Origin of the sequence: Nonomuraea sp. SYSU D8015, assembly GCF_008065375.1 — a bacterium.
GTDB lineage: Bacteria > Actinomycetota > Actinomycetes > Streptosporangiales > Streptosporangiaceae > Nonomuraea.
Genome location: NZ_VJYI01000001.1, coordinates 679,683 through 735,035, shown reverse-complemented (window position 1 = coordinate 735,035; position 55,353 = coordinate 679,683). Strand labels below are relative to the sequence as shown.

Sequence of the window (55,353 nt, the reverse complement as noted above, 5' to 3'; positions counted from 1 at the left end):
GAAGACGTACTCCAACGCCGAGCTAAACGACATGCCGATCTCCGAGTGGGCCAAGATCCGTGGCCAGGTCATCGGAGCGTCGGCTTCCAACCGTGGAATCTTCGGATAGGAAGTACGTCTCTTCATGCCTAGTGCAATCACCGGTACCCCCAACCTGTCGGCCACGCCGACGGCGTACACGGGTGGTGCTAACTCTATGCTGTCGCCGGTCATCCAGACCATCTGGAGCAAGGAGATCTTGTTCCAGGCCATGCCGGTGCTAAAATTCGAACAATTTGCCGTAAAGAAGACTGAACTTGGCGTCCAGCCCGGACTTTCGATCAACTTTACGCGCTACAACAACCTGGGCAAGGCGAGCCAGCTCGTTGAAGGTGTGCGGATGCAGACCGCCGCGCTCACCGCCACCCAGTTCTCGATTACTGTCAGTGAGCACGGCTACGCGATCGGCGTCACCGAGCTTCTGCTGAACGCCTCGTTCGACGACGTCATGGCCACCGCCAGCCGCCTGCTCGGGCGCAACATGGCGACCTACCTGGATGAGAGCGCGAGGAACACGCTCCTCCAGGCCACCTCGCACCTGTACGGCTACGACAAGATCATGTCCACCTCGCCGCAGACGAGGATGTCGCCGTTCGATCTGGGCACGCTGCCGACCGCGACCCAGGTTCCGGGCGAGGCTGCGGGCACGCTCTCCATGCGGATGGGCCTGACCGGCAACTACCACCTGACCGTCTCCGCGATCAAGGACGCAGTCGAGACCCTGAGTACGAAAAACACACCCAGGTTGGGCGATTCGTACGTGTGTTTCGTACATCCGCACCAGTCCCGCCGACTCCGGGACGACCCGAACTGGATCAACATGACCCAGTACGCGTCCCCAGGGAACTTCCAGATCGGCGAGATCGGCAGGATCGATGACGTCGTGTTCATCGAGAGCACGCAGGTCTCGAAGCTGACGACCGCCACTCGGGCGGAGATCGGCGGCAAGTACGAGGACGTCTCTCTCGGCAAGGCGATCGACGTTCCCGCAGGCCAGTCAGTGTACCAGGCGGTCGTTCTGGGTGACAACGCTTTCGGGCACGCCATCTCGCTGCCGGTCGAACTGAGGGACGGCGGCATCCAGGACTTCGGCCGAGAGCACCTCCTGGCCTGGTACGCTATCTGGGGTCTGGGTCTCATTACGGACCAGTCCGTGGTCTTGATCGAGACGAACTGATCTTCCAGTTCAACCCCTGTATCAGAGACTACCAGAGCGATTCTGGGACGTCTAACTGGGGCATGAAGAAGCCCCCAACTCCGCGCGTGGGAGCTGGGGGCTTGCCCCTGTTTGAGAGACGGCTACTCACCTGAGTTGAAAGCCGCCTCGTCCAGCGCCTTGTCCTCCAGCTCGACTGTGCCATCTGGCCGGAGCAGCCTGGCGAGGGAAGCGCCTCGCTCCACCATGAGGAAGTCGGCATAGGCGAGGGCTTGTCTACGAGACTCTCCGGCATCTTCACGCCAGAAGACGCCGTGGTCGGTGTACTCCAGAATCCACTGCTCTTCGTCCATCACTCACTCATCCTCTGCTACGAGCCCCAGCAGTCGCACGAACGCGACGTTGGCCAGCGCCACAGCAGCTCGTGCCGCTTCTCCGGCGTGGAGTAGTCCACGGGCGTCACGCCGTGCCAGATGACATCGGCCTTGGTCTGCTCCAGCCCGGCGAACATCCAGGGGATGGCGTACGTCGTGTAGTCGATGATGTCTCGGCGCGTCCGGCCGGGCCGGATTCCTGCCCAGCTCTCCCAGCTCGCTGCGCTGACCTCCAGCGTCCACTCGTACGTCTGCGGCTTGGAGCCGCCCCAGCGCCGGATGATGGCGTCGGTGTCGCAGAATCCGGGGAGGTAGTCGATCCCGGCACTGATGTAGTGGCCAATGGCGATATCCAGATCTTCCTTGCCGTCGGCGTGCCAGTCCATCCAGCGGTCGCGGTCAACCCGGATCTCACACCTGAACCGCAGCTTCACTCGGCCTGATCCTCCGAAACCAGCAGCTCCAGATCGGCCCGCAGAAGCTCTACCACCTCGCCGTCCTTGTTACCGGCGGCGGCGACGACATTCTTGTCCATGGTGCTGTGCCGACCCCCCTGGGTGACGAAGGCGCGAGCCTCCAGGAACGCCTTCACTCGCTCGCGCGCCAGCATGCGCGGCGTAACAGGCTCGATGAACAGATCACGTCCGCCGACCTTGGACTCATAGCGGAAGTAGGCCACGGGGGTGAGGGTGCCGTCGGGCTCGACGCGGAACACCGGATCATTCTTCACGCCACGGTTGAAGATGTAGACGGCGGGAGTCTCCAGATCGATCACTCCGGCCCCGGTGAGAAGCTTCAGGTCTGTGCTGAGCCTGCTGTGGCTGACGAGCTTGGTAGCGTCCATCAGGCTTTCGGACTGTCCACGCTCGACAAGCATGGCCTGCCCTTCGCTCTTGCGCGCAGCGATGACTACCAGGTGCGCGCTGTTGTGCACATGCGTCTGGCCTACGGCCTTGGACCACTCGACAGGCAGAAACGTGTGGCTGTTGACGAAGAGCTTCACTGGATCTCCGATGCTTGAGGGTGGGGCTTGCCCCACAGGAGTTCATAGATACGAGTCAACTTGTAGGCGTCGGCAGTGCCCACGTCGTCCAGCTCGTGATTCTCGGGGATGATCAGGCGGAGCTGCTCAACCAGCTCTTCGGCCCGATTCTTCTGGCCGCGCTTGGTGTTGCGGTCCCTGGCAGCCTGCGACTTGTTGGTGATCGTTGTGTGGCTCTCCTCCAGACAGAGGGGGTTACCGCACATGAGCCTGACGAGTTCGTCGTCTGCGAGCGGGCCGCGCTGGGCGACGACCCAGCGGCGAACGTTCACATGCCCGCTGTTCTTCTCACCTTCGACGTACAGCGAGGAGTCCCAGTAGCGGGGATTGCCCTTGCTGTCCACCGGGCCGGTCCATTCGAGACACGGTTTCTGGAGGAAGGCACCGGCAGGAGCCTTCAGTCGTTTCGTGTTGGCGGTGAGGACTTCCGCGCTCATTGGCGGCTTGTCGGGGTCTCGCTTCAGACCCGCCTCCCGCCGCCTCGCTCGCCGGTAACAGGCTTGGCAGTCGTCGCCTCGGAAGTCGGTCTTGGTTTCGTGACAGGTCGGGCATTCTTTCCCGTCCGGGAACTTCATGCGGACAAAGGTACACGCTTCTGGGCTATGACGTCAAACTCTTCATCAGATTGCATACCAAGCAAAACAGCTATCTTCGAGAATCGGACATTAACACTTTTTCGGGGACGTTCTCCAAACTTGATGTGACTAGTCGTCGTCAACGTTTTGGAGAAACTGTGGCTGGACGTCCGCGCAAGAATCCGCAAGACGTCACTGGGCGTATCGCTGAAGAACTGGCGGAGAAGCACGCTGAGGAGCTGGCGGCTCGCGCCGGTCAGCTCTCGACCATCACCGGCACTGTTCCGCTGAATGCGGATGAGGAGACCGAGGTCGATTACACCAAGCCTGCCGAGCCCGTCGCGGCCGACGCGGGCGAGATTCAGATCGGCTCCGCTACCGGCGAGGCATCTCGCAAGATTCGGGTGAACAGCGATATCGAGCAGATGACCGTGGGTCCGGGCACGTCCTATGACTTCAAGCGCGGTGTCGTCTACCGCGTCCCCAGTCATGTCGCTCTGATTCTGGAGCAGAAGGGCCTGGTCTGGCATTAATGAGCGACCCCACGATCATTCCTGAGGTAGGCGAGACCTGGCGGCTCATTGACGACTGGGGCGTTGGCCCCGGCGCGCTGCCTGCCGGTACTGAGGTGGAGATCCTCGGCATCTACCCGTCCGGTACTCCCGGCATCGGTTACTCGGAATATGACTCCGTTCTCTTCCAGTACACGTGCATCGATGGGTGCATTCGCTTCCTCGCCCTCCCTGTTCCCGAGTTCGTCGTCATGTTCCAGAAGGTGTCGTAAGCAATGCCAGGTAACCCCACCGCGCACGGGGCGCGGACGAAGCTTAATTACTACGTCGGGAAGAACCTGGAGTACACCGGTACCTTCTCCACGTATCTCGCGCTGCTGACCGCCAATGTGGCCGATAACGTCGAGATGACCTCGCTCCCGGAGCTGACCACGCCGGGCTATTCGCGGCAGGTTGTCACGTGGACGGATGCGACGCTGGCCCGGCCGAGCGTCATTTCCAACAGCGGCATCATCACCTTCGGCCCGGTCACCCAGGATGTGACGGTGCCGATTACCCACGCGGTGCTGGTGACGGTTCCGGTGGGCACCAGCGGCAAGGTGCTCTACAAGTGGCAGTTGGACAGCCCGCAGCAGCCCGTCAATGGGCAGGCGCTTCAGATCGCCGTCGCAAAGCTGTCCATCAGCGAGTCCTAGGCTTCCTCAGAATCGCTACCCTGAGGATGGTTGGCGAGGCCCCCGAATCTCTCGGGGGCCTTCGTCATTAACAAAAGAAATCGGGCAGAGCCGAGAATAGAAGCGTGCCCACTACTGCTGACTTCATCGCTCGGGTACGGACTGAAATCGGCGACCTGGGCGCAAGCTTCCTCAAGTCTTTCGACGGCGGCCATGACTCCTATGAGGTCGGTGTCCGCAACATCGACCCGGCGACGGTCCAGGTTCGCATCGTCACCAATGGCGTGCCAGCGCCGATCGATCCCGCGCTCTTCCTGCTGGACACGCGCACGGGGCTGCTGACGCTGGTGGATCCGGTGCCGGTCGGCTCGCGCCTCGCAGTGTCCGGTACCGCGTACTCGATGTTCGCCGATTCGGAGATCACGCGCTTCGTAGACACGGCAGCCCGGCAGCACTGCCACGGCCAGTTCCTCCAGACGCGCTTCCGCGAGGAGGGCACAGGCTTCATCAAGATCCGGCGCGAGAAGAAGACTCTGGCCAACCTGCCTGCTATCGAGATCGACTGCGTTGCGATCCTGGCGACGATCGAGGCGTTGTGGACCATGCTCACGGACGCCAGCTCCGACATGGACATCTCCACGGCCGAGGGCACGCATCTGCCGCGCGGCCAGCGCTGGGCGCAGATCATGCGGACGATCGACGTGCTGACCGACCGCTACAAGCAGTTGTGCAAGCAGCTCAACGTCGGCCTCTACAAGATCGAGCAGGGCACGCTACGCCGTGTCTCCTACCTCACCGGCCGCTACGTCCCCGTCTTCGCCGCGAGAGAGTACGACGAGCACGGCCTGCCCATCCGCCAGCTCCCTGACCGTGACATCCCTGACGAGGACGAGTCCGGCATCCCGTCCCCGGTCTGGGGAGGCTTTGGCTACTGATGAGCCGTCTCGACAGGAAGCGCGGTCGCTTCGATCACGTCTACGAAGGCGGCCTGGCCGACGACGCCATGGTGGATCACCAGGACGTGTGGGGCGACTGGGCGGAGTACTACCGCTACAGCCGCACAGAGTCGGCTTACCACCCCGTCTATGACGAGCCGTCGTCCGGCGGTCGGGTCTTCACTGGCCCGATCCGGATTCCCGTGATCCGCCTCATTCGTGAGGAAGGCAACCCGGACAGGATGCAGGGAGGTCTCTACTGGACGGACAGTTTGCACGTGACGGTGCCGGTCGCTGGCCTGGAGCTGGCGGGGCTGGCGGCGATGGACGTCAAGCACGGTCAGTACGTCAGGGACAGGTTGGTGTACGACGACCGCGTCTACCGCGTTACCCGGATTTCCGTGCTCGGTCAGATACGCAGGCACGATCTCGTCGCCGGTATCGACGCGATACAGCTCAAGCCCGAGGACTTGAGGGGCGATGCCCAGTTCTCGAAGTGGTACACGACGGAAGCTCAGCCGGAATTGCCGGAGAATCCGTGACGGAGCCCGTTTTATAAACGTTTGCGCTTCCGCCCTTACTCTAATTGTGTAGTCGTTTCTTGTAAGGGCGGTTCATTGTGATTGTTTTCGGCGCGATTGGCTGGGGCGCGTAACCAGCTATGCCGTGGGTTCTGCGTGAGGATCGCGCGATAAAGGCGCGGCTCTCTGGGATCAGTTTGCCTGGTCTCGGAGAGCCTGTTCCTGTGCGGTTTTCGCAGCCCGAGCCCGAAGCGGCTGATATGACTTTCCCGATTCTGATACTAACTCGGACAGGTGTCTATCAGGCAACGGATCGCGAGCACCGAGGCCGTGTGCGAATCCCGTACACGCCCGAGGGAAAGGATCCGGTTCCTGCTGGGGCGCGCTGGGGTTACTACGCGGGGTTTCCGATCCCTTTCGACATCGACTATCAGATCAGCGTCTACACCAGGATGCAGGAGCATCAGACGCTTCTGACGGTTGAGCTGGGCAAAGAGGCGAGGATCCCGCATCGGGCGGGCACGCTGCTCATCCCGGAAATCGGGGTGGAAGTGTCCATGGATGTGCAGGCAGGGCCGACGTTCTCGTCCCGTCTGGACTCCGACAACAAGCGGATATTCGAGACTTACTACTTGGTCCGCGTCTTCTCTGAGATGACGCCTTGGGAAATCGAACGGCTCACTTATCCCGATCACGTCGCCGGGACACTTCGGCCCCTGCGCGACGACAAAGAGACAGAGCATTTCGACTTTCTTTACGAAGGCGACGAGGATTAGAGGAGTTCAGTGGCCGAGTACCTAACCCCAGGCGTATACATCGAAGAGGATCTGTCGCCGCGCGGGGCTGCTGGTTACGGTGATGCGCGTGCCGTCGCGGCATTTGTCGGCATCACCGAGAAGGGTCCGGCGCTGCCGACGAAGATCAAGTCGTGGGCGCAGTTCGTCACTCTTTTCGGTGGCTTCGCCGCGCAGGGCAGTTACCTTCCCTACGCCGTCTACATGTTCTACAAGAATGGCGGCGGCCAGTGCTACATCGTCAGGTCGGCGCGCTCGGACGCGACGTACGCCACGGTGACGCTCAAGGACTCGCGTCCGGCTGGTTCTGGCGGTCCCCAGGATGCCATCAAGGTCACCGCGATGTCGCCTGGCGTGGGTGGTAACACCCTGTCGGTTCACGTGGTGCCGACCGGTGCTCCGGCTGGGCGTTTCACGCTGATCATCCGCAATAGCGGGCGCGAGGTGGAGCGTTTCGAGGACCTGTCGTCCAACCCCAACGACTCGCGCTACGCCATCACGATCGTCAATTCCTCGTGGGCGGGCTCGCTCGTTGTGCGGCTGGCGAACCTGAAGGTTTCCGAGACGTACGTCTACCACCCGACCAATGACGTCATTCCGGCGACGGACGCGTTTCTCGGCACGGGTAGTGACGGTGTTGCCCCCTACGACATGGTTGCGGCGGCCAAGACGCTGGGCGACCTGGACGACAACATCGACCTCAACATTCCGGGCGTCATCAGCGACAGCATCATCAACCCGGTTCTGGAATGGGCCGAGTCCACGGGCAAGGTGTTTGTCGTCATCGACGGGCCGCGCGGTGCCGAGGGTGCGACGTCTTCTCAGATCGCCGCCGGTTACACGGGCCTGGTGACGGGTTCCGACCCGTACCGCGCAACCTCGTACGGGGCGGTTTATGGGCCGTGGCTGATGTGCAGCGACCCGGCGACGAATATGTACGGCGCGGTCAAGCTCCTGCCTCCGGGCGGCGTTATTCTCGGGCGTTTCGCGCGCAATGACAGCGTGCGGCATGTGGCCAAGGCTCCGGCCGGTACGGAAACCAAGCTGGAAGGCGTTCTCGCCGCCGAGTGCAAGTTCACTCCGGCCGAGCTGGACGACCTCGCGGATCACCACATCAACGTCATTCGACTGGTGCCCGGAAACGGGATCTGCATCATGGGCTCGCGCACGTTGAAGCGTGAACTCCCCGACCGGTATGTGCCTGTCCGGCGCACGCTCATCATGCTGCGGAAGCAGCTCGTCGATATCTCGAAGTTCGCCGTGTTCGAGCCGAACGGACCTGACTTGTGGCAGGTCATCAAGATGACGATCGACCGCTATCTGCTGCATCTGCTCCGCCAGGGCGTTCTTGCGGGACGCAATGAAAGCGAAGCGTTCAACGTCGTCTGTTCGGATGCGAACAACACTCCGCAGACCATCAACGCGGGTCGCGTGAATGTCGATGTGCGGGTGGCCCTCAGGTATCCCGCCGAATTCATCGTCATCAAGGTCGGCCAGTGGGACGGACAGTCCAGCGTCGAGGAAAACTTCTAAGAGAGAGGTCTGCGAGCAATGCCTACTGGGCACCTTCTGACGTCTGACCCGCTGCGGAACTTCAAGTTCAAGGTGGCATTCAGCCGGGGCGGCGCTAATGGCACCTCCGGTGTGGAGACGCCCGTCAACGCGGGATTCATGTCCATCTCCGGACTTTCCGTCAACACCGATGTCATCCCTTACCGTGAGGGCGGGTATTCGACCAGTCCGCACAAGCTTCCGGGCCAGACGGATTTCCAGCCCGTCACCTTTAGCAAGGGCCTGGTCGTGGGCGAGGATGGCGGATTCATGATGCGCTGGATGCGTACCGTCATGGCCGTTTCCTCGGGTGGCGACTCGGGTCTTGGATCGGCTCCGGCCACGCAGGGCTACGATTTCCGGGTGGACGTGGAGATCATGGTCCTGTCTCACCCGGTCATGGAGGGCGACGGCGATGTCCGGGCGCGTTTCAAGCTCTATAACGCGTGGCCGACGACCGTTTCGTTCTCGGACCTGGATGCCGGTTCCAATCAGATCATCGTCAATCAGATGACGCTGGTCCACGAGGGATTCGGGTTCAGTCTGGCCCCGAACTCGCCGACCGGTAACGCGGCCGAGTTCTCAAGCTCGGGCTGACGTTAATATCTGAGGCGGTAATTCTCCTAACGTTATGTAAGACGAACCCGTCGCATATCGAAGGAGAATTACCGCCTTGGACCAGAACTCGGGTATTCACTACCGCAATCCCGTCACAGATCCGACGGCAGCAGCCGAGATACGGCGTGCGCTGGAAGACCCCATGCCGCAGCCTGAGCCGCCCACTGATGATGTCGTGGAGCTGGCCTGCGGCCTGACCCTGGACGGCCAAGTAGTTCGGACCGCTCGTGTGCGGGAGCTGACCGGCGCGGATGAGGAGGCCATCTCCCGAGCCGCCCTGTCCAGCGCGCCGGAGGCGTTCGTCAGTACCTTGCTGGAGCGAGGCACGGCCTTCATCGGCGACCGGCCCGCGACGCAGGACCTCCTCAACCAGCTCGTCGTGGGTGATCGCGACATACTGCTGCTCGGGATCCGCAAGGCGACCTACGGCGACAAGCTGACCTATGAGCTGACGTGCCAGGGCTGCAAGCAGAAGCTCGGCGTCACCGTGGGCCTGGAAGAGATCCCCATCACTAAGAGCCCGGAGCCCGGAGTCACGGAGTTCGTGGTGTCCCTGAGGCGCGGCGTCACTGCGCAGGTGCGCATGATCCGGGGCAAGGACCAAAACGAGGTGGTCGCGGCCACCCGTGACAAGGACCTGACGGTGGCCGAGGCCGACACGCTGCTCCTGGCGCGCACGGTCATCTCCCTGACTGGCCCGACGGGTAACGTGCGCCCGGTCGCTGGTCACCCAACCGCCGAGTCCGCCATGCGCGAGATGGGCCTGGCCGACCGCGCCGCCATCCTGGACGAGCTGCGTACCCGCCGTGTCGGCCCGGACGAGGAGGGCGTGCCCATCACCTGCGCGGGCTGCGGCCACGAGCAGAAGGTGCAGGTCACCCTGGCTGCCCTGTTTCGCTGGAATTGATTGGCAGCGCGTGGTGGACACCGACTCTGACCTTGTCCTCACCTACGGGTGGAGTGTCGGTGACGCACGCGCTCTGACCGTGCGCGAGCGCCGGTATTACGTGGCGCTCGCCAAGTGGCGTCTGGAGAGGCAGAGAAACGCCAATGGCTGAGACGTACCTGCTGGAGGGCAACGACCTCGCGAAGAACCTGCGGGACAACACCAAGACCCTGATCGAGGTCCAGCGGACCTTTGAGAAGGTCCTGTCTCTGTTGTCGCGCACCGGCAGCGGCTTCAGTCTCTCCGCAGGTACGAGCAGCTACAACACCGTTCCCCTAGCCCAACAGTCGTATCTGCCTTCCCGGCAAGGCTCCTATCTGCCCACCGCCAAGGCGGCACCTGGCCAGCAGCAGGCATCAGGCGGCTACATTCTCGGCAACGTCATGCCGCAGGGCTTCACGCCGCCGACCTACAGCACCGGCTACGTCAATGGCAACGCACAGACCGCAGGGGGCGGCGGAGGCTCTGGCCAGAGCAACGGCGGTGGTGGCGGAGGCGGTGGTGGCACTCCCCCGCCGAGCGGCGGCTACAACAACGGCGGTCACTCCAGCGGCGGCTCTGGTGGTGGCGGTGGGCTGGCCGCGACCGGCGGAGGCGGGTACAACAACGGCGGCGTCCCGCCGGGCGGCTCCGGAAGCATGGTTCCCGGAAATCCGTTCTCCTCCATCCCCCCGACGCAGCGGCCTACCGCGCAGGAAGTCAAGCTCCCGTCGAAGCTCAGCGGCCTGCTCAGCTTCGGATGGGACTTCGCCGCCGCCTACGGCGACTCCAAGGCCACCAAGATGCAGGAGATGCACGCCTACGCTCGCAGGGCGGCGCGGCAGATGCCTGCAACGTCCTACGGCGGTGATTCGGTCAGCCAGGCCGACGCCATCCGCCAGCAGATTTTCGGGCAGGACGCGACCAGCTCCTATTCCTTCTGGGCCTATAACCACCAGGACGCCCAGAACGCCAACTGGCTGATGGGCAGCCTTGTCGGAACCCGCGATTTCAACAGCTCCCCGAGCGCTAAGCAGGAGTGGCAGGACTTCACCTCCCTGGCGGCGGCCAACCCGTACGCGTCGGCCACGAGCACGGCCAACCTCGAAGCCTTCATGAGAAGCCCGCAGTTCCAAATGAGGTCCTTGCGGATGGGTATCGGCGACACCTACGAGGGCGGCGGCAAGTACGGCGGCACCATCGACAACCTCTACGGCTACCTCGATGCCGTCTACGGACCGTGGGGCGGCGAGAAGGTCGGCATGAAGGGCTTCATGAAGTCCATGCGCCCTGGCCAGCTCGCCGCCGCGTCCTTCGACAATTACACGCAGGGCATGGACGAGGAGATGAAGGCCAACGTCCGCGCCCAGCTCGACGCCATCGTCACCGTCAGCGAACACGGCATGGGCCAGGAGGATTACAAGAAGGCGCTCGCTGACCTGACGCTCGACGATGCAGTTGCGGGCAACTCCGAGAAGATCTCGGCGGCGCAGGAGAAGCTCAAGAAGGCCGGGCTCGCCGACGACACGATCAACACCCTGAAGCGGCGCGAGGCCGTCACCAACGCCAAGGACGCGAACACGAACGAACCCTTCATGAAGGGCATGAAGGACGCGACCGAGCATCTGACGTTGTTCAACAAGGCGTTCAACAACCTCTTCAAGTCGGCCTTCGGTCAGTGGCTCGTCCGCATTTCCGGGTATGTCTCCACGGTCAACCCGACTGTCCAGTCCGGCCTGAACATCGGCGGCAGCCTCCTGGACAGCCTGCCGGGCGGCAGCAATGTCAAATCGCTGCTGGGCTCCATCCTCCCTCCGGCCGGTCCGGCAACAGAGGCAAGCTCGTCTTCGTCGCCGGATCCCACTCCAGGCAAGGGGCCGAAGGCCGAGGCCAAGAAGGAGTCGAAGAGTTCGCCGAACGTCGCGTCCGGTGTCATCCAAGCGGCGCTCAGCCAAGTCGGCCTCCCATACTCGTGGGGCGGCGGCAACATCAAGGGTCCGACCCGAGGCACGCAGCAGGGCCGGAACACCGTCGGTTTCGACTGCTCCAGCCTCGTGCAGTACGCCTATTGGCAGGGTGCGCGCATCAAGATCCCGCGTGACACGTGGTCGCAGATGAACGACCCCAAGGGCCGCAGAGTCTCTGCCAAGGAAGCCGGTCCCGGTGACCTGATCTACACCTCCGGCGGCGGCCACGTGCGGATGATGATTAGCCGGAACGCGTTCGTCCACGCACCCAGAACGGGCAAGAAGATCCAGGTCGTCAGGTCGAACCCCTTCGCTGGCGCGGTCATGATCAAGTCGTGGCTCAAGGGGCCGCGCTCCGGCGTATCGCTGAGTGACATCCCGAAGAAGGGCGACGTCCGCGAAGGGCAACCGCAGGGCGAAGAACCAGGGCCACGCCCTGGTCAGGTCGAAGGGTCGGGGCCAAGCAGCGGCAAGAAGGAACCCGTCGGCGACGGCTCAACCAGTGTTGGCGGTACCGGCTCGCCCAGCACGGCCGTGGCCAACCAGCTCGGGTCGGTGGAGGAAGTAGACGCGATCAAGGCGTTCTTCGCCGCCAACACCACGGGATCCTCCGACATCGAGCAGGCGCAGAACGAACTGGCGATCAAGGAGGCACGCGAGGATCCGGCCACAGCTACCGAGGCCAAGGACCCGCAGACCAAGCAGGGAAACAACGTCAAAGTCCCGTCCGTGCCCAAGGGCTCCGGCACGGCCGAGAGCAACAAGAAGATCGGCAAGCAGATGGCGGCCGAGATGGGCTGGACGGGCAAGCAGTGGAAGGCCCTGGAGGCTCTGTGGCAGCGGGAGTCCGGCTGGAACCACAAGGCGGACAACCCGACTAGCGACGCGTACGGCATTCCGCAGGCGCTCCCCGGCAGCAAGATGGCCAGCGCGGGCAAGGACTGGGCCACCAATCCGGCCACCCAGATTGAGTGGGGCCTGGGCTACATCAAGCAGCGTTACAAGACCCCGCTCGGGGCGTGGTCGTTCTGGAACTCCAAGAAGAAGATCAACGGCAAGGATGTCGGGCACTGGTACCGCGACGGCGCGTGGGAGATTCCCGAGGACGAGCACCAGGCGACGCTGCACAAGGGCGAGATGGTCATCCCGCGCAACCCTGCCGAGAAGATCCGAGACGCGCTGTTGAAGGAAGCGACCGCGCCGAACGCACTGGCCGAACGCGTGGCCGGTGGCGGCGGTGGCGGCGGGTTGACGTTCAATTTCGGGCCTGGGTCGATTCAGCTCCATGTCGGGGCTGGCGCTAACGCTGCCTCTGCACGGCAGACCGCTGCCGAATTCGCGGCGGAGCTGGAGCGCATCAACCGGGCCAAGCGTGTATCGAAGGGGCGTTAAGTGGTTCAGTTCAATCCGGATTTTGACGCTGCTCTCCAAGCGACCTACGGGCCGGACGGGCAGACGCAGACCGTGGTCCGGGGCTACATCGTCCAGGACAAGGCGATGCCGGGGCAGGGGAAACAGGGCCTCAAGTTCCTGTTCAACCCCTCCACGGTCCGCGTGACGTACCCGAGCTATGAGGGCAATATCGCGGTGTCGTCGGGTGTGGATCCGACCGCGCCCGGCCTTTTCCGTGGCGTCACCAACCAGATTCTCTCCTTCAGCTTGCTCTTCGACAGGTGGGCGGAAGCGGTCGGCGGTGGCGCGGGGGCCAATGGTGTCAACGTGGACATCAACCAGCTCAAGGTTATGACCGGCATGGAGACGGCGCAGAACTTCACCACGGACCGGGATAACGGCGGGAACACCGAAACGCTGAAGACGACCGGAACGGGCGTGCCCGTGTTCGTGCCGATGCGTTTCTATTTCGGGACGTCGGCTAACTCCCTGCGGTATTTCGGCTCGATCACGGAATTCTCGGTGGAGTACACGCACTGGACTCACCTCATGGTGCCGACGCGGTGTGCGGTCGAGATGACGGTGGCGTTGATCCCGGACACGGTCGAATTTTCGGGTTCGGCGGGTGGCGATAACGGCTACAACCCGGATCCGCTGCACGACTTCGGTAACAACTCAGCGTTGGAACGACTTCGGGAGGTGCCGAACTGATGGCCGACAGCAGATACGAGGGCATGCGGAGCGTCTACACCAAGAGACGCGGGCAGTTGGTGCGCGGCCGGGAGCTTCGGCCAAACAAGGCGTGGGCTTTCCGTTTCACTCAGTACATCGTGAAGGAAGGTGACCGGATCGATCTGATTGCCTACCGGAATTACGGGGATGTGGGCTTGTGGTACATGATCGCTGACGCCAACCCCGAGATTCTGGATTGGATGTCGATCTCTCCTGGGATGATGCTGAGGTTGCCGCATGTACTGGCGTAAGCCCTTTCTTAATTTCAAGGTCGGTGGACAGAAGGTGTCACCACCTGCGCTGGAAGTTCGGATCGAGCAGCGGATCGCCGAGCACACGCTGATGTATATATCCATCCACTATCCGATGGATGGCCAGTTCGTCATCAAGCCCAAGGTGTATAAGGAGAACAGCCTGGTTGAGGTGAAATGGGGCTGGGAGCCTGACGATCTGCACACCTTCTACGGCTACATCCACCACGCCGACTACATCTCCGAATCGCCGATCCGGAAGCAGAACGTCCAGGTGGATTATGTGCTCGTCGGCAACGGGCAGGCGCTTTCGGTCACCCGTACGAAGGATTGGCGCAACATGACCGATAGCGCGATTGCCAAAGAGATAGCTCGCAAGCACGGGCTCTCTTTCGTCGCCCACCGGACCAAGCGCGTGCACACCTACGTCTACCAGGACCGGAAGACTGATTACGCGTTCCTCCAGGAGCGGGCCGCCGCCTCGGGCCGCCGCTGCTGGGTCGATAACGGTGTGCTCTACTTCGTGGATCCGGCCGCCTGGGCTGCCGCGCGTAAAGCGACCGCGCCGGAGTTCGAGATCCACAAGTCCGGCAACAAGTGGTACCACATCGACCAGTTCAGGGCGTTCGTCGGCGACGACATGCCCGATCCCACCGGCCGGAAAATCGAGCACGCGGCCTACGGCGTGGACTTCAAATCCGAGCGCATGATCTTCAACACGCAAGGCGACAGCAAGGCCCGGCAGGAGGTCATCACAGATACGCGACTCGACAGTCAGGGCGAGCTGGACTTCACGCTGGACGGCGCACAGGTCACCACCCAGGACTATTTGACCGCTCAAGGGATGCTGAAGGGTTCGACGAGACTTCAGCCCGGCCAGCCGATCAAGCTCAAGGGCGACGCCATGGCCGAGCGGCTGAAAGGCGACTGGGTGATCACGGCGACGACACACACTCTGCGCGCTCCGATCAACGCGCCGTCGGCAGGTATGGCGAAGATCGACTTCACGACGTATGTAGAGCTGGCCAGGAATGCGCCGGACACCTACAACTACCGAGACCAGACCGCTCCCCTGCTCAACGACGCGTGCACGGAGGGCGGCGGCAAATGGCGTTCGTCGCAGATGCAGGAGGTGATCCTGTGAGCGAGGACAAGCGCCCGGTCCACGAGGGCTATTTCTGGGGAATCGTGGTCTCCACGAAGGACCCGAAGAACAAGCGACGCATTCAGGTGCGCGTACCCGATGTGCTCGGTAAGACCATCTCTGAGTGGGCCGAGCCAGGCTCTATGACGATCTCCAAGCTGAAAGTCGGGGAGAAGGTCTGGATCCGATTCCTGCACTCGGACCTGCGATACCCGCAGTACTTCATCCCGCACAACATTAAGGAATTCGCTTACCTGGTCAACGATGAGACCGAGCTGGAGCTGACGCATCCGGAGAACCCGATCAGGATTCGCGCTCCGAAGGGCACCGCTTATCTCTCCGGCTCCAGCTCATCGGTCCATCTGTCCGGCGGTGGAGTCCACCATCGGGGCAAGGACGCCAGCGGCTACGTCAACTCATATGCGACCACTCATGTGGACATGTCCAGCGCCGATTTCAAGGAGAACATCCGAGCCCTGGATTTCGACCCCGAGCAGATCGTCCGAGATGCTCCGTCGCGCATGTGGAACTACCGGGAGGAGTTCGACCGGGAGCAACAGACGCGCGTCGGCCCACTGGCGGAGACGCTTCCTGACTTCGTTCTCCAGGACGGGAAGTTCGTGTCCCCGACAGCGATGATCGGCGTGCTGTGGGCGGCGGTCGATCAGCTCTCGCGCAAGGTCGAAGAACTTCAGGCCGAAATCGAAATTCTAAAGGGCGGATAACACCCAAATACACTGGAAAACGTACGAATCGGATTTCCAGTTGTAAAGCGGGTGAAATCGTGGACGAGGCCCTGAATATGGCCGACTACGCGGAGGCTCAGCGTCAGGCGCGCATCGCGGCCGAAGATCGCGCCGTGGTGACCGAAGCTCGGCTGCGGACCGCGCACGCGCGGATTCGCGAGCTGGAGACGCTCGTGCTCCTGTACCGTCCAGCGGAGTCCGCTCCTGGCCAGGATGCGTCTCCCAAACCGGGAGAGGCTATCGGCTGGGGTCAGTACGGGGCGTCCTGATGCCGGTAGCGATGGACTTGCCCTTCCGGATCGGCGCGGACGGCGGCATCGCCACCACCCATGACCCGGCCAAGCAGATCGTCCAGAGGATCGTCACGGTCGTCGGCACTGAGCCCGAGGAGAGGGTGATGCTGCCTCAGTTCGGCGTGCCCGTGAACGACTACATCTTCGAGCCGGGCGGCGGCCTGGTCGCGGTCGAGCTGACCGAACGCACGAAGGCGCAGATGGCGATGTGGGAACCCGGCGTGATCGTCAACGACGTCAAGCCGATCCCGAAGGCCGACCAGCAGAGCATCGCCGTCATCGACATCCGCTACACGCGCACCGACGCGCCCGACTCCCCTGACGGGCTGGCGCGCTCCATCCATACCGCGTCGATCGACTCGCGCGGCCGACTGCGGGAGCGCCTGCGTGGCTGACGTCCCCATCGACTACACCAGCGCCGACTACCAGGAGATCAAGAGAGACCTCCTGCGGCACGCCGAGATCCTGCTCCCGGAATGGACCAGCAGGTCAGAGGCAGACTTTGGCGTTGTGTTGGCGGAATTGTTCTCGCATGCCGCCGACCTGAACAACTACAGCATCGATCGCCTGCTGGCGGAGAGCTACCTGCCTACGGCGACCACGATGCACGCGGTCATGACCATCGCCGACGTGCTCGGCTATGTCGCGCACAACGCCACTCCCGCCACCGGCACTGTCACTCTCGTCACCGATCCGGACGGCCCGGCCGTCACCGTCCCCAAAGGCACAGGCTTCGCGTCACGCTACCTGGAGGCGATCGACGGCGTCCTGCGCTTCGAGTCCACGCAGGACGTCACCGTTCCCGCCAACGGCGGCACGGTCCAGGTCCCCGTGGCCGAAGGCCGGACCACGACCAAGCTGCTGCTCGGAGCCTCGGACGGCACCGAGCTTCAGCGATTCGCCATCCCAAATATCGGGGTGATCGACGGCAGCATCCGCGTCCACGTCGAAGCGCCGTACGCGGATATCGAGTGGACCTACGTCGCCCGGATGATCTACTCCGGCCCGACTGACCCCGTTTTCACAGTCCGGCCGGACCCTGAGGGGACCACCAGCATTTACTTCGGCGACGGCGTCAACGGCATGATTCCTCCGCTCGGCAGCCGCGTCTACGCCACCTATCGAAGCGGCGAGGGCCGCAACGGAAATCTCGGCGCAGGCCAGATCTGGACCATGTCCGATGGCGTTGACGGCGTCACGATCGCCACGGACACGGCGGGTGCGCCGATCTCCACGGCCATGGTCGGCGGCGGCGACCGCGAGGATATCGAGGAGATCCGGCGTAACGCCTCGCTCGCGTATGCGGCTTTCGGCCGTGCGATCACGCTGGCCGACTACAGCAAGATCGCGCTCACGGTACCCGGCGTCAGCGCGGCCAATGCGGTGAGCAACGTCAGCAGCTCCGTGGTTGTCTACATCGCCGGTCCTGGCCGGACGACCCCGAGCGTGGATCTGATCAACTCCGTGACGGCGCAGCTCACCTCCGCGAGCGCGGCCGGTGTGCGCGTCAACGTCCAAGGCCCGACGATCATCAAGGTCAATTTCGGGTCGGAGGCGACTCCGATGCAGCTCACCGTGGCCCCGACATACCGCCGTTTCCAGGTGGAGACCAACGTCCGCAACACCCTCACGAGCTTGGTCAACAGCCCGGACAACGGCTTCGGCAGCCGGATCACGATCGGCGAGGTCTACGGCGCGCTCACCGCGATCCCCGGCGTCGTCAACATCACCATCCCGGTACTGGCCAGGCACGACGCCGCGCAGACGGTGCTGGCCGACGCGGTCATGGCCGCCTACGAGCTGCCCCAGCTCGGCACCATCACCATGGCGACCTCGGGCGGGGTGGTCTGATGCCAGCCACCTATCCCGCAGCGCTGCGCGGCTGGAGCACGAAGAGGGACTTCCAGGATCCGATCTTCGCCGCGAACTTCAACCAGACGCAAGACGAGCTGGCGGCGATTGAGCGGACGCTGGGCCTGATGCCGCAGCGGGCCACCAACAACCCGGCCCGCAGGACGCCCGACTACGGCACGGTGACCGCTCGCATCCTGGCCTCCGCCCGTGGCGAGCCGATGATCGCCTACCGGGGAACACACATCGGCGCTCAAGTGATCCCCAACGAGTATTTCCGGCCGCGCCTCACCGCCGTTGAAGACACCCACGGCATGGCGCACAACACGGGCTTCCGGATCAACCAGACGGGCTATTGGATGATCACGGCCAAAGCTGACTGGCTGGCCACCTCAGCGTCCCAGCGGCAGATCACCTCCCGCATGCTGTCGCTGGAGATCAATCAGCGCGATGTTGGCCTGCGTGACGTTCTCCTGGAGAGCGACAAAAACCGCGACTCCATGACCACCACGGTCACGTGGCAAGAAAACCTCGTGGAGGGCACGGATATCACCGTTGCGTTGCACGCGATTCTCGCCGACACCGAGCGCATCGTGGAGCCGGTCAACGTCTATCTTCGCGCGCATTTGGTGCGATGCCTGAGACAGGGTGGGCCTGGCCTGCCCAACCCGAACTTCGATCCTGATCCGCCGCCTCCTCCGCCGCCTCCTCCAGATGACGGATGCCAGGAGCATTATCCGGATGACGGCTGCCTCAATCACACCGGCTATCAGCCGCAAGGGCCATGTGGGCAGCCCTACAGCATTCGATGGCATCCCTATCTGAATACCAGCGCCACCTACGACTCGTGCGGCAATGTCGTAGAAATCCACAGGTCTCCCAACGCTGGCACACTCTATTCGGGCAGGTGGGACGGGACGCACTCCAATATCGATCTCCGTACGGGGTTCCCCGGCTATGTCCATTACGGCTTTTAGGAAAGCACTGTGACCGCTTCATACCCACAGTCCATCCCCGTATGGACGACCAAGCGCAACTACGTCGATATCGTGTGGGCCGACCACATGAATCGCGTCCAGGAAGAAATCGAGGCGATTCAGCGAACGCTTGGAATCGTGCCGCAGCGCGCCACGAACAACCCTGGCGGCCTCACGCCGGATCACGGGACTGTCGCTGCCCGCATTCAGTCAGTGGCGCGAGGCGAGCACGTTCCCTACTTCCGGGGAAGCATCCGCGAGTTCGACGTGACTCCGAACATCTGGCAGCGGCCGACCTTGCGCGCCGACGAAGATCCTTTCGGCATGAGCACCGGCACCGGAATTCGGCTCAATGAATCCGGCTTGTGGTGCTTCACCATCAAAGTTGACTGGCAGGCCAACAACGATACACAGCGCTATGAGGCGATCCGGCTGCTGCGCCTGGAAGTCAACGGCAATGACATCGGCGTGCGCCATGTCCTGGAAGAGGGCAGCCATAACCGCAGCGCCCTGCACCAGCACATCACGTGGACGGAGACGCTCGACAAGGGCACGCGGATCAGCATGGGAATCCGCACGAACCTGAATGCGTCCACGCGCGAGCTGGATGCGCACTGCTATCTGCGAGCCCATCTGGTCCGGTGCAACGAGTACAAGGGAGAGGGTGAGTCGGTCCCTTTTGACCCACTGCCCGACCAGGTGCCGGGCGATCGACCACCAGTCTGCATCCCCATCCCGCCGCCGGACGAATGCCGCTACACCGTGTACTGCACATACGAGGGATTGCGGCAGGTTCCTCGCGTTGATATCGCGCGAGGCGGTTCGGCGTTGTCGCGGATTCAGATCATCGACAACTCGCATCGGTTCTACGACCTGTCCCCGCACCCGGAATTCTCGACGCTGGACGAGGTCATGGAATACCGGGACGAGCTGTGGTACCAGATGACCGGCTGGCGCGGAGCCTGGACAACTGCCGATAACGTTGTAGAAAGCGGAATCCATTGGCCATCTATCTAACGCATAACTACGGCACCAGGTTTTACGGCCCTGAGCCGGACCTGCCGAACTTCAATCCGGACTCCTTCATCGCCTACAGCCGCGACTACCGGACCGTTCACATCACCTGGGATCCGCCAACCGGCGAGTTCACGCGCTTCCGGCTGCTGAAGAACCGGTGGGGTTACCCCGTCTCGGAGATCGACGGCGAAATCCTGCTCGATTCGGAAACACCGGAGAACTCCTACAACGACATCTACGTAGCCCCCGGCCATTTCGTCTACTACTCCGCGTTCCTCCAGCTCGGCGGGCAGTGGATGTGGGCGGCCACAGCCTCATGCCTGCACATCGCCGACATGAAGAGCGCGGCATGGCTGTGGTCGCGTCTGCCGATCCACTACCAGATCATGCGAGGAAACCGGCTCGACCTCGAAGCCGACACCAACTCGACCCTCATGCGGTATCTGGGGCTGATCGGGTGGGGCCTGGATAAGGTCCGCACGTCCTTCGCCGCCGCATGGCGCAGCCAGGACCCGGCGTTCGCGCACATCGGAAGTATCGACCTTCTCATCCAGCAGTTCGGCTTGCCCGCCTATCCCGGCCTGTCCGGCGCACGCAAGCGAGCCTTCGTCCGCGACGCCGCAAGCCTTCTGGCCCGGCGCGGCACCATGGACGCGATGATCGCCGAGGCGCGAGCCGCGTCCGGCTGGGATCTCGCCCTGCGCCCGTCACCGAATCTCATGCTCACGGCCGACCGCTCCCAGATGCTCAACCCCCGCCCACGCGAGTGGGACCCGACGATCATCTACAAGGTAGGCGACCGCGTTGAGTTGGAGGGCGCGCACTTCGTCTGCAAGGTCGCCGGAGCCACCGGATATGCGCAGATGCCGCCCGCTGGCGAGCGCGTGAGCAACACCTGGTGGGACCCGCTGCTCGTGCTCGACGCAGCGACGGCGGCCTACGATCCGACCAGCCGGTCCCAGCACGGATGGGCACCACAGGCGTTCAGCGTGACGACAGATGACAAGATCGCCACGGAACTGGTGCTGGGCGCTCCAAAGCCGCTCGAAACCCACCTGAGCATCAATGCCGTGACAGTGAAGAACAACCACACGGCTGCTGCCAACATCGGCGCTCGCTGCCTGCCCGAGGCGGCCGGGCAGCCCGTCAAGCCGCTGACGGCGATCACGCACGGCATCCCCATCCCCAAGCCGCAGCCATGGGACGCCACGACTGAGTATCCGGCTGGCTCTCTGGTGACCTTCCAGGGACGGCTGTATACGGCTGTGCGGCCTGGCCGTCTCGGCGTCGCGCCGCGCATCTCCGACCGCTGGCAGGTGGTCGGCACCGACACGCGCGTCAGGCTGACCCTGAGCGCCTACACCCACCAGCCGCACACGGCGACCTCGAAGCCGGTAAACCCGGCACAGGTGTACGCGGAGTTCTACGACGAGCGCGGCGCATTCCTGGGCCGCGAATTCGGGGCGGCGACGGACACTCGCGTGCTGGACACCTTCACCACCCACCATGTCACCGACACCACCATGGTTGTCTGTGACCGATTCCCTGTCACCGCAGGCACCGCCTACACCGGAACCGCGTGGCTCTACCAGCCGTCCAGCTCCCTGTACCTGGAGCTGTTCATCAACTGGCTCACCAGCGCGGGCGGCTACATCAGTTCCACGATCGTCGGTATCACTCCGGCGCTGGCGACGTGGACACAGGTCACCACAGGGTCAGTGAACGCACCGGCCGGAGCCGCACAGGCCGAGATGGTGATCATTTACAAGGGCGGCGCGGTCCAGACGCAGCCGCTCTACGTCGATGAGATCCAGCTCGCCACCACCGCCGCGCCCACGGTGCCGATCAACCCCAACAGCACCTTCTCCAGCGGCGTGGGCAACTGGCACATGACCTATGGCGGTACGTTGGCCCTCAGCTCAACCATCGGCCATGCCTCCGCACCGAGCATGAAGATCACTCCCACTGGTATCTCAGCCCTCAGCCGTCTGTCCGGGCGGACCACCGAGTACGGCAGCAAGGTCTGGAGTGTGGGCGATGGCATGCTCGGCTTCCAGCGCGACTCCTATCTGTACGGCGTCGTCCGCCCCACCGATCCGGCCGCGCGATCCTTTGCCCTGCTCGACTACGGCAGCGGTAACGCCACGGTGGCCGCCACCTTCTCCACCAACGCACCCACGGGCATGGTGCAGGCGCTCATCCTCCGGGCCGCCAGCACCACGAGCTACATCCGCGCGACCAGGACCAAGGTACAGACGGTCAACGGCGCGGCGATCACGGACCTCGTCACCTACTCCACGCCGGTCAAGGACGGCGACCGGCTGACCGTCAAGGCTAGCGGTACGTCGATCACCGTGCTTCGCAACGGCGTGCAGGTCGCCACGGCGACAAGCACTTTCAACCAGGCCAATACCAAATTCGGCATCGCCGTGGAGGCATAGTGACCGTCTACGCGAACTATCTGACTAACCCCAGCTTCGAGACGAACACCACGAGCTGGGCCAGCAGCGACGGCGCGACCCTGACACGCGGCACCACGCAGAAGCAGATCGGCTCCTACGGCCTCCAGCTCTCCGTCTCGACGACGAGCACGCAGACCAAGGGCATGGAGACCACGGTCGCCATCGACCCTGGAACCGCGCCGCTCACCCTGAGCGGCTACCTGATCACGCGCGCCGCCGCCAACGGTGCCACCTACAACAGGCTGATCGTCACCGTCTACGACATGCTGCCCGAGGAGACCAACGCCCAGCGGCAGCAGGTCGGCACGCTCACGGTCACGGCGACCGGCCGATGGGCGCTGCGCAACCTGACCCCACGCGCGGGAGCTAACCGCCTGGTCGCGCGGCTGGCGATGGGCAACACGTACTTCAAGGCCGGGGAGTGGGTACAGACCGGCCCCTACTACCGCCGCTTCTACGGCAGCGACTACCCGGACTACGAATCGCATTGGTCTGCCACCACAAGCTTCGCGAACTCGAAGTACAACTCCACTATCAACGGCTACGGTTCCGTCGGCCCATCCGGCGACGGAACCGGATACTACGAGGTCACGTACTACGAGCTAACGTGGTCTCCCGAGGTCAACGGCGGTACCGCGAACGGCTGGCTTGACGCCCTCCAGCTCGAACGCGGGAGTGTCGAGACGGCGTATGTGGATGGCGACTCGCCTGGCCACGTATGGTCAGGCACCCCGCACGCGTCGGCCACTCTGGGCATCGCCTATGCCCAGGCTTCCGGCACTGCCAACTCCACAGGAAGCCTCGATACCTTCACAGTGCTGCTGCCGACCCTGGCAGGCACCGCCTCTTCCACCGGCTCCCTGGACGGCGATCTTGTCGGCATGGAAGCCAAGGGGACGGCCTCCTCCACTGGAAAGCTCGCACTGTGGCCGTACGGCCCCATGGGTGCCAGCGGAAGCGCCGATTCCGTCGGAAGCCTCGACGCCTACCCGGTGATCTACATCGGCGCAGTCGGCGACGGAACTTCCGACGGCGGCTTGATGCTGGACATCACCTACCCGATTTCGCTGTCCGGCACGGGAAGCAGCACGGGAAGTGCGGAACTCACCTTCCCGCCCGAGCTTCAGGCCAGCGGCACCAGCTCTTCCACGGGTGATCTGACCGCCGCCATCGCTGGGCAGACGGCCGGGCATGGCATCGGGTCTTCCTCCGGAAGCCTGGACCTGGGGCAGGCAATTCCGCCTGGCGCTTTCGCTGACTTCGCGGTTTTCGGGGTGACCGAGACGGACCCGCTCCTGTCAGTCCGTGCCCGCTCCAATGGCGGCACCAATACGGGCGCGAACGGCGCTGAGTGGGTGAGGATCTACTGCGATTTCGTCGCGCCCGAGGACGTTACGACCTCCGACGGCACCCTGTGGAAGCGCGCCGCCTACGTCGTACCAGGTATCCGATTCGATAATGTCGCGGCCACGAACTGGCAGCAGTTCACCATGTACCAGGTCCAAGTTTCCGGCCCGAATGGACCGACGCTCTATCGCATGGCCAATTCGCTGGTCCCGTACGTGTACCCGGACCGGTTGAACATCGCCGCTACCGATCTGCGTATCAGTGCTGACGGCGTGGAGTCGAGTTCTTTCGACGTGCCGTCTCCGTTCCCTGATGACACGCAGTCTGCTCAATGGGTGGTATGCCCGCTCGATGTCCAACAGCAGATCTTCACCTCCTACGACATTCTGCGCGGCAACGCCTGGTACACCGTCTCCGCCTACATCTACAAGTCAGAGGGGATGGATGATCTGCACCTGAAGGTCTACAACCCGGCCACGGGCGCGCAGCTCGGGAAGACCGCTTCCTACGCCGACGGCATCGATGCTCCGGAAGCCGGGGAAGGGTGGAAGCGCATTGTCACCGTCTTCCAGGCACCTGCGGACGGCGGAGTTCGCATGCTGTGGGAACCGCAGATCACCCAGCCGCAGATAGGGGATGAAGACTTCCTCGTGGCAGGCCATCTTCTCGAAGAGGGAATCGCGATGGAACCGTACTTCTTCTGGAAGGAAGGCAACATCGACCTCTGGCGCAGATACGGATACACCGACGCTTCCGGCGGCACATTCCATTACAAAGACTTCGCGCGCCGCAGCTACATTCTGAAGCAGGCGCTCGACGAATCCGCGCCAACAGGAGTCATCGTCGAGTTCCCGGAATTCGGGAAGATCCCGTACCTCGACAATTAGGAGTCAGGTGTATACCGTCCAGCTTCTCACCGTTGCCATTTCCACTGTCCTTCCGGTCCTGGTCGGCCTGGTCACCAAGGCCAGCGTGAGCGGCGGCACGCGCGCCGTCCTGCTCGCGCTGCTGTCGGTGGCCGGTGGTGTCGTCGCCAGCGCCCTGGACGCCGTCAACGCTGGCGTCGCTTGGGACTGGCGGAGCGCGCTCATCACCGCCTTCACGGCCTTCGTCGGCGCGGTCGCTTCGCACTTCGGTCTGTGGAAGCCGACCGGCGTGTCTGACTGGGCCAAGAACTCGCTCGTGAAGGACCGGCAGGACCTTGCCGCCTGAAGCTGATCTTCTCACGCTAGCGCAGGCCGCGCTGACGTGCTGGGTCGTCTGGGAAGTTCTCCTAGCTGCGGGAACTTCCCGACTTCCCACCATCGTGCAGTCGCTTCTCGTGATCGCCGTGGCGGTCGGCCTGCTCTGGTGCCCGTGGCCCCTGGTGATGGACACGGGCACTGTTGCCGCTCTCGTGGCGGTGCTGCGTCTGGCATCAGTCTGGGTCGAGCGAACCGAGCGTCCCGTCATGATCCGGCCTACCACCCGCATGCCCTGATCACCTGCCCCGTGAGCCCCTGGTGCCCTGCGCCGGGGGCTTCGCAGTTTCACGATCGATATCGTGGTGACTTTCCAAATGCATCGCTGAGAGGGTAGAACTGTCCGTGCCCAATCCGACCACATGAGTCGAGGATCCCCTTTGTCTGACTACACCCTTGCCGTTGGCGTGCTCGGAACCGCCAACCCGAAGCAGGAACTCATCGACCAGGCCCTCACCGACTGGATCGACTCCATCGCACCGGAGGACGCCGACGTCCAGGTCCACGTCTGGCTGCCTGCCGACCGGACCTACACCACGCCCGGCGTCGCCGCCGTCGCCGAGTACTTCAGCACCGAGAACGACATCCGCCGCGCTGTGGCCAGCAAGACGCTCGGCGTGCGCGGACGAGCTATCGCGGAGAGCGCCGAACAGGTAGTCGAGATCGACGGCTCGACGTTGGTCTCCGAGCTGCTGGACCAGCTCGTCAACACTGAGCTGGGCGAGGCCGACCGCTGGCTCATCCTGCTGTGGGAGGAGGGTACCGACGACGGCCCCATGGAGGAGATCGCCACCGAGGCGGCCGGGAGGGGCATCAAGGTCAAGGCCCTGAGCAGCACCGGCCTGGACGACATCGAGTTCGACGAGGAGGAAGAAGCTCCGGCCGAGGAGGAAGCACCCGAAACCGAGGAAGAGGACGAGCCGGAGATGCCCCGAAACGCTCGCACCGCAAAAATCTCAGAGGAGAACAGCCCGTCCCCGGTATCGGAGGACCCCCAGCCCGAGATCGAGGCTCCCAGGGCCGCTCCGGACGAAGCGCAGACCGAGCGCCCGCTGACGGCTACCGAGGACGGCATCACCAACCTGGCCGCCGACGTGATCGTGGACTTCTACCGCATGGTGGACGCCATCGTGGCCGAGCGCGTGACCAGGGAGCTGGACCGCCGGGAGGCGCAGCGTCAGGAGGCCCAAAAGCGCGAGGAGGTCATCGCCGCCAACACCGCTCCCGGCAAGCCGCGCGCCGCCGAGGACATGGTCACCGTGATCCGCAAGGCGGACGGCAGCTACGCGCGGCTCAAGCCGGGCCGCCTGCCCAGGGGCGCGCAGAAGGTGCAGATCAGCCGCACCGAGGCCGAGGAGCTGAACCTGCTGGCGGACGAGGCCGCCTAGAAAGCACGAAGCGGGGGTCCCCGATCAAGGAAAGGGACCCCCGCTAAGGCAAGGTGTTGTCTCCATCAACAATCCGGACATTACCGGATAAATCGGCCAAGCGCAAGCTAATCTTTAGATATCGAGGCCGATATTCAAGCTCAAACTCCTGGAGCACCACACGTGGCTGACGCCTCCTCCGAGATCCGCATTGGCCGCCGCCGCAGCGGCTACACAGTTCTCGCGAACGACCTGCTCGAAGACGGGATCATCTCCGCCCGCGCCTACGGCATCTTGGTCTACCTCGTGACCCGCCCTGACAACTGGGTCTGCCGGGTGAGCGACCTCATGAACAGATTCGTCGAGGGTCGCGACGCCATCTACACGGCACTAAAGGAGCTGGTAGACGCCGGATACATGGCCATCGAGAACGTGTACGACGAGACCACCAAGCGCCCGCGCAAGCTCTACAGGATGCTCTGCGACAACGAGGGCAAGTTCCCCGTGGAACCCACCCAAGAAACCGCAGGTCAGAGCCGACGTCCTGAAAAGCCGGATACGGGAAACCCGGATCCGGGAAATCCGGGCCTTAGTAATTACGGAGTTGTACCAAGTACTGAAGGTAGTAAGAACACACACTCGCGCTCCGCGCGAGCGGCGAAGGGAAGCCGGTCCAAGGACCGTCTCCCTAACCGGGAGAGCGACTCGGAGCGTGACCCGGCTAAGGCCCTGGGCCTCTTCCCGATGACCGAGGTCGTACCGGCTCCCAAGGACCGGCTCATCAACCCAGACACCGGCCTGGGCCTCGCCCACTACTTCCAGAAGACCATGCGCGCCAGCGACGACCTCGCCGCCAAGGTTGGCACGGTCAATCTTCCGGCTTTGGCTAAGAGCCTGAACGGCTGGAAGCAGGCAGGCGTCACGCCGGACCAGATCCGGGCCATGATCGACATCTACGCCAGCGACCCCAGCCTCCACCTCAGGGGCCGCGTCGCCTGGGTCTCCTTCCTGGCTCGCCGCGCCGCGCTGGCCGAGCGCCTCCAGGCGCAGGAGGAGGCCGACACCCACTTCAACCCGGCCGCCGACGGCTACGCCGAGAGCTGGGGCCTGAGCCAAGACGACGTCACCGAATACGACACCCCCAAGACCTGGGCCGAACTCAAGGCCGAACGGGAGGCCGCCAATGCTGCCCATTGACTACGCCTGGCGCTGGGAGACCGCGCAGATCCCCCACGAATGCCGGGGACGAGGCTTCGACGACTGGAAGATCCACAACCCGTCCAGCGAGCAGGCCATCGCCACCTGCGCCAAGTTCGCGGCCGACTTCGACCAGCACTACGGCCGGACGTCCACGGACCGCTCGCGCGTCGGCAAGGGGATCCTCCTCATCGGCTCCCACGGCACCGGCAAGACCACGCTCGCCTGCATGACCGCCAGCGAAGTGCACTGGACGCACGACAACACGATCTTGTACTACAAGGCCAGCCGCATGCTCTCCGACATGCGCGCCGTCGTGGCTGGCACCGCCGGGCCGAAGATCGCCAAGCGGATCAAGCGCCTGCGGACGGTCGGCCTGCTGGTGATCGATGACGTCGGCAAGGAGTACCGCACCGAATCTGGCTACGTCGGTTCCCAGATCACCGACCTGATTCGCGGCCGGTACGAAGACGGCCTGCCCACCGTGGCCAGCACCAACGAGAAGCTGGAGAAGTGGGACGAGATGTATGACGCCAGCATGTCGTCCTTCGCCCACCAGGCTTTCACGATCATCCATCTCGCCGGAAAGGACATGCGCCGTGCCTAAGATCACCCGGAAGGTCTTCACCGCCACAGCCACCCTCCCGCGCTGGCTTGACCTGGAGAACTTCCATGTTGTGCAGGCGAACATGGGCCGCTACCTGTACGAGAAGGCCGCCAGTGAGGGCTTTCACAACGCCCAGGGCGAGATCTTCCACGCGCCGAAAGGCGACCACATCCACATCACGGTGACCTTCACCGGCACCATCTTGGAGATGGACGACGATGCAGGGCGGTGACCTCTCGTCGGAGGTGCTGCCGACCGTCCTCGTGGTCTTCGAGACCGTGATCGCCACGCCTCCGGCCGCCGGTCCCACGCGCCGCTGGCGCAAGGCCAAGCCTCCGGCCGCCGACGCCTTCGCCTGGGACCAGACGGCAGAGGCCGCGCTGTGGCGGCTCACCCTCCGGGCCGACGTCAACGTGGAACTCGTGACCTTCATGGGGGAGGAAGTCGCTTCCAGCATCCGGGAAGTGCTCCGTACCCAGAACTTCCCAGCCCGTACTGCCTGGGCAGCCGACAGCCCGGAGGCCCTGGCCCGCCAGCTCGCCTACATGCCGTACGTCAGCGCTGTCTACGACGGCGATCCTGTCCGCCAGTTCACTTACGGCAACCGGACCCGCATCGTGACCAGCCACAACAAGCAATTTCTCGGGGCATTCTGAATGGACATCTTCCGGCAGATCATCAGCCACACCGTCTGGGCCGACGGCCTCAAGGCCGCCGTGGACGCCGGGGTCAAGCGCGAATGGTTCGCCGATCCCGCCGCCCAGGACGCCTGGGACTTCATCCTGGAGTACTACGGCCGCTACGGGAAGGTTCCTTCCCAGCGCGTCTTCGCCAGCGAGTACCCGAACTACGAGCTGGACTCCGAGCTGGAGCCGCTGGAGTACGTCCTGGAGCAGGCCCGCGACAAGCGGACGGGGTTCCTGCTCGACACAGCGGTCTACCGCGCCGCTCACGACCTTCAGGCGGGCAACACCCAAGGGGCGCTCAAGGGCCTGGCCGCCGCCGTGGCGGGCGTGATGGCCGACGTGCCCACGTCGGTGGCTGTGGACGTCACCGCAAACGGCCAAGAGCGCTTGGACCGCTACCAGGAACTCCGCGACCATGACGGTGCGCTCAAGGGCATCACTACCGGGTTCCAACTGCTCAACGAGGCCATCGGCGGTTGGCGTGGAGGGAACTTCGTCGTCTTCGGTGGCAGGCCCAAGAGCGGGAAGTCTACGTTCCTGCTGCTGGCGGCCATTGCCGCGTGGAAGGCGGGCAAGAAGATCCTGTTCGTCGGCTTCGAGATGTCGCGCGAGGAGCAGGAAGAGCGCCTGGACGCCATCGAGGCCATGGTTGCTCATAACGCCTTGCGGGACGGCTCGCTCGCTCTCAAGGAATTCCGCAAGGTCGAACGCGCTGTCAGGGGCATGGAGCTGTTCCCGAACTTCTGGCTTGCGACCGACCCTGATACTTCCACGACCCCGAGTGGGATCCTGGCCATGGCCGACATGCTCAAGCCGGACCTGATTGTCGTGGACGGGCTCTACATGATGCAGGACGATCTTGGGGAGGATGTCGGCTCGGACAAGGCCCTGCGTCACATCTGCGCCCACCTGAAATTCGGGGCGATGCGGCGGAACATCCCCATCCTGGCCTCAACCCAGATGCTCCAGTCCAAGATGCATGGCGAGGAAGTCACCCTCGCCAGCTTCGGCTACTCCTCCGGCTTCCAGCAGTGGGCGGACGTGCTCATCGGTGTGCAGGTGACCGAGGACCCGATCATTGCCATGATCAAGATCCTGGCCTGCCGCAACGGTAGCCCGATGGACTTCTGGTTCTACCGGAATTGGGTCCAAGGCAAGTTCTACGAGCTGGAGCACAACCCCTTCGGCGACGACGATGACGCGGACGACAACCATGGCTTCTAACCGTCTACCTAACCGGGAAAAGATCGCGAAGGGCTGGGACGCCTTCGCCGACGTCGTACCCGGAGACGTGGCCGCTGCCATGGGAGCCCTTGGCCTGGAGATCCTCAGCGAGGAGTACGGCGAGGTCTCCGCCCGCTGCCCAGCACACCTGGAGCGTCTCGGCCACGAGGACCGGAACCCGTCCTTCTCGGTCAACGCCGATCATGGGAAGTTCAATTGCTTCTCGTGCGGCTTCTCCGGCCGCTTCGCCGAGCTGGTCGCCTATGTACTCGGGGTCGAGCACGGCCAGGCCGTCGCGTGGATCCGCAGCAAAGGCACCGTGGCCGCCGTCACCCGCATGTACGAAGAGCGCGAGCCGGAGCCGGAGCGCAAGAAGATCAGCGAAGCCTCGCTCGCGCTGTACGTCGATCCACCGGCTGACGAGCTGGACAAGCGCGGCATCTTCCTGGAGGCGGCCCGGAAATTCGGGATCCTCTGGGACCCCAAGCACTCCGCGTGGATCACCCCCATCCGCGACGTCTCCGGCAGGCTCATGGGCTGGCAGACCAAGTCGTCCGGCTACGTGCGCAACCGGCCGTACGGCGTCAAGAAGAGCGAAACCGTCTTCGGTCTGCATCTGACGCCGCCTGTGCCGGGTACCGGCGTCCTGATCGAATCCCCGCTGGACTGCGCTGTCCTGGCGACGTTCGGTGTGGAGTACCCCGTGGCGACGTTCGGAGCGAAGGTCTCCGCCGCTCAGATCGCCCTGCTGAGCAGGTTCCGGCGGGTCATTGTCTGGATGGACAACGACGAGGCGGGCTGGCGTTCCGCCGAATACGTCGGCTGGGAGCTGCACAAGCGCTACACCTCCGTCGCCGTCGTCACCCACGAGGACTTGCCTTGGGGCTGCGATCCCGGCGGCTACAAGGACGCCGACGGCAACACCGTCCTCCTCACCTCCAAGCAAATCCATGCCCAGCTCGAACGAGCCATGCCCTTCTCCCTCATGCGTTGGTGATCATGCTTCTCACACACCTGTTTCCCTACCAAGCTCCCGCTGTTCCCCGCTTTTCCGATCGGGGAAATCTCTTGCTTGCCTATGACACCGGTCTGGGCAAGACCGTCACGAGCATCGCCATGGCAGAGAAGATCCTGGAGGCCGGTAACGACACGCTGGTCCTGATCATCTGCCCGGCTTCTCTCCGGCTCCAGTGGGCTCGCGCCATCGCCGAGCACACCGACGTGGAGACCACCACGAAGAAGGTCGGCAAGCGCGAGATCACCGTCCCGACCGACCGGTGGTGCGTAATCGTCGGCGGCACACCCGAGCAGCGCAAGCGGCAGATCGCCGACGTGATCGAGCGCCGCCCGCAGTACGTCATCGCCGGTTACGAGACGGTTGCCCGCGACATCAGGAAGTTCAAGCACCTGGCCGACATGGTGATTCTCGATGAGGCCACGGTCCTGTCCAGCCGTACCTCCACACGGGCAAAGCGGCTGCGCACGGTCAAGGCCGCCTTCCGGTTGGCACTGACGGCGACTCCTGTGGAGCACCGGCCGGAGAACATTTTCGGGATCATGGAGTGGGTAGACGACAAGCTGCTTGGAGACGCTTCAGACTTCGACAAGGCGTACATTGTCCGTGATCACTGGGGACGGCCGAGGCGGTACAGAAACCTGCCGACGCTGCACCGGAAGCTCTCCCCGGCCATGATCCGGCTGCGGATCGAGGACCCCGATGTCGCCGCGTACATGCCCAAGACGCTCTACGAGACGTGGCCAGTGACCATGGACGTTGCGACGCGCACCTTGTACGGGCAGGCGGCGGCCGACCTGTCCTACGAGTTGGCGCAGGTCAGCGGCTCTGGCGACTTTGACTTGGCGGCCTACTACGGCGGCTACGACGAGACCTCCAAGGCCGGTAAGGCGATGGCCGTCTACAGCACGATGCAGATGCTCATCAACCACCCGCAGTTGGTGGTGACGTCGGCTTTTGAGTACGAGCAGGCACAGGCGAGGAAGGAGGCCGGAGGCAAGGTCCCCAAGGACCTTCCCGGCTCCGCGTACGCCGCGAAGTTCGCCACCGCCTACCACCTGAAGGAGCTGGCCAGCTCGCCCAAGCTGGACCTGGTCACGACCAAGGTTCGGGAGATCTTGGCGGCTGACCCGGCGTACAAGGTGGTGATTGTCAGTAGGTACCGGGGTATGGAGCAGATTTTCCGGTCCAATATCGGGCCTGATATCGGAATCGTCGCGTACCACGGGGAGCTGTCGGAGGCAGCTAAAGAGGAGGCCGCTGATGCCTTCAATCGCGACCCCGATACTCGGGTGATCTTGATGAGTCACGCCGGAGCCTATGGCGTTGACCTGCCCGGAGGCTCCCATCTGATCAACTACGACCCGCCTCTTTCCGCAGGTCAGCGTATCCAAATCAACGGTCGGATCCGCCGGGCGAGCAGCAAGCATGAGACCGTGACGATCGTGGATGTGCCGACGTTGGACACGATCGAGATCCGGCAGTACGACCGGCTCCAAGTCAAGGGCACGGTTGCCTCAGCCATCGTGGATGGTCACGGAGCCGACGCCGACGGCAGCGTGTCTGCGCTGGTCGGAAGCCTGTCCCGGCATGCTGAGCAGGCAGCCGCCGGGTGATCTGGACAGTTACTAACCTCGATGTCCGGATCGTTACCGGTGGGGGTTAAGTAACTGGGGCAATATCGGGGTAGATTTCTAATAGTTTCTGCCGACGAGCCCTACGAGGACGACCCCCATGCCCATCCGCCGCAATCCGACCAGCTCAGCGCCGCTGCCGAGCTTGGAGGAGATCACGGTGACGGCACGGCAGAAGTTCGCCCTCGACGAGGACGTCAAGAGGCTCGGGGAGCGGGTCAAGACCCTGCGGGATGCGATGGACGCCTACGCGGCCAAGGCGGGGGTTACTGACGCCAAAGGTCACCGCAGGGTCCGCTTCTCCGAGCCCATCGAAATCGGCGGGAAGCAGGTCAAGGGCTTCGTCCGCCAGCGCAGCGAGAGCATCCGCCTGGATGAGGACGCCGTCTACGACCTCGCAGAGGAGAAGGGCCTCCTGGACCGGGTCATCCGCAAGGTCGAGATCGAGGAGATCGACCAGGACGCCCTCTTCGCCCTCCAGCAGGAAGGGCTGATCACCCGCGAAGAGCTGCAATCGCTCTTCACCAGCTCCACTACGTACACGATCAAGAGGATCTGAGCCGCACATGGAACACCCTGGTCGCCCTCTCTGGTCTGCCCTTCCGGCCGACGAAGACCGCGCCCGCCTGTACGAGCTTCCCTACATCGAGCGGGAAGTCACGGTGCGCGGCGTTACGAAGACCATCAAGTTCTGGGAGATCGCGGCTCTGGCCGAGATGCTCAACCGCAAGCCCAGCGTCATCCGCCTCTGGAGATCCAACGGCACGCTCCCGCGCTCTCCGTTCTGGCAGAACATCGCCACGACGGCCACCGGCTCCAAGCACGGCATCCGCTACTACTACAGCGAAGACATGATGCTCGGCATCGTGCGCATCGCCCGCGAAGAGGGCGTCCTGGAGCGCTACAACGTCCAGATCACACGCACGGCCTTCACTCGCCGCGTTCAAGCCCTTTTCGACGCGGCGCAAGCCGCCCTGGCACAGAAGGTGGCCGCCTGACATGGAAGTCAGCTACCGCCGCGTCATCCGCACGAATCTCGGTCAGTTCGAGTGGGAGGAGAACGGGGGCCAGGTCAAGCTGGCCGACACCGACTTCCCGGACGAGAGCGACCTGACCGCCGAAGAGCTTCTGAACCGCGCCAAGAACATCGTCAACACGTTCCTGGCCGACGACATCATCCGGCTCCGCGACCTGGCCATCAACCGCTCCCACGTTCACGACCAAGAAGCAGCCTGAGAGAGGCAACACCCCCAACCATGGCACGTTCCATTTCCCGCCGTAGCGCGACCAGCACCCCCACTGCCAGCCAGTACACCCCCGAGCCCGACACCGACGAGCAGCACGAGAGCCCCGAGGCCAAGCCCCAGCGCCCCACCTTCCGTAAGATCAACCGCTCCGCCGACGACGAGGCCCCGCGCGCCACCAGCAAGGGGAAGCGCAACGTCGGCCCCTCCGCTGCTGGCGGCTGGGGCGGATACAACGAGGAGAAGGCCAAGGGCGGTAAGTCCTTCGGTGAGAACCTGAAGGTCGGCTCCGAGCCCAAGATCATCGCCTTCCTGGAGGACGAACCGTTCGCCGTCTACCGCGAGCACTGGATCAAGCAGGAGGGCCGCCAGTCGTTCACCTGCCACGGCACGGAGCGGGACTCCAAGGGCAAGGAGGTTAACGTCTGTCCGCTGTGCGAGGTCACGGACAAGAAGCCCGCACTACGGGTTCTCTTCAACGTCGTGACCTTCGACGACGGGGACCCGAAGGTCGTCATCCTCCGCGCTGGCGTGCAGCTTTCTGACCTGATCCACGACTGGGCCACCAGCGAGAAGACCAGCCCCATCAACCGCTTCGACGACGCCGACGGCAAGCCGGACCTGTACTGGGCCATCAAGCGCATCGAAAAGAAGTCGGGCGGCCAGACGAAGTATGACTACAGCATCGTCCCCGTCAAGGCCCGTGACCTGGCGGAAGAGTGGGACATCGATCCGCTCACCCAGGCGGAGCGCGACGAGCTGATGGAGAACCTGTTCGACGCTGAGGGCACCGTCCGCATCGACCCCGTAGAGGACCTGGAAGAGCTGGCCGAAGGACTCGCGGCCTAGTCAGCTCTTCCACACAACCAGGCCCCCACGACCCAAACCCTTTTCCGCCCGGTAACCCCCCAGCCGGACGGTAGGTCGTGGGGGCCTCGCCACCCCCGGAGTCCTCACACATGCGCCTGGCACGACACATCGTCTCCGACGTCGAGCACCTGCGGCACGTCGTCAAGGAGATCTCCCGACACGACCACTTTGCGTGGGACATCGAGACCATCGGCGAGTACGCGACCACGCCCATCCGAAATGATGTCGCCTGGATCGCGTTCTCCGCGCCCGGCGTGGACGCCGTCATCCCCATGCGCCACCCGATCGGCAACAAGATCATCGGGGAGCGCAAGGAACCGCGCACCGACAAGAACGGCAAGGTTCGGAACTTCCGCGTTCCTGTATGGGACGAGCCGCCTCCCCAGCTCCGCCCGTCAATCGTCTTCGAGGAGACGTACGAGCTGTTCGAGAGCGACCGGGAGAAGGTCGCCCAGAACTTGACCTTTGACGCCATCTCGATCGCCAAGCACCGTGGCGGCTCGTTGCCGAAGCCCCCGTTCCACGACACCTTGGTCTCCTCGTGGCTCCTTGACGAGAACCGGTTGAACGGCTTGAAGCCCCGCGTCCGGGAGGAATTCGGCTCCGACTACGACCAGGGCAAGACCGGCAAGCACATCGCCACCACCCTCTTCAACGACGTCGCCCGCTACAACCTGCTCGACACCCGCTTCACGCGCTGGCTGCGCAACCGCAACCTCAAGGGGCTCGAAGATCAGCGTCTCTTCCCTGTTTTCCGGCTGGAGATGGACGTCCTCGAAGTCCTGCTCTCCATGGGCATGGAGGGAGCACCTCTCGACGTTCCCGCGCTCCACAGCCTCAAGGACCACCTGGAGAAGCTGATCGAGCAGCAGGAGGCGGACGTTTATCGGAGCGCCGGTAAGGCGTTCAACCTCAACGCCCCGCGCCAGGTCGCCGAGGTCCTCTACTCCCCCAAGGCCAAGGGCGGTCAGGGCATCAAGCCCACCAAGCTCACGGCCGGAGGCAAGAAGAAGAAGCAGGCGGGCGAGAGGGTCACCTTCCTGGACTACACCACGGACGCCGATGCACTGGAGAAGGCCGCAGGCAATCCGGTGGTGGACGCTCTGCTGGCTTTCAAGGAATCCAGCAAGCTCTTGTCCACGTACGTCTACGGCTACCTGGGCGACGCCACGGCCAAGGACCGGCCCTGCCAGATCCACTCCGGCAAGATTCACACGAATTTCAAACAGTACGGGACGGTCACTGGCCGCTTCAGTTCCTCCGAGCCGAACCTTCAGAACATCCCTAGGCCCGGTACTGATCTCGGCAAGCGTATTCGCGGGCTATTTATCGCGCCGCCCGGCTACAAGCTCATCGTAGCGGACTACTCACAGATTGAGCTGCGCATTCTGGCTCACTTCGCTGGACCTGGCGCACTGCATCAAGGTTTCCTGGACGGCATTGACCCGCACACTATTACCGCCGCCGGGATCCTTAATCTGCCGCACGACCAGGTTACTGGCGAGCAGCGCACCGACTACGGGAAGAGAATCAACTTCCTCATCGGATACGGCGGAGGCGAACACCTCCTCGCCGAAGTCGCGAAAATCCCGCTGACCGAGGCCCAGAACATCATTGGACAGCACGAGGCGAGCTTCCCGGAGATCTACGCCTACAAGAAGAAGCTGCTATCTGTCGCGCGCTCGCGCAACCCGCCGCACATCCGCACTCTCACCGGCCGCATCCGCCGGGTACCGGATGTGATCTCTCCCACGAAGTGGATTCGGCAGAAGGCAGAGCGGCAGATCATTAACAGCCACATTCAGGGCAGCGCTGCCGACATCATCAAAATCGCGATGGTGAGAACACACTCGCTTCTGCCCGAGGGAGCGAAGCTCATTCTCACTGTTCACGACGAATTGGTCACACTAGTACCCGACACCCTTATCGAAGAAGCTCGCGTGGCAATCCACGAGGGAATGCTTGGCGAGGGAATCAAGAACCTCATATCCGTCCCCCTTGAATCAGACACTAAAGTCGTAGACCGCTGGAGCGAAGCCAAATGACCGCTTACATCAACGCCAAGCCCATGTACCAGACGCGCCTCGCATATGACCTGCTCCCGTGTGACGAGGCCGTGCAGGGCATGATCGCCATGGGTCTGACTCCCCCGTCCGGCGACACCGCCGACATGGAGCACGCCCACTCCCATGCCCGGTCCGAGGCCGTCGAGCATTACGAGCCGCGCATCGAGCTGATGTCCCAGATCTGCACGGACATCATCCTCATGAAGGTGCTGGACCCCTCCGACCTGGAGGACCTGGAGCCCGAGCAGCTCGCCGCCCTCAAGGCCAGCTACACGCAGATCATCTCCATCTGCTCGTCGGCGATCATCGGCAACCTCATGGCCGACGAAGCGTCCGGACTTCGCTCCATGGTCCGCAAGGGAGGCATGCAGAAGTGAGCGACTTCTGGAAGCAGCGTCTCGCCCAGGCCCGGCCGCAGCAGGCACCGGCCGCTCAGCCTGCCCAGGCCGCAAGCCAGGCATGGTGGCAGCAGGGCATCCCCCAGCGCCCGCAGCCCGTCCCAGCTCCTCAGCCCCAGCATCAGCCTGAGCAGCCGCAGGAGTACAAGCCTCACCAGGCCAAGAGCGCGCAGGCTGAGACCACCTGCCCGTCCTGCTACAAGGACACGCTCCTGCCAGTGCCCGGCCAGCCCAACATCCGGCCGCGCTGCACCGCCTGTGGCTATCCCGTGGAGCACTCCACGTCCGGCATGCATGTGCCGACCGAGCCTGGAGCGCCAGTCGCGCCCGCTCGACAGGTCAGCACCGCGAACAATTTCAGCTTCGGCAACGTATTCGCGCACATCGGACCGAACGGATCGGTCAGCTAACCCCCCGCAATTTCGCAGAGAAAGCCGCTTTCTGTGACCATTCTTAACCCCGATGGTTCCCTCAAGGACCCGTTTCGCAACTACATCGTCCTTTCCCGCTATGCCAGGTGGCTGGAGGAGGAAGGCCGTCGCGAGACGTGGGCCGAGACCGTAGACCGCTACATGAACTTCATGCGCGGTCACCTCGCCGAGAAGTTCGCCTATGAGATTCCGGCTGACACCTACGCCGAGGTTCGCGAGGCGATTCGCGAGATGGAAGTCCTGCCGTCCATGAGAGCGCTCATGACGGCTGGCCCCGCGCTTCAGCGGGAGAACATGGCGGCTTTCAACTGTAGCTATCTCCCCATCGCCGACCTGGCCGCCTTCCACGAGATCCTCTACATCCTCATGTGTGGCACGGGTGTGGGATTCTCCGTCGAGCACCGCTACATCTCCCAGCTCCCGGCCGTGGCCGAGATCTTCGAGACGCCAGAGACCGTGATCGTCGTGGAGGACTCCAAGGAGGGCTGGGCCATCGCCTACCGCGAGCTGCTGCGCAGCATGTGGATCGAGGGCAAGCAGCCGGGCTGGGACCTGTCGCTGATCCGCCCGGCCGGAGCGCGGCTGAAGACCTTCGGTGGCAGGGCCTCCGGCCCCGGACCTCTGGCCGAGCTGTTTGCGTACACCGCCGAGCTGCTGTGGGAGGCCCAGGGCCGCCAGCTCACGTCCCTCGAAGTCCACGACCTGGCCTGCAAGATCGCCAGCGTCGTCGTCGTGGGCGGTGTGCGCCGGTCGGCGATGATCAGCCTGTCCGACCTCGAAGACACCGACATGGCCAAGGCAAAGTCGGGCGAGTGGTGGACGGTCGCTCCCCACCGCAGCCTGGCCAACAACTCCGCCGTCATCTACGACAGCCTCACGCGCGAGCAATTCGACAAGGAGTGGGACAACCTGGTCGCCTCCGGCAGCGGTGAGCGTGGCCTGATCAACCGTGACGCTCTGCGCCGGACCGCCTCCCGCTGGGGCCGCCGTAACCCCAATATTGAGTATGGTGTCAACCCTTGTAGCGAAATTGTTATGCGACCTTATGGCCTGTGCAACCTGTCCGAGGTCGTCGTCCAGAGCCGTGACACCCACGAAGACCTGCTGCGTAAGGCCAGGATCGCCGCCATTCTCGGCACCTGGCAGTCCACCCTGACCAAGTTCAACACCGACATCCTGCGCCCGGAGTGGACGAAGAACGCGGAAGATGAGCGCCTGCTGGGCGTGAGCCAGACGGGCATCGTCAACAGCCCCGCTTTCGTGGCCGCCGGTCAGGGCGACCCTTGGTCCTGGGCGGAGCTGGAGGACCTCCGCGACGCGGTTCGCTGGGTCAACCTCAACCTCGCCGACGAGATCGGCATTCCGGCCAGCGCCGCCGCGACCTGTGTCAAGCCCTCCGGTACCGCCAGCTCCGCCGCTGGCGTCTCGGCTGGCATCCACGCCTACCACGCGCCGTACTACCTGCGCACGGTCCGGGCGGATGAGAAGGACCCGCTGGCCGCTCTCATGATCGACGCCGGGATTCCGCACGAGCGCGACGTGATGCAGCCGAGCAACTGGGTCTTCACCTTCCCCATGCGGGCTCCAAAGGGCGCACTGACCCGCAAGGACATGACCGCCATCGAGCACCTCGAACTGTGGCTCGCGTTCCAGAAGTACTGGTGCGAGCACAAGCCCAGCATCACCGTTTCGGTTCGCGGCGCGAAGGTCACCGATCCCGGCCCCTTCCCCGAGGACCTCGCACTCCGGCTCATCGCTCACGCCCTGACGCTGGAAGACAAGGTCACCCTCATGAGAATGGCCGGTGACAACCCGGCCTTGCTCAAGGGCTACGACCCGGACAAGGGCGACGCTCTGAGCTTCATGCGCTCCCTGGTCTCCTACACCTACGAGTGGGACGAAGTTCGGGAGTGGGTCTGGGAGCACCGGGCCGACCTGTCCGGCGTTTCCTTCCTCCCCTTCTCCGATCACACGTACAAGCAGGCCCCCTACCAGGAGGTCACGAAGGAGGAGTACGAAGCCGCCGTCGCGGCCATGCCGTCCGTCCGCTGGGCCGACCTCAGCTTCTATGAGTTCGACGACATGACGACCGGCAGCCAGGAGTACGCCTGCTCCGCAGCGGGCTGCGACGTGCAGTAGATAGCCATTTCTCAGAGAATCCCCGTGCCAGTTGGTGCGGGGATTTCCTCGTTTAACCAGTTACTAGGTTAGTGGAACCGGGGCGAGCGGACCCAATAGCGTTGATCGTGTTCAAAGCCGATGGTCAGTAAAGGGAACTCACTCATGGGACTCGATAGCGATGCACTCGCGCTGATCGCCAAGGTTCGGAAGACGCACGGGGAGAATTCGATCACCCTCGCTTCCGACATCGCGACTGGGCAGTACATCACCAGCGGGTCCCTTGCGCTGGATGTAATGCTCGGCGGCGGGTGGCCCACGAACAAGTGGACCGAAATCATCGGGAAGGAAAGCCACGGGAAGACCACGATCGTCCTCAAGACCATCGCGGCCAACCAGGCTCTCAACCCAGAATTCACCACCCTCTGGATAGCCGCCGAGCATTACAACCGCGAACGCGCGGAAGAGTTGGGAGTAGACAATGATCGAGTAATCGTCATCCCTACGCAGGCGATGGAATTCGCCTACCAGACCATCTTGGAATTCGCGGCCTCGCGCACCGTTGACTGCATAGTCCTGGACTCCTACCCCGCCCTCACTCCCTCTGAGGAGTCGGAAAAGGAAATGAGCGAGGCCGTCATGGCGGTCGGCGCTCGCTTGACCGGGAAGTTCTTCCGCAAGGTCGGTGAGGCCATGATCCGCAGCATGGATGGCAGCGACAGGGCACTCACCTGTTTCTTCATCAACCAGTGGCGCGACCAGATCGGCGGATACAGCCCGCGCGGAACACCGAAAACAACGCCCGGCGGCAACGCCAAGAATTACGCCTTCTGGTGCCGGGTCGAGATCACACGAGACGAGTTCATCGACGAAGCCCGCCCCGGAAAGGGCAAGGTGCGCGTCGGTCAGGTCATCAAGGCGAAGACGGTTAAGAACAAGAGCGCTCCCCCGCAGCGGGTCGCGAGCGTGGACTTCTACTTCGCCGACGCGCCCCTTCTCGGATATTTCCGGGGGGACTACGACCTGGCCAAGGAATACCTCGTGTACGCCGTTCTGTACGACGTCATCCGCCGTGGCGGTGCTATCTACACCTACGGCGATCGGAAGTGGAAGGGCAAGGAAGATCTTCTCGGCAGCATCCGCGAGGAGCTGGACCTGCAAGAAGAGCTTCGCTCGAAGATTCTCATCGAGGCCGCAAAGCCCGACTCCGAGCGCATGAGAGAGCAGGAATCCGAATGATCTGGGACATCATCGTCTACATCTTCGCTGGCATCGGCTTTTGCTACGTCGCTGCTGTTGTCTACGTCCTGCTCGCTTACATGATCGGTAGTCGATGAGCGAACTCGACTGGAGCGACGAATTCGGCGGCCTGGAGGAGTTCATCAAGGTTCTCGGCCACGAAGTACTCCTCCGAGTCGAAGACGGCTTCTACAGGGGAAACACCCGTCTGCTTCTTCGTGACACGAAAGGCCGGTACGGCGTGGTCAACCTGGAGGGCTGCTCCGGCTGCTACCTCGCCGCCGTGTGCCGGACCCAGGAGCAGGCCGACCGGCTGCTTACAGGTATCCGCCGGGACATCGTCTGGAAGCACAACGCCCGCGCGATGCGGGACTACCTCCAGACGCTCCAGTGGACCTCCGGCGAGCCGACCAAGACTGAAGAATTTCGGGCCGAAGCAATCGACCTACTCACCCAGATCATGGAGAACCCCCAGTGAATCGCCCTCTCATCGCCGGTCTCGCCGCTGCGGCGGCCCTGACCTTGTCGGCCTGCGGGTCGAATGACGCCTGCTACACCGACACGGGCGCGAGTGGAGATGGTGGCGTCGAGATCGAGTTCGACATCAACCACCGCCCCACCGCCACCCGCTACGTGCCAGTCCGGCCGACGCAGGCGCAGCCGAAGGTAGTGACCCCACCGAAGGTGCAGACGCAGCCCAAGATCGTCACGCCTCCCAAGGTGGAGCCGCCCAAGCCGCAGGTGAAGGTGGGCAAGTAATGGCTGCTGAGATCTTCTACACCCTGCGATTGCTGCTCCTCTGCGCTTTCCTCCTCGGCATGGCGTGGATCGGCCTGAAGATGTGGAGAGACTAGTGAGGCCCGGCTGGCTGATCGCCGCTGCCGCTGGCGCTGTGGTCGGCATCGTGGCTGGATGCAGCACCAACACCCCGGCTGTGGCCCAGCAGAACCCCCCAGTGATCTACTCCTGGACGCACGAGGACACAGGCGGAAACTTCTGGGCCGAGACACAGATACGGCTGTCTGACGGCTGGTACGTGACGTGCGTGATCTACGACGGCTACCGCGCAGGTGGCCCCTCCTGCGACTGGACCCACCCACACAGGGAGATCACGCGATGAAGGTAATCCTCGGTCTCGGCCTGCTGGCCGGAATGCTCACCCTCCTGGCCGCTGACGCCATCTGGAGCGCATACGAGGACATGCGCAAGCGCTGCGAAAACGGGGAGTGCTGAATGTCCGCTCACAGAAGAGATCGCCGTGTCGAAGACGGCGTGGTGTGGATCCTCGCAGGCGTCGGCGCGCTCATCCTCGGTCTCATCGCTCTGTTTGTTGTGCTGGTGGTGCTCTGATGATTACCTGCGGCGGTTGCCCTGCTGAGTGGGGCGGAGAAACCCGCGCTCACTGCTCCGGCTGTCACCGGACCTTTACTGGCATCACGGCCTTCGACGTGCACCACAAGGGCGGCGAGTGCTGGCCGCCAAGACAGGTCGGTCTGGAAGCCCTCCACACGTCTGGCAACCAGATCCTCTGGGGCAAGCCCCGCGAGGGCGAACTTCCGGCGGCGTGGGTGAAGGAGGCCGCTAATGCGTAAGCGTCTCATGACCTTGGCCACCTGGCTGGACCAGCTCGATTTCGTGTCCGCTGTTCTGGGGTTCATGGCCATGTGGGCTGCCATGGCGGTCGTCGCTGGGATCTTCCAGTGGAATGTGGTGCGGATCGCCGAGAACCTCGCCGTCTTCGTCATCATGATGGGTTGGCTCACCGAGCGGCTGATGCGCAGGAGTCAGCAGAAGTGAGCAAGATACACCGAGCCTCTCAGAACCAAGAGAAGCGGACGGCCAAGCAGTGGGAAGGCACTCGAAACTCGGGTTCTGGAAACGGCTGGGTCAGAAAAAACGACGTCAGATCCGCGCGCTTCTCCATCGAATGCAAAACCACCTCCGCCGCCTCCTACCGGCTCACGGACAAGGAATTGCGGGAAGCGGAGAAGATAGCGCTCATGGACGGCAGAACCATGGTCTTCCAGATCGAAATGTGCGGCCGAAAGTGGGACGTCATCGCCGACGAAGATCTACGCGAGATGGTCGGTGAGTAGTGGTTCTGCGTCTCCGTATCCCATCGATCAACTGGGGGTCTGCCGGGGCTCGTTGCGTGCACCACGCCAGGCCACATATCGACGACGACCCTTGGTTCGACCCCGCGCAGTACCCGGAAGTCCTGGGCGTCTGTAACGGCAACGACGTCTACGACGGCCCCTGCCCTGCTCGGGACTACTGCCTGAGATTCGCCTGTGTGAACAACGAAAGCGCCGGAACGTGGGGCGGAATGCTCCCCCACGATCGGCACAAATTGCGGCAAGAGGCTAAGGCCACAGGGATTCCCCTGAAGGAGGTGAACTGGGAATGGCACCCGCCAACGGAACCGGACGCGCCGGAGGAAGAAATCCTGGCGCAGGCAGCGGACGAGGACGACGACCTGCCGTAAAGCTGACCGGCACTCTCGCCGAAATCAGCAAGCGCAAGGGAACGCACTGGGACGTTCTCGGGGACATCTCCAACGACCTGGCCGCCGAGCACCTCAAGCCGATCGACCGCCGTACCGACGTCATCCACCCCTCGGAGATGGCGAAGGACGACTGGTGCGCCCGCAACACCTTCTACCGGATCATGAACGCCCGCGCCGGTAAGCTGATGACCAAGGGCGAGTTCAACTTCCAGCAGGAAGGCATTTTCGCCACAGGACACGCGCTCCACGACAAATGGCAGGGTTGGCTCCGACTGGGTGGCGACCTCTACGGCCAGTGGAAGTGCATGCACTGCGGCTGGCTTACCGGCATTCAGCTCGACCCGGTCACCTGCCCACAGTGCAAATCCCCGGCCGTGCGGTATGCCGAGGTGCCGATTCGGGCCGAGAAGGAATTCCTGATTGAGGGCCACTCCGACGGCATGCTGCTGAAGAAGGCCCGGCTGATCGAAATCAAGACGATCGGCATGGGAACCCTCCGCATGGACGCGCCCAAGCTGCTCCAGAAGTACTACTTCGAGAGCGAAGAGGCGGGCAAGAAGCTCTACGACCTGGACGGCTTGTGGGCCGACCTTCAGGAGCCGCTGCCTAGCCATGTCCGCCAGCTCCAGATATACCTCTACATCACGATGCGCCTCATGGGCCTGGAGGTCCGGCGCGGCTCCTTCATCTACGAATTCAAGCCCAACCAGGCGACGAAGGAATTCGGGATCACGCTGGACCTGTCCGTCGTAGAGCCTCTTCTGGAGAAGGCCACCGCGATCAAGGATGCCGTCTACCAAACCGGGACGATCCCAGAGCGCGAATTCGACCGCGATTCCTCCACTTGTAAAGCCTGCCCCTACTTCTCCCAGTGCTGGAGCGACGTTGCGCCGAATCAGCAGAACCAAGACGTCCGAGACGAAGCCGACCAGCCAAGCAAGTCGCGCAGCAACGCTCGCGCTGGAAGCCGCCGGACTGGAGCTGCCCGAGCAGCCCGACGAGTCCCGGCCGCGACTGCCGAAGGACCTGACGGAGCTGGCGGACGCCGAGCTGATGGAGCTGTTCGCCCTGCTCAACGCATGGGTCGCCTACGCCGGAGGCCAACTCAGTCTGGCGGCGATCGATGAGAAGGACGCGGAGGCAGAGCTGGACGTGCGCCGGGCTCGGGTTCTCATCAGCGGCAAAGCCGCGAAATCAGTCTCCGCCGCAAAAGCCGCCGCCGATGAAGACCCCGACGTTGTAGAGGCCCGCCAGGTCGTGACCAACGCCTACGCCGTTCGGAAACTCACGGAGACCGTTTACGAGGCCCTGGAAAGGGATGTCTTCCTCGTCTCCCGCGAACTCACCAGAAGGACCGGCCGCGCCGATCGCGAGGCCAGAAACAATCGCTGGAACAACTAACCGGAGCACAATTTGGAAGTCACTGTAATTGCCTCCACTCGCCTCAACGGCGGGAGGGTCGTGGATGAGAAGCTCAAGTACTTGCCAGTCGATCCTAAGCCGGATGGCGGCTGGCCAGGCCACACCGAATCCCTGACGGAATTCGCGGGAAGGTTGTGCTACCAGAGCTGGGAGAAGAAGAACCCGGCGACGCAGAAGAACGCCGACTACGTCGCCCACATCATCGCCCAGGGACACCTGTCCATCCTGGAGCACTCCTCCGCCACGCTGTACGTGCAGGACGTCTCCAGGGCCTTCCTGGCGGAGATCACCAGACACCGGCACCTGTCCTTCAGCGTCATCAGCCAGCGCTACTGCGCGCCGGATGACAAGCCGGTCATTCCGCCCGCTATCGCCGGGGATCACGAGCTGGTCATGGCCCTTACCGCTCGCTATGAGGAAATGCTGAGCTGGTACAACTCCCTCGCCACAGAACTCATCTCCAAGGGCCTCAAGCGCAAGCAGGCGCGCGAAGCCGCCCGCGCCGTCCTGCCGAACATGACGCCCGTCGAAATGGTCGTCACCGGCAATTTCCGGGCCTGGCGCGAGGTCATCCAGCGTCGCATCGCTCCCGCTGCCGACGCCGAAATTCAGCAATTCGCGCGTATGGCGCTCACTGTCCTGTCCGAAATCGACTCGGCCGCCTTCGCGGACCTCATCTAAGGAGAACTGAAATGAACAGCTTCCTGCCTTCCTACCTCACTCCCCCTGCTGCTGAGCCCACCGTCGAAGTGAACATCGTGATCAAGGACTGGCGCGGTAGGGACATCACCGTCGGCAGCAAGGTCCTCTACGCCTCCGAGTACGGATCCTCCTACTCCATGGTCGAAGGTGAGGTCACGAAGATCGTCACCCGGAAGGGCTGGTCCTGGGAGAGCGACAAGACGGTCACCAAGGTCACCGTCAAGCCGGAGCGTCGCTCGCGTGGCAACGGTCGGTACTACCAGGCCGACACCGTGACCATCTCTCGGATCGAGAACCTCACCGTCGTTGGCTGACCACCCCCGCAGGCCGCGCCGCCCGGCGCGGCCTCTCACTCGAACTCTAAAAGGAATCCCTGTGTCTGACACCGTTCTCGACGTCCCGCCCTTCGACCGCTCCCCGCGCATCGTGGACGAGAAGCTCCCCAAGACCATCTACCTGCTCGTTGGCAGCAACCGCGACCGGCCCTACACCACCAAGGGTCACCTCACCCAGCGTCTCAACGCCATGTCGGACGCCGAGCTGGAAAGGACGAAGGTGTACGCCACATGGACGGGGATCCACTACGGCCTTTCCGGCTGGGTGGACGTCACTGACCGCTTCATCCTCCCGCAGGACGCGTCTACCAAAGAGGGAGAGGACGCGTGAGGATCTACTACGACCTGGAGTTCTACGACTCCGGCCGCGTGATCGACCTGATCTCGATCGGCATGGTCGCTGACGATGGGCGTGAACTGTACGCGATCAGCGCAGAACTGCCGTACACCGCGCTCCAGGAGCACGCGTTCCTGCGTGAGCACGTCGCCCCGCACCTGCCAGTGCGCCTGACCGAGGCCGACGGCTGGGAGTGCTGGGACTTCCAGCACCAGGACATGTCCAAGGTCCTGTACCAGAGCCAGATGCGTGAGGCTGTCTCCAAGTTCGTTGCCGACACGCCGCACCCGGAGCTGTTCGCCTACTTCGGCGCTTACGATCACGTCGGCCTGGCCCAGATTTTCGGGCCGATGGCGGAGCTTCCCAAGCACGTCCCCATGTATACGAACGACCTGATGACGGAGGCCCGCAGGCTCGGAAGGCCGAAGCTCCCCGACCAGCAGGGCATCGTCCACCACGCGCTGTACGACGCCCGCTGGAACAAGGAGATCGGCGACTTCCTCACCCAGTACGAGGCCGAGCTGAACCGGCCGACGCTGGACCTGCTCGTGGAGCTGGCCTCCGGCGAATGGCTGCGGTCGAGCGGTGACCAGAGCTGGGAAGCCAAGGCGGCCAATCTCATGGTCCGCGCCAAGAACCTGCTGTTGGAGGCGGCGTGAACGCTGAGACGCTCAATTACCTGGAGAAGCTGGCGGATGAGGTTGTCCAGGACTTCTGGCCCGGCAAGCCGGGAGACCCGGAGTTCACCGCCAGGCGCTTCCCTGACGGCCTGCGCCTGACCGACGACGAATACGGCCGAGACCTCACCTTCTACCTGGTCATGCGCGAGGTCGCTCCGGAGCTGGTGCGCCAGAGCAAGGCCATCAACGATCTGGTGGCGTGCGTGCTCAGCGATGACTTCAGGAGTGTCATGAGAACGCACCCTGACCAGGCTGAAATTAAGCTCCGTCAACTCGCTGTGCGAGCACAGGGACCGGGGCCGCGTTCCAGAAAGTCGGGCGAATGAAAAAGTCCTCCAAGAAGATCGAACTCGCGAGCATCGCCACCATTGCCGCCCTGGTGATGACGGCCTGCTCGTCCGGACCTGACGTGGTCGCCGACTGCGTAGAACGTACCCCGCAGCCGGACGGTACGCATCGAATCGTGGCTGACGAGAACTGCGACAGAGGCCACAGCGCTTTCTACTACATCTACGGCGGCTCCAGCCATGGCGGATATGTCCGTGGCGGAACCACCATCCGGCCGTCGAACGCCAACATCTCTACCCGTTCCGGAACGGTTATTTCTCGGGGCGGATTCGGTGGCGGCGGACGCGGAGGTTCGGGCGGCTGATGATGATTCTCGAAGACGTGCCTTTCGACTCGAAGGGCAACATGGTGCGTGATACGTCCTGGATACAGGGAATCACTCGCCGCACTGTCACGCCTTTCCTGGCGACTCTGATGTACGCCGGATATGACCGGCGGACGTCGTCGTTCTCGATTCTCTGGGAAGACCGGAACGGCCACAAATTCCCGATGTTCTGGAGCGACTTCGACAAGATGCTTCCGGACATCTATCTCGGGAAGGGCGTAGTTGTCGGGTGGTGGCGAGTCGTCAAGCGCAGCGGTTACTTCGGCATTCAGCGCATTCCTGATGACGAGGTGCCGAAGTGAGTCTCCGGATTATCGGCCTGAGCGGATACGCGGGCGCGGGGAAGGACACGGTAGCCGACCTTCTGGTCCGTGAGCACGGCTACAGGAAGTTTGCCTTCGCCGACCGGCTCAAAGAGCTGTTGCTGGAGATCGACCCCATCATTGATGCTCCCGGCTTCGAGGACACCCGTGGAGTGCCGCTCGACTGGTCCTGCCGCCGTGTGAGCGATCTTGTAGAGGATCTCGGATGGGACGACGCCAAGCGCAAGTTCCCGGAGGTCCGTCGTTTGCTCCAGGTCACCGGGGAGGCCGTCAAGAGCCTGATCAACCCGTATGTCTGGGTTGGCCAGGTACTTGAGCAGCTCCCGAACTCGGGGCGGGTGGTGATCTCCGACGTGCGCTTCCTCCACGAGGCAAAGGCCCTGAGCGATCGTGTCCACATGCTTCGCGGTCAGTTCAAGGTGGTTCGCGTTCATCGCGATGGCGTAGGACCCGTCAACGATCACGTTAGCGAGTACTTCTCGCCAGGGACGGAAGACCACCTGCTCGACCTCTCGGCCACTGACCTGTCCGACATGCCGCTCAAGGTGCGTGAGCTGGCCGAGCTGGTGGAGACCTGGTGAGCCTCTTTTTGGGGATCGACCAGTCCTTTGGTGGCTTCGGCCTGACGCGACTGTACGACGGCTACGCCGATATCTCCGTGGTGAAATTCACCGCGACCAAGTACGGCAAGGGCGTGGACCGGCTCATGCACGTTGAACGGTGGTTGGGGGAGCAGATCTGTCTGCTGCCGGAGTATCCGGTTCACGTGGCGATGGAGGGATTCTCGCGCGACTCCCAGAACCGGCGGGAAGAGGCCGGATCTCTCGCCTACGCGGTAAAGCGGGTACTGCGCTGGCACCTTCCCGAGCCAGCCTGCTACCCCACGATCATCGCTCCGACCAAGGTCAAACTCTTTGCTTCCGGAAAGGGGAACGCCAGCAAACAGGAGGTGATCGACGGCGTGAAGGAAAGGTGGGGAATCGAGTGCAAGAACGACAACGAGGCCGACTCCTACACTCTCGCCAGAATGGCTAAGTATCTCACCGAGGGATACGGCTCTGACGCCCGCCTCCACGAAATTCGGGCAATCAAGGAGGTAGTGCTACACACAGAACGTGTGGCATAATAGGACACAGATCGGACTGGAGTCATGCACTTTCCTTTCTGTGTGTGTTGGTGATCCCTGGGAGAGGCCCCCGACCCGCTTGAGCGGGCGGGGGCTTTTCTCGTTATAAACCTTGCGCTCCTTTTCCCTAATCTGAAACAGACGGCTCAGATTGGGAAACCCGAAAAGGAGAAACACATGGTTTCCGAGATTGAAGAGAATGACGACAAGTCGGTGCTGCTCCGCGTGTCTGCCAGCAGCGACGCTGCGAAGCTTGCGAGCGCCATCGCCCACGCCATCTACAACGGCAAGCAGGTCAGCCTTCGAGCCATTGGGGCGGGTGCGGTGAATCAGACCTCGAAGGGTATCGCCATCGCTCAGTCGTACGTCGGCTCGCGCGGCATCACGCTGGCCGCGAGGATCGGCTTCACGACGGTAGAAATGGCGGACGGCAAGGTCAGTGCGCTGGTTTACAAGATTCTCGTCGATTGACCGTAGGCTGATAGAGACCCGTTGCTAAGGAGCGCAGTGGAGAACAGAACCGAAGCCTTCGCATCTTCGGCCATGTCGTCTGGCACGCGCCCTTATCAGGGTGGCTACCGGCCTACTTCGGTGCTGGAGCAGATCCAGCCCAGCACTCTGGGATTCGGGGAATCGGAGAGAAACAGGCTCCTGCCGGGCCAAGTGCTTCCCTCTAGAAACGGCGTATCAGAGTCCACGTATCAAAAGCTGCTCTGGTTCCAATAACCGTTTTGGAGGAAATCGTGGGTGACAAGACCACGACCAAGTTCCCGACCATGGGTACGGAGGCGGCCAACGTCCGCAACGTCTCCGGCGCTCCGTCCTCGTACACCAAGCCCGTTCGGAAGTCCGGTAATGCCAAGGGCGGCATGATCGAGGCCGCGCTGAGTGAGGGCGTCCGGCGTCAGACCCACGAGCGTCACGGCGCGACCTACGCTCCGCGTGCTCAGATGGTCGTCGGCAACGACCCGGCCGAGTCGGCAAACCTGCGTAACACCCGGATCGTCCGGTCGGCCGTCGGCAACCGCGACTTCTGGGCGAAGCGCCAGTACGGGCAGGGGATGTAATGCCGCTTCCCGCAATCGCAGCAATCGCCTCTCGTGTGCTGCCCATGCTGGCTGGTGAGGCTGGCGGTGTTGCCAGTGCTGCCGGTGGCGCAGTCGCGCGTACGGCTGCCAGCGGCGCTACCCGCATGGGCGCGTCGGCCGGAACCGCTTCTCGCGTCGGCGAGTTCGCGAATTCGGCTACCAGCAACATCGTCAGCGGCGTCAGCAGCCTGGGCGGCAACGGCGGACAGCCTGAACAGCCGCAGCAGACCGAGCAGCGATCGATCTGGATCTGATGGCCCGCCAGTACTCCGCTAACTCCTGGTACGTCCCGCAGGGCCAGAGTGAGGCTCTGGCCACAGGCGGAGGCGGGAGCCTGCCCGTCAACTGGCGGGACGTCCTGGACGCGCGCCGGAGTGGTGACGATCCGCGTACGCCGGAGGCCCAGTACCCGGACGGCTATCTGGGCAACGTGCCGTCCAGGCGTGGTGACCGGCTGCTCGACCGCGTCAAGCTGAAGATCAACTCGCGGCCTGGGCCGACTGGTGTTCATGCCGGTATCCGGATCTCGCCTGACGATTACGACTGGCCGAGCGACTTCAATATGGCGACGTCGCTCGAACACCAGGCACAGGGGAAGAAGTGGGCTCCGAAGGGAGCACCGGAAGAGCACCTCGTGAATAACGGGAAGACGGAAGTTCTCGGCCCCGTGGAAATGCGCAAGAAGGAAGACAAGTTCTCGACCAGTCAGTACACCTCTCACCGGCTGGCCGAGTTTCTCCCGAGCTGGCGTCTCGGCTGAATTATAAAAAGTCCGGTTCCTCCCCATAACCTATTGCTTGTACGTTTCATCGTCAGCAATGGAAGAGGACCGGACATGGCTTATCCGCAGCCGCGATCCATGAACGCCAGCCTCGCTAAGGGCGTGCGCGAGGGCGCTGAGTACGACCCGACGCCGAATCGCGATGGTGCCGTTTCCGCGCCCACTGCCATCGAGTTCCGCGCTTACCGGCGCAGCTACGGCGTCCGCTGACCGTCTATCTAACCGGGATAAGGAGCACCCATGGAACCCGTCCCCGTCCGGCCGAAGCACGGCGCTGGCCTGACCGAGCACGACCGCGACCCGGCCATCCACATCGTGGACGAGCTGGAGCTTCCTGAGTGGGTTGAGGAGTACCGGCATTGATCGGCATCAGCTCCGCCGAATTCCTGGCCGTGGCCAAGGAGCAGATCGGCACGACCGAAGGTAAGGGCGGCGTCACTAAGTACGGCAAGTGGTACGGGGACCGCGTCGCGAACGCTGCCTTCGACGCCGCCGCCTGGTGTGACATGAGCCTCGCGTGGATCGCCTACGAGGCGGGCAGGCGTAAGGGCGGCGAGCAGGTCGCAGAGAACGCCCTCAAGCAGGCCGGATGTTTCGCCTACACCGTGTGGCATGCCCAGTGGTTCGCCAAGAAGGGCCGTTTCGGCACCCAGGCCCGGAAGGGTGCCTTCGTCTATTTCGACTGGGGCGCGAGCAAGGGCATCTCCGCCATTGACCACGTCGGCGTCGTCGCCGGTAGGACCTCTGACGGCCTGCTCATCACCTATGAGGGCAACGTCAGCAACGGCTTCAGGAAGCTCTACCGCAGCTACCGAAACATCGTTGGCTTCGGCTACCCCTCGTACGCGGAGCCCGGCCAGGTCGAGCCCGAGCCTGCGAAGGATGACAAGCCGAGCGTCAAGACCGCGCCAAAGTTTCCGCTTCCCTCCGGCCACTATTTCGGCATCAAGTCCGCCATTCCGGAATGTCACGCTGGCACCACGCCCGTGGACAAGAAGAACATCCGGCTTCTCCAGTCCCGGCTGAAGGAACGCGGCTGGAAGATCACCGTTGACGGCGAATTCGGCCCCCAGACCAAGGCCATCGTCATGGACTTCCAGGCGGATAAGGGCGTCAAGGCAGACGGCCTCGTTGGTGCCCGTACCTGGCCCCTCTTCTGGACCGCCCCCATCACCTGAGAAGGAATACCCGAACCACTATGCGTCTACTGCTTTGCGGCACATGCGGCTCCATGGAGGAGCTGCCGGACTACGAAGGCCCCGTTGAGGGTGACCATCTCCTTGATGTCCTCGTTTCCCGCCACCGTTTCCCGTCGGGTGCTGAGCACGGTGGCGGGCTGCTGATTCGGGACATCAAGGAGGAGCACTGGGCCGATCCGCAGATCCGCCAGCAGATCATCCAGCAAATCGACGCCCGGACCGCTGAGGGTCTCGGCAACCACTTCTACGACTCGAAGAACACCTTCCAGGAAGACGCTGGCAAGTGCTGGAAAGAGCACAACAGGACGAAGAACTGCGGCGACTACATGTCAGACCGCAAGCGCCTTCTGCCGGACACCCGAGCTGAGCGCAAGGAAGCCGGGCTCGACTACAAGAACCGGCCCAACACCTTCCTCTGCAATTTCTGCCCTTACCACCAGATCGTCGAGCAGCGGCGCAACAAGGCCAAGTATTACGACTACAACGAATAGGAGCAAGATATGTGGTTCATTAGGAAATCGAAGCACGAACGGATCGTGGATGATCTGCGCTACGACCTGGCCATTGCTCAGGGTGCTCGCGACACCGCCTACCGCGATCGTGACAACGCCTACCGCGAGGCTGAGGCCGCCAAGAGGGAGACCGGTCGCTGGCGGGCACGAGCTGAGCAGCTCCAGATGACTCCGGAGTACAAGGCCGACGCGGAGGCCGCGTACCTCCGTGGTGAGTCTGCCGGTTTGCGCCGCCGTCTGACCGACTTCTCCGACGCTGCTGCTCGGGAGCTGGTCGCCGCCGAGTGGGGTCTCCCGGTGGACACCAAGCTCGTCACGAGCGCCGGAGGTGACGCCTGATGAACACTGGCGGTGCTGCGAATATCGGCGAGACGAGGCCGGAGACCGAGGAGCTTCAGGTCACCTGGGCGTACGTCACCCTAATGACGCCGCAGGGCATGGTGGTCACGACGGATGACCCGTCGATGCTGGCTGACAAGATCAAGCCCGTTCGCCAGCCGACGGCTGATGAGATCGACGGCGCGTGCGCGACCACCCGCACGGATATCGCGGCCCAGAAGACGGCGGCGCAGGTCCACCACGGCATGATGGCCGCTGCGCGAGCTTCTCAGGAGCAGGCCATGACGCAGCAGATCATGCAGAACATGCGGATGCCCGGCCAGTGATCAAACGCTTCGTCATAATCGCAGGCAGTTACCGCTACGCCGAGCCCACCATAAGGAAGCTCAAGGAGCTGGGCCACCACGCTGATTACGCGCATGATTTGACCCGGCTTCAGGGCGTGGGGCAAGACGCGATCATCGTGATCGGACCAGGCTTCTACGACAGACGCGACATGACCGAACTGCTCGCATATGTTGCGTCACTGAAACTCATGGGATTGAAGGTCATCAGCCACGCTGCCATATAGAAAGCGCCGGGCGACCGGCGCTTTCTGCACTAACGAGCTAAAAGCCTAAAAAGGTAGGCTTGGAATGTGGCCATCGAGAACAAATACCTCCGCCAAGCAGCCGGAATAGCTATCACACAAGGCGAATCCGGCTACTTCTCGACGCCACGAAACGATCTCGACCCGAACATCTTCCAGGGCCAGAAAATCCGGCCCGAGGTAAGGACTCACGTCCTCAATACCCTGTACGGATTTCTGTCCCAGCACTTCCACCGGCCACAGGCATGGAGCAAGGTCTGGATTGCCGGTTCCGGCGTCTCCTATCAGTGGGCAGCCGGGCGCGGAAATGGTGACCTCGACTGCCTTTTCGGCGTGGACTGGATAGCCTTCCGCAAGCACAACCCGAACTACGCGGGATTGGGCAATAGCGAAGCGGCCACGCTCATCAACACCCTGCTCCGTGACCACCTGTGGCCGCGCACCGCTCATACGCGTTTCGGGAAGCAGTTCTACGAGCTGACCTTCTACGTCAACGTCAACACGGGCCTGGACATCAGGAGCATCAGGCCCTATGCGGCGTATGACCTGACCACCGACACGTGGAGCGTCCGGCCGCCGAAGCTTCCCAGCGACCCGGCCAGCTTGTTCCCGCCTGCATGGAAGTCCGCCATCGCCACGGAGGCTCGCCAGGCTGCCCAGATCGTCAAGCGCTTCCACAAGGCCGCCGTAGACGCCGAGCAGGCGCAGCCGAATTCGGGGGCCTGGACGAACGCCCGAGCCGTCATGAACCTCGCTGAGGCTCAGGCCGCCGCCCTATTCGAGGACATCCACACCGGCCGTCGAGCTGCCTTCTCCGACCAGGGAGCGGGCTATTCGGACTGGGCCAACTTCCGCTGGCAGAGCCACAAGAAGAACGGCGTCGTCAACGCGCTCCGCGCAATCTCCCAGCTCCGCGACCGGCCCAGCATGTCGATCGAGGACATCCACAACGAGCTGCTCAAGTCCCAACTCGCATCCATTCCCGGAGTACGCCTGTGATCTCCTGCGCCCTCACCATCTGGGGCATCCTCCGCGACCCCATCAGCCGCCAGCCAAGCGACCATGGCCGCACCCTGCTTGCTTCCCTCATGCAGGGCTACCGCGTACACCTGCTCGCCGACGAACCGGCCGACGAAGAGTGGCTGCGCCTGGAGAAGTTCACCGGCTACGTATCGCTCAGCCTCCCCCGCCCCGGACACCCGATGCATGACGAGCGCCTCTATCAGGTCGCCCAGCTCCGCGCGGGCGGACCTCTCGACCTCGTTGTGGATCCCGATCCCCGCGTCTGCGCTGACCTGTTCAACGTCGGCCAGGCAACCCTGCTCTACAGCCATCCCCGGTACACCCACCTGCGGCACCGCCCCGGACTTCGAGCCTGGGCCGACCTGGAGCACGTCATCGACACCACGCGCCAGCTCGAAGCGAATGCCGCCTAGGAGAGAAAGTGTCCGCATCCCCTTTTAACTACTCGACGGTGTCTTCGCCGGGCACGAACGCCAAGAACACCGC

Annotated in this window: 76 protein-coding genes (2 of these 76 running past the window's edge); 72 read left to right on the top strand and 4 right to left on the bottom strand. The window is 63.3% G+C overall.

Annotated features, from left to right (window positions below; genetic code table 11):
- A protein-coding gene (locus ID574_RS05510) for a hypothetical protein (protein ID WP_188187630.1) crosses the window boundary here: on the top strand, window positions 1-109 show its final stretch. 647 nt of this gene lie to the left of the window's left edge; 109 of the gene's 756 nt are visible here — the last part of the coding sequence; its start codon lies off the left edge, out of view; it ends in the stop codon at window positions 107-109.
- An 87-nt stretch (window positions 110-196) separates the two neighbouring features.
- Complete coding sequence (locus tag ID574_RS05505) at window positions 197-1,216, top strand: N4-gp56 family major capsid protein (RefSeq protein ID WP_223166379.1); 1,020 nt, start codon at window positions 197-199, stop codon at window positions 1,214-1,216.
- A 122-nt stretch (window positions 1,217-1,338) separates the two neighbouring features.
- Here the strand turns inward: ID574_RS05505 and ID574_RS05500 are convergent, their stop codons facing one another.
- Genes ID574_RS05500 through ID574_RS05485 form a run of 4 tightly spaced genes read right to left on the bottom strand, consistent with a single transcriptional unit; the run spans window position 1,339 to window position 3,186 of the window.
- A complete protein-coding gene (locus ID574_RS05500; protein ID WP_188187628.1) occupies window positions 1,339-1,548 on the bottom strand; it encodes a hypothetical protein in 210 nt (69 codons plus the stop codon).
- A gap of 17 nt (window positions 1,549-1,565) precedes the next feature.
- Window positions 1,566-2,003, bottom strand: a complete 438-nt coding sequence (locus tag ID574_RS05495; protein ID WP_188187627.1) for a hypothetical protein — start codon at window positions 2,001-2,003, stop codon at window positions 1,566-1,568.
- Complete coding sequence (locus tag ID574_RS05490; RefSeq protein WP_188187626.1) at window positions 2,000-2,572, bottom strand: hypothetical protein; 573 nt, start codon at window positions 2,570-2,572, stop codon at window positions 2,000-2,002. Before ID574_RS05490 ends, ID574_RS05495 begins: the two co-directional genes overlap by 4 nt.
- Entirely contained in the window at window positions 2,569-3,186 is a 618-nt protein-coding gene (locus ID574_RS05485; RefSeq protein ID WP_188187625.1) for a hypothetical protein, read from the bottom strand. Before ID574_RS05485 ends, ID574_RS05490 begins: the two co-directional genes overlap by 4 nt.
- 50 nt (window positions 3,187-3,236) lie before the next feature.
- On the opposite strand from ID574_RS05485, the gene ID574_RS05480 reads away from it, so the two are divergent.
- The 70 genes from ID574_RS05480 to ID574_RS05145 form a co-directional block, all read left to right on the top strand.
- On the top strand, window positions 3,237-3,719 hold the full coding sequence (locus ID574_RS05480; protein ID WP_188187624.1) for a hypothetical protein: 483 nt from the start codon (window positions 3,237-3,239) through the stop codon (window positions 3,717-3,719).
- Entirely contained in the window at window positions 3,719-3,970 is a 252-nt protein-coding gene (locus ID574_RS05475; RefSeq protein WP_188187623.1) for a hypothetical protein, read from the top strand. The genes ID574_RS05480 and ID574_RS05475 overlap by 1 nt, the downstream gene beginning before the upstream one ends.
- A 3-nt stretch (window positions 3,971-3,973) precedes the next feature.
- Entirely contained in the window at window positions 3,974-4,393 is a 420-nt protein-coding gene (locus ID574_RS05470; protein WP_188187622.1) for a phage tail fiber protein, read from the top strand.
- Window positions 4,394-4,497: 104 nt separating this feature from the next.
- Window positions 4,498-5,307 (top strand): hypothetical protein, encoded by an 810-nt coding sequence (locus ID574_RS05465; protein ID WP_188187621.1) that lies wholly within the window; start codon window positions 4,498-4,500, stop codon window positions 5,305-5,307.
- Window positions 5,307-5,849, top strand: coding sequence for a hypothetical protein (locus ID574_RS05460; protein ID WP_188187620.1), 543 nt, complete (start codon window positions 5,307-5,309; stop codon window positions 5,847-5,849). Before ID574_RS05465 ends, ID574_RS05460 begins: the two co-directional genes overlap by 1 nt.
- Window positions 5,850-6,160: 311 nt before the next feature.
- Entirely contained in the window at window positions 6,161-6,604 is a 444-nt protein-coding gene (locus ID574_RS05455) for a hypothetical protein (RefSeq protein WP_188187619.1), read from the top strand.
- Between the two features lie 9 nt (window positions 6,605-6,613).
- Window positions 6,614-8,155, top strand: coding sequence for a phage tail sheath subtilisin-like domain-containing protein (locus ID574_RS05450; RefSeq protein WP_188187618.1), 1,542 nt, complete (start codon window positions 6,614-6,616; stop codon window positions 8,153-8,155).
- Window positions 8,156-8,173: 18 nt separating this feature from the next.
- On the top strand, window positions 8,174-8,770 hold the full coding sequence (locus ID574_RS05445) for a phage tail protein (protein ID WP_188187617.1): 597 nt from the start codon (window positions 8,174-8,176) through the stop codon (window positions 8,768-8,770).
- A gap of 163 nt (window positions 8,771-8,933) precedes the next feature.
- Complete coding sequence (locus tag ID574_RS05440; protein ID WP_188187616.1) at window positions 8,934-9,698, top strand: T4 family baseplate hub assembly chaperone; 765 nt, start codon at window positions 8,934-8,936, stop codon at window positions 9,696-9,698.
- A 143-nt stretch (window positions 9,699-9,841) separates the two neighbouring features.
- Window positions 9,842-13,075, top strand: a complete 3,234-nt coding sequence (locus ID574_RS62345) for an aggregation-promoting factor C-terminal-like domain-containing protein (RefSeq protein ID WP_442939220.1) — start codon at window positions 9,842-9,844, stop codon at window positions 13,073-13,075.
- The gene (locus ID574_RS05430; RefSeq protein WP_188187615.1) at window positions 13,076-13,786 is read left to right on the top strand and encodes a hypothetical protein; all 711 of its coding nucleotides are present in this window, start codon (window positions 13,076-13,078) and stop codon (window positions 13,784-13,786) included. It abuts the gene before it with no gap.
- The gene (locus ID574_RS05425; protein ID WP_188187614.1) at window positions 13,786-14,058 is read left to right on the top strand and encodes a LysM peptidoglycan-binding domain-containing protein; all 273 of its coding nucleotides are present in this window, start codon (window positions 13,786-13,788) and stop codon (window positions 14,056-14,058) included. Before ID574_RS05430 ends, ID574_RS05425 begins: the two co-directional genes overlap by 1 nt.
- The gene (locus ID574_RS05420; protein WP_188187613.1) at window positions 14,045-15,202 is read left to right on the top strand and encodes a phage late control D family protein; all 1,158 of its coding nucleotides are present in this window, start codon (window positions 14,045-14,047) and stop codon (window positions 15,200-15,202) included. Before ID574_RS05425 ends, ID574_RS05420 begins: the two co-directional genes overlap by 14 nt.
- Complete coding sequence (locus ID574_RS05415) at window positions 15,199-15,927, top strand: phage baseplate assembly protein V (RefSeq protein WP_188187612.1); 729 nt, start codon at window positions 15,199-15,201, stop codon at window positions 15,925-15,927. Before ID574_RS05420 ends, ID574_RS05415 begins: the two co-directional genes overlap by 4 nt.
- 59 nt (window positions 15,928-15,986) lie before the next feature.
- Window positions 15,987-16,217: a hypothetical protein gene (locus tag ID574_RS05410; protein ID WP_188187611.1), complete on the top strand. Its 231-nt coding sequence runs from the start codon at window positions 15,987-15,989 to the stop codon at window positions 16,215-16,217.
- A gap of 11 nt (window positions 16,218-16,228) precedes the next feature.
- Window positions 16,229-16,636, top strand: coding sequence for a GPW/gp25 family protein (locus ID574_RS05405; protein WP_188187610.1), 408 nt, complete (start codon window positions 16,229-16,231; stop codon window positions 16,634-16,636).
- The gene (locus ID574_RS05400; protein WP_188187609.1) at window positions 16,629-18,092 is read left to right on the top strand and encodes a baseplate J/gp47 family protein; all 1,464 of its coding nucleotides are present in this window, start codon (window positions 16,629-16,631) and stop codon (window positions 18,090-18,092) included. The genes ID574_RS05405 and ID574_RS05400 overlap by 8 nt, the downstream gene beginning before the upstream one ends.
- Complete coding sequence (locus ID574_RS05395; protein ID WP_188187608.1) at window positions 18,092-19,069, top strand: hypothetical protein; 978 nt, start codon at window positions 18,092-18,094, stop codon at window positions 19,067-19,069. Before ID574_RS05400 ends, ID574_RS05395 begins: the two co-directional genes overlap by 1 nt.
- A gap of 9 nt (window positions 19,070-19,078) precedes the next feature.
- Window positions 19,079-20,086, top strand: coding sequence for a hypothetical protein (locus ID574_RS05390; protein ID WP_188187607.1), 1,008 nt, complete (start codon window positions 19,079-19,081; stop codon window positions 20,084-20,086).
- A complete protein-coding gene (locus ID574_RS05385; RefSeq protein ID WP_188187606.1) occupies window positions 20,071-22,527 on the top strand; it encodes a hypothetical protein in 2,457 nt (818 codons plus the stop codon). Before ID574_RS05390 ends, ID574_RS05385 begins: the two co-directional genes overlap by 16 nt.
- Complete coding sequence (locus ID574_RS05380) at window positions 22,527-24,782, top strand: hypothetical protein (RefSeq protein WP_188187605.1); 2,256 nt, start codon at window positions 22,527-22,529, stop codon at window positions 24,780-24,782. The genes ID574_RS05385 and ID574_RS05380 overlap by 1 nt, the downstream gene beginning before the upstream one ends.
- A 7-nt stretch (window positions 24,783-24,789) precedes the next feature.
- Window positions 24,790-25,107: a hypothetical protein gene (locus ID574_RS05375; protein WP_223166378.1), complete on the top strand. Its 318-nt coding sequence runs from the start codon at window positions 24,790-24,792 to the stop codon at window positions 25,105-25,107.
- 409 nt (window positions 25,108-25,516) lie between these two features.
- On the top strand, window positions 25,517-26,524 hold the full coding sequence (locus tag ID574_RS05370) for a hypothetical protein (protein WP_188187604.1): 1,008 nt from the start codon (window positions 25,517-25,519) through the stop codon (window positions 26,522-26,524).
- A 162-nt stretch (window positions 26,525-26,686) separates the two neighbouring features.
- Window positions 26,687-27,700: a helix-turn-helix domain-containing protein gene (locus ID574_RS05365; protein ID WP_188187603.1), complete on the top strand. Its 1,014-nt coding sequence runs from the start codon at window positions 26,687-26,689 to the stop codon at window positions 27,698-27,700.
- Window positions 27,687-28,307 (top strand): ATP-binding protein, encoded by a 621-nt coding sequence (locus tag ID574_RS05360; RefSeq protein ID WP_188187602.1) that lies wholly within the window; start codon window positions 27,687-27,689, stop codon window positions 28,305-28,307. Before ID574_RS05365 ends, ID574_RS05360 begins: the two co-directional genes overlap by 14 nt.
- Window positions 28,300-28,539: a hypothetical protein gene (locus ID574_RS05355; protein ID WP_188187601.1), complete on the top strand. Its 240-nt coding sequence runs from the start codon at window positions 28,300-28,302 to the stop codon at window positions 28,537-28,539. Before ID574_RS05360 ends, ID574_RS05355 begins: the two co-directional genes overlap by 8 nt.
- Window positions 28,526-28,963 carry a hypothetical protein gene (locus tag ID574_RS05350; protein ID WP_188187600.1) on the top strand — a complete coding sequence of 146 codons (438 nt, stop codon included), beginning with the start codon at window positions 28,526-28,528 and terminating at the stop codon, window positions 28,961-28,963. Before ID574_RS05355 ends, ID574_RS05350 begins: the two co-directional genes overlap by 14 nt.
- Window positions 28,964-30,217 carry a DnaB-like helicase C-terminal domain-containing protein gene (locus ID574_RS05345; protein ID WP_188187599.1) on the top strand — a complete coding sequence of 418 codons (1,254 nt, stop codon included), beginning with the start codon at window positions 28,964-28,966 and terminating at the stop codon, window positions 30,215-30,217.
- Complete coding sequence (locus tag ID574_RS05340) at window positions 30,207-31,214, top strand: CHC2 zinc finger domain-containing protein (RefSeq protein ID WP_188187598.1); 1,008 nt, start codon at window positions 30,207-30,209, stop codon at window positions 31,212-31,214. Before ID574_RS05345 ends, ID574_RS05340 begins: the two co-directional genes overlap by 11 nt.
- A gap of 2 nt (window positions 31,215-31,216) precedes the next feature.
- Entirely contained in the window at window positions 31,217-32,848 is a 1,632-nt protein-coding gene (locus ID574_RS05335) for a DEAD/DEAH box helicase (protein ID WP_223166507.1), read from the top strand.
- Window positions 32,849-32,966: 118 nt separating this feature from the next.
- Window positions 32,967-33,425, top strand: coding sequence for a hypothetical protein (locus ID574_RS05330; RefSeq protein WP_188187596.1), 459 nt, complete (start codon window positions 32,967-32,969; stop codon window positions 33,423-33,425).
- Window positions 33,426-33,432: 7 nt separating this feature from the next.
- Window positions 33,433-33,864 carry a hypothetical protein gene (locus ID574_RS05325; protein WP_188187595.1) on the top strand — a complete coding sequence of 144 codons (432 nt, stop codon included), beginning with the start codon at window positions 33,433-33,435 and terminating at the stop codon, window positions 33,862-33,864.
- A 1-nt stretch (window position 33,865) separates the two neighbouring features.
- Window positions 33,866-34,102, top strand: coding sequence for a hypothetical protein (locus tag ID574_RS05320; RefSeq protein ID WP_188187594.1), 237 nt, complete (start codon window positions 33,866-33,868; stop codon window positions 34,100-34,102).
- Between the two features lie 20 nt (window positions 34,103-34,122).
- Window positions 34,123-34,959 (top strand): hypothetical protein, encoded by an 837-nt coding sequence (locus ID574_RS05315; protein ID WP_188187593.1) that lies wholly within the window; start codon window positions 34,123-34,125, stop codon window positions 34,957-34,959.
- A 110-nt stretch (window positions 34,960-35,069) separates the two neighbouring features.
- The gene (locus tag ID574_RS05310; RefSeq protein WP_188187592.1) at window positions 35,070-37,025 is read left to right on the top strand and encodes a DNA polymerase; all 1,956 of its coding nucleotides are present in this window, start codon (window positions 35,070-35,072) and stop codon (window positions 37,023-37,025) included.
- Entirely contained in the window at window positions 37,022-37,423 is a 402-nt protein-coding gene (locus ID574_RS05305; RefSeq protein ID WP_188187591.1) for a hypothetical protein, read from the top strand. The genes ID574_RS05310 and ID574_RS05305 overlap by 4 nt, the downstream gene beginning before the upstream one ends.
- Window positions 37,420-37,854 carry a hypothetical protein gene (locus ID574_RS05300; protein WP_188187590.1) on the top strand — a complete coding sequence of 145 codons (435 nt, stop codon included), beginning with the start codon at window positions 37,420-37,422 and terminating at the stop codon, window positions 37,852-37,854. The genes ID574_RS05305 and ID574_RS05300 overlap by 4 nt, the downstream gene beginning before the upstream one ends.
- A 33-nt stretch (window positions 37,855-37,887) precedes the next feature.
- Window positions 37,888-40,014 carry a glycyl radical enzyme family protein gene (locus ID574_RS05295; protein WP_188187589.1) on the top strand — a complete coding sequence of 709 codons (2,127 nt, stop codon included), beginning with the start codon at window positions 37,888-37,890 and terminating at the stop codon, window positions 40,012-40,014.
- Window positions 40,015-40,158: 144 nt separating this feature from the next.
- Complete coding sequence (locus ID574_RS05290; RefSeq protein WP_188187588.1) at window positions 40,159-41,232, top strand: RecA family protein; 1,074 nt, start codon at window positions 40,159-40,161, stop codon at window positions 41,230-41,232.
- 94 nt (window positions 41,233-41,326) lie between these two features.
- On the top strand, window positions 41,327-41,710 hold the full coding sequence (locus ID574_RS05285; RefSeq protein WP_188187587.1) for a hypothetical protein: 384 nt from the start codon (window positions 41,327-41,329) through the stop codon (window positions 41,708-41,710).
- The gene (locus ID574_RS05280) at window positions 41,707-41,991 is read left to right on the top strand and encodes a hypothetical protein (RefSeq protein ID WP_188187586.1); all 285 of its coding nucleotides are present in this window, start codon (window positions 41,707-41,709) and stop codon (window positions 41,989-41,991) included. Before ID574_RS05285 ends, ID574_RS05280 begins: the two co-directional genes overlap by 4 nt.
- Window positions 41,992-42,581: 590 nt before the next feature.
- Complete coding sequence (locus ID574_RS62685) at window positions 42,582-42,824, top strand: FDXHR family putative zinc-binding protein (RefSeq protein WP_442939219.1); 243 nt, start codon at window positions 42,582-42,584, stop codon at window positions 42,822-42,824.
- Entirely contained in the window at window positions 42,817-43,029 is a 213-nt protein-coding gene (locus tag ID574_RS05275; RefSeq protein ID WP_188187585.1) for a hypothetical protein, read from the top strand. Before ID574_RS62685 ends, ID574_RS05275 begins: the two co-directional genes overlap by 8 nt.
- Window positions 43,026-43,328 carry a hypothetical protein gene (locus ID574_RS05270; RefSeq protein WP_188187584.1) on the top strand — a complete coding sequence of 101 codons (303 nt, stop codon included), beginning with the start codon at window positions 43,026-43,028 and terminating at the stop codon, window positions 43,326-43,328. Before ID574_RS05275 ends, ID574_RS05270 begins: the two co-directional genes overlap by 4 nt.
- Window positions 43,328-43,717, top strand: coding sequence for a WhiB family transcriptional regulator (locus ID574_RS62680; RefSeq protein WP_442939218.1), 390 nt, complete (start codon window positions 43,328-43,330; stop codon window positions 43,715-43,717). The genes ID574_RS05270 and ID574_RS62680 overlap by 1 nt, the downstream gene beginning before the upstream one ends.
- Window positions 43,636-44,865, top strand: coding sequence for a hypothetical protein (locus ID574_RS05260; RefSeq protein ID WP_188187582.1), 1,230 nt, complete (start codon window positions 43,636-43,638; stop codon window positions 44,863-44,865). Before ID574_RS62680 ends, ID574_RS05260 begins: the two co-directional genes overlap by 82 nt.
- Window positions 44,792-45,139, top strand: coding sequence for a hypothetical protein (locus ID574_RS05255; RefSeq protein WP_188187581.1), 348 nt, complete (start codon window positions 44,792-44,794; stop codon window positions 45,137-45,139). The genes ID574_RS05260 and ID574_RS05255 overlap by 74 nt, the downstream gene beginning before the upstream one ends.
- 60 nt (window positions 45,140-45,199) lie before the next feature.
- Window positions 45,200-45,841: an FAD-dependent thymidylate synthase gene (thyX, locus tag ID574_RS05250; protein ID WP_223166377.1), complete on the top strand. Its 642-nt coding sequence runs from the start codon at window positions 45,200-45,202 to the stop codon at window positions 45,839-45,841.
- A gap of 11 nt (window positions 45,842-45,852) precedes the next feature.
- A complete protein-coding gene (locus ID574_RS05245; RefSeq protein WP_188187579.1) occupies window positions 45,853-46,176 on the top strand; it encodes a hypothetical protein in 324 nt (107 codons plus the stop codon).
- A 61-nt stretch (window positions 46,177-46,237) separates the two neighbouring features.
- Complete coding sequence (locus ID574_RS05240; RefSeq protein ID WP_188187578.1) at window positions 46,238-46,528, top strand: hypothetical protein; 291 nt, start codon at window positions 46,238-46,240, stop codon at window positions 46,526-46,528.
- Window positions 46,525-47,193: a 3'-5' exoribonuclease domain-containing protein gene (locus tag ID574_RS05235; protein WP_188187577.1), complete on the top strand. Its 669-nt coding sequence runs from the start codon at window positions 46,525-46,527 to the stop codon at window positions 47,191-47,193. Before ID574_RS05240 ends, ID574_RS05235 begins: the two co-directional genes overlap by 4 nt.
- Complete coding sequence (locus ID574_RS05230) at window positions 47,190-47,540, top strand: hypothetical protein (RefSeq protein ID WP_188187576.1); 351 nt, start codon at window positions 47,190-47,192, stop codon at window positions 47,538-47,540. The genes ID574_RS05235 and ID574_RS05230 overlap by 4 nt, the downstream gene beginning before the upstream one ends.
- Complete coding sequence (locus ID574_RS05225) at window positions 47,537-47,866, top strand: hypothetical protein (RefSeq protein WP_188187575.1); 330 nt, start codon at window positions 47,537-47,539, stop codon at window positions 47,864-47,866. The genes ID574_RS05230 and ID574_RS05225 overlap by 4 nt, the downstream gene beginning before the upstream one ends.
- Window positions 47,866-48,189, top strand: coding sequence for a hypothetical protein (locus ID574_RS05220; protein WP_188187574.1), 324 nt, complete (start codon window positions 47,866-47,868; stop codon window positions 48,187-48,189). The genes ID574_RS05225 and ID574_RS05220 overlap by 1 nt, the downstream gene beginning before the upstream one ends.
- Complete coding sequence (locus ID574_RS05215; RefSeq protein WP_188187573.1) at window positions 48,186-48,791, top strand: nucleoside/nucleotide kinase family protein; 606 nt, start codon at window positions 48,186-48,188, stop codon at window positions 48,789-48,791. The genes ID574_RS05220 and ID574_RS05215 overlap by 4 nt, the downstream gene beginning before the upstream one ends.
- Entirely contained in the window at window positions 48,788-49,336 is a 549-nt protein-coding gene (locus tag ID574_RS05210; protein ID WP_188187572.1) for a hypothetical protein, read from the top strand. The genes ID574_RS05215 and ID574_RS05210 overlap by 4 nt, the downstream gene beginning before the upstream one ends.
- Window positions 49,337-49,513: 177 nt before the next feature.
- On the top strand, window positions 49,514-49,807 hold the full coding sequence (locus tag ID574_RS05205) for a stage V sporulation protein S (protein ID WP_188187571.1): 294 nt from the start codon (window positions 49,514-49,516) through the stop codon (window positions 49,805-49,807).
- Window positions 49,808-50,079: 272 nt separating this feature from the next.
- Window positions 50,080-50,403 (top strand): hypothetical protein, encoded by a 324-nt coding sequence (locus ID574_RS05200; RefSeq protein WP_188187570.1) that lies wholly within the window; start codon window positions 50,080-50,082, stop codon window positions 50,401-50,403.
- A gap of 35 nt (window positions 50,404-50,438) precedes the next feature.
- Window positions 50,439-50,678, top strand: a complete 240-nt coding sequence (locus tag ID574_RS05195; RefSeq protein ID WP_223166376.1) for a hypothetical protein — start codon at window positions 50,439-50,441, stop codon at window positions 50,676-50,678.
- Window positions 50,678-51,184: a hypothetical protein gene (locus ID574_RS05190; RefSeq protein WP_188187568.1), complete on the top strand. Its 507-nt coding sequence runs from the start codon at window positions 50,678-50,680 to the stop codon at window positions 51,182-51,184. The genes ID574_RS05195 and ID574_RS05190 overlap by 1 nt, the downstream gene beginning before the upstream one ends.
- A gap of 75 nt (window positions 51,185-51,259) precedes the next feature.
- Complete coding sequence (locus ID574_RS05185) at window positions 51,260-51,415, top strand: hypothetical protein (protein ID WP_188187567.1); 156 nt, start codon at window positions 51,260-51,262, stop codon at window positions 51,413-51,415.
- A gap of 30 nt (window positions 51,416-51,445) precedes the next feature.
- Window positions 51,446-51,568 (top strand): hypothetical protein, encoded by a 123-nt coding sequence (locus ID574_RS61470; RefSeq protein WP_262495940.1) that lies wholly within the window; start codon window positions 51,446-51,448, stop codon window positions 51,566-51,568.
- Window positions 51,565-52,383, top strand: coding sequence for a peptidoglycan-binding domain-containing protein (locus ID574_RS05180; protein WP_188187566.1), 819 nt, complete (start codon window positions 51,565-51,567; stop codon window positions 52,381-52,383). Before ID574_RS61470 ends, ID574_RS05180 begins: the two co-directional genes overlap by 4 nt.
- Before the next feature lie 53 nt (window positions 52,384-52,436).
- Window positions 52,437-52,895, top strand: a complete 459-nt coding sequence (locus ID574_RS05175; protein ID WP_188187565.1) for a hypothetical protein — start codon at window positions 52,437-52,439, stop codon at window positions 52,893-52,895.
- 45 nt (window positions 52,896-52,940) lie between these two features.
- On the top strand, window positions 52,941-53,255 hold the full coding sequence (locus tag ID574_RS05170) for a hypothetical protein (protein WP_188187564.1): 315 nt from the start codon (window positions 52,941-52,943) through the stop codon (window positions 53,253-53,255).
- A complete protein-coding gene (locus tag ID574_RS05165; RefSeq protein WP_188187563.1) occupies window positions 53,255-53,581 on the top strand; it encodes a hypothetical protein in 327 nt (108 codons plus the stop codon). Before ID574_RS05170 ends, ID574_RS05165 begins: the two co-directional genes overlap by 1 nt.
- The gene (locus ID574_RS05160; RefSeq protein WP_188187562.1) at window positions 53,578-53,826 is read left to right on the top strand and encodes a hypothetical protein; all 249 of its coding nucleotides are present in this window, start codon (window positions 53,578-53,580) and stop codon (window positions 53,824-53,826) included. Before ID574_RS05165 ends, ID574_RS05160 begins: the two co-directional genes overlap by 4 nt.
- A gap of 66 nt (window positions 53,827-53,892) precedes the next feature.
- Window positions 53,893-54,843, top strand: coding sequence for a hypothetical protein (locus ID574_RS05155; RefSeq protein WP_188187561.1), 951 nt, complete (start codon window positions 53,893-53,895; stop codon window positions 54,841-54,843).
- A complete protein-coding gene (locus ID574_RS05150) occupies window positions 54,840-55,280 on the top strand; it encodes a hypothetical protein (RefSeq protein ID WP_188187560.1) in 441 nt (146 codons plus the stop codon). The genes ID574_RS05155 and ID574_RS05150 overlap by 4 nt, the downstream gene beginning before the upstream one ends.
- Before the next feature lie 8 nt (window positions 55,281-55,288).
- Window positions 55,289-55,353: the beginning of an SPFH domain-containing protein gene (locus ID574_RS05145; RefSeq protein ID WP_188187559.1), read on the top strand. Its footprint extends 1,621 nt past the window's final position; 65 of the gene's 1,686 nt are visible here — the first part of the coding sequence; the start codon lies at window positions 55,289-55,291; its stop codon lies off the right edge, out of view.

What these genes read in the sequence shown, in the direction of transcription:
- ID574_RS05505 (WP_223166379.1), top strand. Translation starts at nt 197, where the DNA reads ATGCTGTCGCCGGTCATCCAGACCATCTGGAGCAAGGAGATCTTGTTC.
- ID574_RS05500 (WP_188187628.1), bottom strand. Translation starts at nt 1,548, where the DNA reads ATGGACGAAGAGCAGTGGATTCTGGAGTACACCGACCACGGCGTCTTC.
- ID574_RS05485 (WP_188187625.1), bottom strand. Translation starts at nt 3,186, where the DNA reads ATGAAGTTCCCGGACGGGAAAGAATGCCCGACCTGTCACGAAACCAAG.
- ID574_RS05475 (WP_188187623.1), top strand. Translation starts at nt 3,719, where the DNA reads ATGAGCGACCCCACGATCATTCCTGAGGTAGGCGAGACCTGGCGGCTC.
- ID574_RS05470 (WP_188187622.1), top strand. Translation starts at nt 3,974, where the DNA reads ATGCCAGGTAACCCCACCGCGCACGGGGCGCGGACGAAGCTTAATTAC.
- ID574_RS05460 (WP_188187620.1), top strand. Translation starts at nt 5,307, where the DNA reads ATGAGCCGTCTCGACAGGAAGCGCGGTCGCTTCGATCACGTCTACGAA.
- ID574_RS05445 (WP_188187617.1), top strand. Translation starts at nt 8,174, where the DNA reads ATGCCTACTGGGCACCTTCTGACGTCTGACCCGCTGCGGAACTTCAAG.
- ID574_RS05440 (WP_188187616.1), top strand. Translation starts at nt 8,934, where the DNA reads ATGCCGCAGCCTGAGCCGCCCACTGATGATGTCGTGGAGCTGGCCTGC.
- ID574_RS62345 (WP_442939220.1), top strand. Translation starts at nt 9,842, where the DNA reads ATGGCTGAGACGTACCTGCTGGAGGGCAACGACCTCGCGAAGAACCTG.
- ID574_RS05425 (WP_188187614.1), top strand. Translation starts at nt 13,786, where the DNA reads ATGGCCGACAGCAGATACGAGGGCATGCGGAGCGTCTACACCAAGAGA.
- ID574_RS05420 (WP_188187613.1), top strand. Translation starts at nt 14,045, where the DNA reads ATGTACTGGCGTAAGCCCTTTCTTAATTTCAAGGTCGGTGGACAGAAG.
- ID574_RS05405 (WP_188187610.1), top strand. Translation starts at nt 16,229, where the DNA reads ATGGACTTGCCCTTCCGGATCGGCGCGGACGGCGGCATCGCCACCACC.
- ID574_RS05395 (WP_188187608.1), top strand. Translation starts at nt 18,092, where the DNA reads ATGCCAGCCACCTATCCCGCAGCGCTGCGCGGCTGGAGCACGAAGAGG.
- ID574_RS05360 (WP_188187602.1), top strand. Translation starts at nt 27,687, where the DNA reads ATGCTGCCCATTGACTACGCCTGGCGCTGGGAGACCGCGCAGATCCCC.
- ID574_RS05350 (WP_188187600.1), top strand. Translation starts at nt 28,526, where the DNA reads ATGCAGGGCGGTGACCTCTCGTCGGAGGTGCTGCCGACCGTCCTCGTG.
- ID574_RS05345 (WP_188187599.1), top strand. Translation starts at nt 28,964, where the DNA reads ATGGACATCTTCCGGCAGATCATCAGCCACACCGTCTGGGCCGACGGC.
- ID574_RS05340 (WP_188187598.1), top strand. Translation starts at nt 30,207, where the DNA reads ATGGCTTCTAACCGTCTACCTAACCGGGAAAAGATCGCGAAGGGCTGG.
- ID574_RS05335 (WP_223166507.1), top strand. Translation starts at nt 31,217, where the DNA reads ATGCTTCTCACACACCTGTTTCCCTACCAAGCTCCCGCTGTTCCCCGC.
- ID574_RS05330 (WP_188187596.1), top strand. Translation starts at nt 32,967, where the DNA reads ATGCCCATCCGCCGCAATCCGACCAGCTCAGCGCCGCTGCCGAGCTTG.
- ID574_RS05325 (WP_188187595.1), top strand. Translation starts at nt 33,433, where the DNA reads ATGGAACACCCTGGTCGCCCTCTCTGGTCTGCCCTTCCGGCCGACGAA.
- ID574_RS05320 (WP_188187594.1), top strand. Translation starts at nt 33,866, where the DNA reads ATGGAAGTCAGCTACCGCCGCGTCATCCGCACGAATCTCGGTCAGTTC.
- ID574_RS05315 (WP_188187593.1), top strand. Translation starts at nt 34,123, where the DNA reads ATGGCACGTTCCATTTCCCGCCGTAGCGCGACCAGCACCCCCACTGCC.
- ID574_RS05310 (WP_188187592.1), top strand. Translation starts at nt 35,070, where the DNA reads ATGCGCCTGGCACGACACATCGTCTCCGACGTCGAGCACCTGCGGCAC.
- ID574_RS05305 (WP_188187591.1), top strand. Translation starts at nt 37,022, where the DNA reads ATGACCGCTTACATCAACGCCAAGCCCATGTACCAGACGCGCCTCGCA.
- ID574_RS05290 (WP_188187588.1), top strand. Translation starts at nt 40,159, where the DNA reads ATGGGACTCGATAGCGATGCACTCGCGCTGATCGCCAAGGTTCGGAAG.
- ID574_RS05285 (WP_188187587.1), top strand. Translation starts at nt 41,327, where the DNA reads ATGAGCGAACTCGACTGGAGCGACGAATTCGGCGGCCTGGAGGAGTTC.
- ID574_RS62685 (WP_442939219.1), top strand. Translation starts at nt 42,582, where the DNA reads ATGATTACCTGCGGCGGTTGCCCTGCTGAGTGGGGCGGAGAAACCCGC.
- ID574_RS05275 (WP_188187585.1), top strand. Translation starts at nt 42,817, where the DNA reads ATGCGTAAGCGTCTCATGACCTTGGCCACCTGGCTGGACCAGCTCGAT.
- ID574_RS05260 (WP_188187582.1), top strand. Translation starts at nt 43,636, where the DNA reads ATGGCACCCGCCAACGGAACCGGACGCGCCGGAGGAAGAAATCCTGGC.
- ID574_RS05255 (WP_188187581.1), top strand. Translation starts at nt 44,792, where the DNA reads ATGGAGCTGTTCGCCCTGCTCAACGCATGGGTCGCCTACGCCGGAGGC.
- ID574_RS05245 (WP_188187579.1), top strand. Translation starts at nt 45,853, where the DNA reads ATGAACAGCTTCCTGCCTTCCTACCTCACTCCCCCTGCTGCTGAGCCC.
- ID574_RS05225 (WP_188187575.1), top strand. Translation starts at nt 47,537, where the DNA reads ATGAAAAAGTCCTCCAAGAAGATCGAACTCGCGAGCATCGCCACCATT.
- ID574_RS05220 (WP_188187574.1), top strand. Translation starts at nt 47,866, where the DNA reads ATGATGATTCTCGAAGACGTGCCTTTCGACTCGAAGGGCAACATGGTG.
- ID574_RS05205 (WP_188187571.1), top strand. Translation starts at nt 49,514, where the DNA reads ATGGTTTCCGAGATTGAAGAGAATGACGACAAGTCGGTGCTGCTCCGC.
- ID574_RS05190 (WP_188187568.1), top strand. Translation starts at nt 50,678, where the DNA reads ATGGCCCGCCAGTACTCCGCTAACTCCTGGTACGTCCCGCAGGGCCAG.
- ID574_RS05185 (WP_188187567.1), top strand. Translation starts at nt 51,260, where the DNA reads ATGGCTTATCCGCAGCCGCGATCCATGAACGCCAGCCTCGCTAAGGGC.
- ID574_RS61470 (WP_262495940.1), top strand. Translation starts at nt 51,446, where the DNA reads ATGGAACCCGTCCCCGTCCGGCCGAAGCACGGCGCTGGCCTGACCGAG.
- ID574_RS05175 (WP_188187565.1), top strand. Translation starts at nt 52,437, where the DNA reads ATGGAGGAGCTGCCGGACTACGAAGGCCCCGTTGAGGGTGACCATCTC.
- ID574_RS05165 (WP_188187563.1), top strand. Translation starts at nt 53,255, where the DNA reads ATGAACACTGGCGGTGCTGCGAATATCGGCGAGACGAGGCCGGAGACC.